The 45,234-nt window shown below is 70.7% G+C and carries 37 protein-coding genes, 1 tRNA gene and 6 pseudogenes; 23 read left to right on the forward strand and 21 right to left on the reverse strand.

What is annotated here, in order from left to right; all coding sequences use genetic code 11:
• Positions 1 to 91 precede the first annotated feature (91 nt).
• The 5 genes from ACGFYH_RS32585 to ACGFYH_RS32605 form a co-directional block, all read right to left on the reverse strand.
• Positions 92 to 412: a hypothetical protein gene (locus ACGFYH_RS32585; RefSeq protein WP_393806769.1), complete on the reverse strand. Its 321-nt coding sequence runs from the start codon at positions 410 to 412 to the stop codon at positions 92 to 94.
• A 312-nt stretch (positions 413 to 724) separates the two neighbouring features.
• Positions 725 to 1,951, reverse strand: coding sequence for a prenyltransferase/squalene oxidase repeat-containing protein (locus ACGFYH_RS32590; RefSeq protein ID WP_393806770.1), 1,227 nt, complete (start codon positions 1,949 to 1,951; stop codon positions 725 to 727).
• Positions 1,879 to 2,337 (reverse strand): hypothetical protein, encoded by a 459-nt coding sequence (locus ACGFYH_RS32595; protein WP_393806771.1) that lies wholly within the window; start codon positions 2,335 to 2,337, stop codon positions 1,879 to 1,881. Before ACGFYH_RS32595 ends, ACGFYH_RS32590 begins: the two co-directional genes overlap by 73 nt.
• A gap of 73 nt (positions 2,338 to 2,410) precedes the next feature.
• The gene (locus ACGFYH_RS32600) at positions 2,411 to 3,367 is read right to left on the reverse strand and encodes a hypothetical protein (protein WP_393806772.1); all 957 of its coding nucleotides are present in this window, start codon (positions 3,365 to 3,367) and stop codon (positions 2,411 to 2,413) included.
• Positions 3,368 to 3,372: 5 nt separating this feature from the next.
• A complete protein-coding gene (locus ACGFYH_RS32605; RefSeq protein WP_393806773.1) occupies positions 3,373 to 3,765 on the reverse strand; it encodes a hypothetical protein in 393 nt (130 codons plus the stop codon).
• 494 nt (positions 3,766 to 4,259) lie between these two features.
• On the opposite strand from ACGFYH_RS32605, the gene ACGFYH_RS32610 reads away from it, so the two are divergent.
• Positions 4,260 to 4,484: a hypothetical protein gene (locus tag ACGFYH_RS32610; RefSeq protein WP_393806774.1), complete on the forward strand. Its 225-nt coding sequence runs from the start codon at positions 4,260 to 4,262 to the stop codon at positions 4,482 to 4,484.
• A 15-nt stretch (positions 4,485 to 4,499) separates the two neighbouring features.
• Here ACGFYH_RS32610 and ACGFYH_RS32615 read toward each other — a convergent pair whose 3' ends face one another.
• Positions 4,500 to 4,769: a hypothetical protein gene (locus ACGFYH_RS32615; RefSeq protein ID WP_393806775.1), complete on the reverse strand. Its 270-nt coding sequence runs from the start codon at positions 4,767 to 4,769 to the stop codon at positions 4,500 to 4,502.
• Positions 4,770 to 4,956: 187 nt separating this feature from the next.
• Between ACGFYH_RS32615 and ACGFYH_RS32620 the strand changes: the two genes are divergently transcribed.
• The 10 genes from ACGFYH_RS32620 to fdh all read left to right on the forward strand — a co-directional run bounded on the left by ACGFYH_RS32620 (position 4,957) and on the right by fdh (position 18,796).
• The gene (locus tag ACGFYH_RS32620; RefSeq protein ID WP_393806776.1) at positions 4,957 to 5,520 is read left to right on the forward strand and encodes a hypothetical protein; all 564 of its coding nucleotides are present in this window, start codon (positions 4,957 to 4,959) and stop codon (positions 5,518 to 5,520) included.
• A gap of 98 nt (positions 5,521 to 5,618) precedes the next feature.
• Positions 5,619 to 6,272, forward strand: coding sequence for a DDE-type integrase/transposase/recombinase (locus ACGFYH_RS32625; RefSeq protein ID WP_393806804.1), 654 nt, complete (start codon positions 5,619 to 5,621; stop codon positions 6,270 to 6,272).
• Positions 6,263 to 7,687 (forward strand): cytochrome ubiquinol oxidase subunit I, encoded by a 1,425-nt coding sequence (locus tag ACGFYH_RS32630; protein ID WP_393806777.1) that lies wholly within the window; start codon positions 6,263 to 6,265, stop codon positions 7,685 to 7,687. Before ACGFYH_RS32625 ends, ACGFYH_RS32630 begins: the two co-directional genes overlap by 10 nt.
• Positions 7,688 to 7,808: 121 nt before the next feature.
• Positions 7,809 to 8,834 carry a cytochrome d ubiquinol oxidase subunit II gene (locus ACGFYH_RS32635; protein ID WP_393806778.1) on the forward strand — a complete coding sequence of 342 codons (1,026 nt, stop codon included), beginning with the start codon at positions 7,809 to 7,811 and terminating at the stop codon, positions 8,832 to 8,834.
• 328 nt (positions 8,835 to 9,162) lie between these two features.
• On the forward strand, positions 9,163 to 10,320 hold the full coding sequence (locus ACGFYH_RS32640) for an acyl-CoA dehydrogenase family protein (protein WP_393806779.1): 1,158 nt from the start codon (positions 9,163 to 9,165) through the stop codon (positions 10,318 to 10,320).
• A 15-nt stretch (positions 10,321 to 10,335) separates the two neighbouring features.
• Positions 10,336 to 11,187 carry a phosphate/phosphite/phosphonate ABC transporter substrate-binding protein gene (locus ACGFYH_RS32645; RefSeq protein ID WP_393806780.1) on the forward strand — a complete coding sequence of 284 codons (852 nt, stop codon included), beginning with the start codon at positions 10,336 to 10,338 and terminating at the stop codon, positions 11,185 to 11,187.
• On the forward strand, positions 11,184 to 12,449 hold the full coding sequence (locus ACGFYH_RS32650) for a ferritin-like domain-containing protein (protein WP_393806781.1): 1,266 nt from the start codon (positions 11,184 to 11,186) through the stop codon (positions 12,447 to 12,449). Before ACGFYH_RS32645 ends, ACGFYH_RS32650 begins: the two co-directional genes overlap by 4 nt.
• A gap of 534 nt (positions 12,450 to 12,983) precedes the next feature.
• Positions 12,984 to 13,907, forward strand: coding sequence for a 4Fe-4S dicluster domain-containing protein (locus ACGFYH_RS32655; protein ID WP_393806805.1), 924 nt, complete (start codon positions 12,984 to 12,986; stop codon positions 13,905 to 13,907).
• Positions 13,904 to 14,923, forward strand: coding sequence for an NrfD/PsrC family molybdoenzyme membrane anchor subunit (nrfD, locus tag ACGFYH_RS32660; RefSeq protein WP_393806782.1), 1,020 nt, complete (start codon positions 13,904 to 13,906; stop codon positions 14,921 to 14,923). Before ACGFYH_RS32655 ends, nrfD begins: the two co-directional genes overlap by 4 nt.
• Before the next feature lie 612 nt (positions 14,924 to 15,535).
• A complete protein-coding gene (gene fdh, locus ACGFYH_RS32665; RefSeq protein ID WP_393806783.1) occupies positions 15,536 to 18,796 on the forward strand; it encodes a formate dehydrogenase in 3,261 nt (1,086 codons plus the stop codon).
• A 21-nt stretch (positions 18,797 to 18,817) separates the two neighbouring features.
• Here the strand turns inward: fdh and selD are convergent, their stop codons facing one another.
• A complete protein-coding gene (gene selD / locus ACGFYH_RS32670; protein ID WP_393806784.1) occupies positions 18,818 to 19,843 on the reverse strand; it encodes a selenide, water dikinase SelD in 1,026 nt (341 codons plus the stop codon).
• Between the two features lie 78 nt (positions 19,844 to 19,921).
• On the opposite strand from selD, the gene ACGFYH_RS32675 reads away from it, so the two are divergent.
• Positions 19,922 to 20,014, forward strand: a tRNA-Sec gene (locus ACGFYH_RS32675).
• Positions 20,015 to 20,103: 89 nt separating this feature from the next.
• On the opposite strand, the pseudogene ACGFYH_RS32680 reads toward ACGFYH_RS32675, so the two are convergent.
• Positions 20,104 to 21,816: pseudogene (locus ACGFYH_RS32680) on the reverse strand (GTP-binding protein); the annotation flags it as partial.
• Between the two features lie 5 nt (positions 21,817 to 21,821).
• Positions 21,822 to 23,213, reverse strand: coding sequence for an L-seryl-tRNA(Sec) selenium transferase (gene selA, locus ACGFYH_RS32685; protein WP_393806785.1), 1,392 nt, complete (start codon positions 23,211 to 23,213; stop codon positions 21,822 to 21,824).
• Positions 23,214 to 23,821: 608 nt separating this feature from the next.
• Here selA and ACGFYH_RS32690 point away from each other — a divergent pair.
• The 4 genes and pseudogenes from ACGFYH_RS32690 to ACGFYH_RS32705 all read left to right on the forward strand — a co-directional run.
• Entirely contained in the window at positions 23,822 to 23,941 is a 120-nt protein-coding gene (locus ACGFYH_RS32690) for a DUF5133 domain-containing protein (protein WP_393806786.1), read from the forward strand.
• Between the two features lie 102 nt (positions 23,942 to 24,043).
• Positions 24,044 to 25,078: a YihY/virulence factor BrkB family protein gene (locus ACGFYH_RS32695; protein WP_393806787.1), complete on the forward strand. Its 1,035-nt coding sequence runs from the start codon at positions 24,044 to 24,046 to the stop codon at positions 25,076 to 25,078.
• A gap of 405 nt (positions 25,079 to 25,483) precedes the next feature.
• The gene (locus ACGFYH_RS32700) at positions 25,484 to 26,458 is read left to right on the forward strand and encodes a hypothetical protein (protein ID WP_393806788.1); all 975 of its coding nucleotides are present in this window, start codon (positions 25,484 to 25,486) and stop codon (positions 26,456 to 26,458) included.
• 12 nt (positions 26,459 to 26,470) lie between these two features.
• Positions 26,471 to 26,770: pseudogene (locus ACGFYH_RS32705) on the forward strand (TlpA family protein disulfide reductase); the annotation flags it as partial.
• Between the two features lie 328 nt (positions 26,771 to 27,098).
• Here the strand turns inward: ACGFYH_RS32705 and ACGFYH_RS32710 are convergent.
• Positions 27,099 to 27,902 (reverse strand): acetate uptake transporter, encoded by an 804-nt coding sequence (locus ACGFYH_RS32710; protein ID WP_393806789.1) that lies wholly within the window; start codon positions 27,900 to 27,902, stop codon positions 27,099 to 27,101.
• Between the two features lie 941 nt (positions 27,903 to 28,843).
• Between ACGFYH_RS32710 and ACGFYH_RS32715 the strand changes: the two genes are divergently transcribed.
• Positions 28,844 to 30,196: an SGNH/GDSL hydrolase family protein gene (locus ACGFYH_RS32715; protein ID WP_393806790.1), complete on the forward strand. Its 1,353-nt coding sequence runs from the start codon at positions 28,844 to 28,846 to the stop codon at positions 30,194 to 30,196.
• Between the two features lie 56 nt (positions 30,197 to 30,252).
• On the opposite strand, the gene ACGFYH_RS32720 is transcribed toward ACGFYH_RS32715, so the two are convergent.
• Positions 30,253 to 30,762 (reverse strand): PepSY domain-containing protein, encoded by a 510-nt coding sequence (locus ACGFYH_RS32720; protein WP_393806791.1) that lies wholly within the window; start codon positions 30,760 to 30,762, stop codon positions 30,253 to 30,255.
• 296 nt (positions 30,763 to 31,058) lie between these two features.
• Here ACGFYH_RS32720 and ACGFYH_RS32725 point away from each other — a divergent pair, with 296 nt between their 5' ends.
• The 3 genes and pseudogenes from ACGFYH_RS32725 to ACGFYH_RS32735 all read left to right on the forward strand — a co-directional run.
• Positions 31,059 to 32,420 carry a DUF2254 domain-containing protein gene (locus ACGFYH_RS32725; protein WP_393806792.1) on the forward strand — a complete coding sequence of 454 codons (1,362 nt, stop codon included), beginning with the start codon at positions 31,059 to 31,061 and terminating at the stop codon, positions 32,418 to 32,420.
• A 49-nt stretch (positions 32,421 to 32,469) separates the two neighbouring features.
• Positions 32,470 to 32,955 (forward strand): TetR/AcrR family transcriptional regulator, encoded by a 486-nt coding sequence (locus tag ACGFYH_RS32730; RefSeq protein ID WP_393806793.1) that lies wholly within the window; start codon positions 32,470 to 32,472, stop codon positions 32,953 to 32,955.
• Between the two features lie 260 nt (positions 32,956 to 33,215).
• A pseudogene (locus ACGFYH_RS32735) lies at positions 33,216 to 33,642 on the forward strand (DUF5914 domain-containing protein); the annotation flags it as partial.
• Positions 33,643 to 33,692: 50 nt separating this feature from the next.
• On the opposite strand, the gene ACGFYH_RS32740 reads toward ACGFYH_RS32735, so the two are convergent.
• The 7 genes and pseudogenes from ACGFYH_RS32740 to ACGFYH_RS32770 form a co-directional block, all read right to left on the reverse strand.
• Positions 33,693 to 35,261, reverse strand: coding sequence for an FAD-dependent oxidoreductase (locus tag ACGFYH_RS32740; RefSeq protein ID WP_393806794.1), 1,569 nt, complete (start codon positions 35,259 to 35,261; stop codon positions 33,693 to 33,695).
• Positions 35,258 to 35,992 carry a class I SAM-dependent methyltransferase gene (locus tag ACGFYH_RS32745; protein ID WP_393806795.1) on the reverse strand — a complete coding sequence of 245 codons (735 nt, stop codon included), beginning with the start codon at positions 35,990 to 35,992 and terminating at the stop codon, positions 35,258 to 35,260. The genes ACGFYH_RS32740 and ACGFYH_RS32745 overlap by 4 nt, the downstream gene beginning before the upstream one ends.
• Complete coding sequence (locus ACGFYH_RS32750; protein WP_393806796.1) at positions 35,989 to 37,173, reverse strand: lycopene cyclase family protein; 1,185 nt, start codon at positions 37,171 to 37,173, stop codon at positions 35,989 to 35,991. The genes ACGFYH_RS32745 and ACGFYH_RS32750 overlap by 4 nt, the downstream gene beginning before the upstream one ends.
• Before the next feature lie 29 nt (positions 37,174 to 37,202).
• A complete protein-coding gene (locus tag ACGFYH_RS32755; protein ID WP_393806797.1) occupies positions 37,203 to 37,451 on the reverse strand; it encodes a hypothetical protein in 249 nt (82 codons plus the stop codon).
• Positions 37,448 to 37,915: an SDR family oxidoreductase gene (locus ACGFYH_RS32760; RefSeq protein ID WP_393806798.1), complete on the reverse strand. Its 468-nt coding sequence runs from the start codon at positions 37,913 to 37,915 to the stop codon at positions 37,448 to 37,450. The genes ACGFYH_RS32755 and ACGFYH_RS32760 overlap by 4 nt, the downstream gene beginning before the upstream one ends.
• Positions 37,916 to 37,972: 57 nt before the next feature.
• A pseudogene (locus ACGFYH_RS32765) lies at positions 37,973 to 38,615 on the reverse strand (FAD-dependent oxidoreductase); the annotation flags it as partial.
• Between the two features lie 997 nt (positions 38,616 to 39,612).
• A pseudogene (locus ACGFYH_RS32770) lies at positions 39,613 to 39,924 on the reverse strand (TetR/AcrR family transcriptional regulator); the annotation flags it as partial.
• Positions 39,925 to 39,962: 38 nt separating this feature from the next.
• Here ACGFYH_RS32770 and ACGFYH_RS32775 point away from each other — a divergent pair.
• Positions 39,963 to 40,432 (forward strand): annotated as a pseudogene (locus tag ACGFYH_RS32775) (hypothetical protein).
• Between the two features lie 400 nt (positions 40,433 to 40,832).
• Here the strand turns inward: ACGFYH_RS32775 and ACGFYH_RS32780 are convergent.
• Together ACGFYH_RS32780 and ACGFYH_RS32785 are read right to left on the reverse strand one after the other, a co-directional pair.
• Positions 40,833 to 41,144: an NIPSNAP family protein gene (locus ACGFYH_RS32780; RefSeq protein ID WP_393806799.1), complete on the reverse strand. Its 312-nt coding sequence runs from the start codon at positions 41,142 to 41,144 to the stop codon at positions 40,833 to 40,835.
• Between the two features lie 581 nt (positions 41,145 to 41,725).
• Entirely contained in the window at positions 41,726 to 42,961 is a 1,236-nt protein-coding gene (locus ACGFYH_RS32785; RefSeq protein WP_393806800.1) for an amidohydrolase family protein, read from the reverse strand.
• Between the two features lie 103 nt (positions 42,962 to 43,064).
• Between ACGFYH_RS32785 and ACGFYH_RS32790 the strand changes: the two genes are divergently transcribed.
• Entirely contained in the window at positions 43,065 to 43,532 is a 468-nt protein-coding gene (locus ACGFYH_RS32790; protein WP_393806801.1) for a MarR family winged helix-turn-helix transcriptional regulator, read from the forward strand.
• A 796-nt stretch (positions 43,533 to 44,328) separates the two neighbouring features.
• Positions 44,329 to 44,802, forward strand: a complete 474-nt coding sequence (locus ACGFYH_RS32795; RefSeq protein WP_393806802.1) for a hypothetical protein — start codon at positions 44,329 to 44,331, stop codon at positions 44,800 to 44,802.
• 83 nt (positions 44,803 to 44,885) lie between these two features.
• Here the strand turns inward: ACGFYH_RS32795 and ACGFYH_RS32800 are convergent.
• A partial coding sequence (locus ACGFYH_RS32800; protein WP_393806803.1) for a transposase occupies positions 44,886 to 45,234 on the reverse strand: 349 nt, incomplete at its 5' end.

The following is a 45,234-nucleotide window of genomic DNA, read 5'->3' on the forward strand; positions in this document are numbered from 1 at the left end:
GCGGGTACTTCCTCGGGGCAGGCATCGTCAGAGCTCCTCTCATGAGCCCCATCTGACCTCCTGTCACCTCTCCCCGCATCTCGGGGGAACCTCAGGGGTGCGCGACGAGGCTGGACAGGGCTGTATCGAGGTGCTGGTCGCCTGCTGGCAGATGCTGTTCGCGGACGCGGTGGTCCAGGTCGGGGGCCGGGTCGTGGTGCCAGCGGGCTTTGAGTCCTGGGCCGTGGAGGTAGTGGGTCAGGCGCGGTTGTGATGTCAGGTGGGAGCCGACATAGGCGCGGAGTTCGCCGAGGCTTGGAGCGGTTCCTTCCAGGTGGAGGATCACTCCGATGGTCTGGGAGATCGAGGGATGGACCTGGGCCATGTCGTGCATGGTCAAATCCATGGAGGTGGGACGCAGAGGCATGGTCACGGGGTTCTCCGCGGTGGTGGTTCGATGGGGGACAGAAGTCAGGCCGGTGTGAGTCGGAAGATCGGCAGGAGGCGTCCCGGGCGTTGGGCGAAGGAGACGTCGGTGGGCCGGCTTCGATGAGGTGGTCTCAGGCGGCGGTCAGCTCGGGCCCTTCCAGTCAGTCGGCAGCGGTTCGGTCGAAGTGGGTCGGGGAGTTGTCTCATCCGCGCACGTGGGTCTCGGCCACCAGGGGTCAGTCGATGTCCGTTGCACCTCCGGTGACCGGGCGCACGTGCCCGGGCAGGGAAGGAGAAGCCGGCTCGCAGCGCGGTCTCATGGGGCTGTCCTCTCGGCGAGGTGCGCACTCCTGCGTTGGCGGCCTGGCCCGGTGATGTGCGATGGCCGGATGCGAGGGGTGAGGTGGCCCAGGGCGAGCAGAGTGAACGCGTCGGTCAGCACGGGCACGTGATAGGGGAAAGGACGCGGGCCGAGCATGTCGGGAACAGAGCTGACGCTGCCGTCGGGACGCTGCTGAGTGAGCAGGTAGCCAGTGGCCCGCGCAGCGGGAGCGGGGTCACGCTGCCCGGCCAGGATGATCAAGGCGTAGGCGGTGCTGATGGCATCGCTCGAGGCGCCGTCCCTCTGTCCGAAGCCGCCGTCCGCGTTCTGAGTGCTCTGCACCAGGCCGGCGATCCGACCGCTCACGTCTTGGACGGCCGGTAAGGACTGCCGGTGGTGGGGGCGAGTGGCGAGGTAGGCCCTGAAGAGGGTGTGCAGGCGACTGCTGCTCCAGCCGGGGGGAAAGGAGCCGTCAGGCATCTGGCGGTCCGCGAGAAAGCGCAGAGCAGGCTGGAGGAGGTGATGGTGGCGGCCTTGAGTGCTGAGCGCGTTGATCGCGGCGGCGGTCATGCATGCCTCGGAGGGAGTGCCCGCTCCGTAGGTGGGGAATCCGCCGTCGTCGCCGCGGACCGCGACCAGCGCGTCCAGGGCACGGTCGATCGGGTCGCGGTAGGTGACCGGGGCCAGCTGATGCAGGAATTCGACTGCGCCGGTGGTGCAGTCCGTGTCGGAGAGCTCAGCGTGGTCGGTGTAGGACCAGCCGCCGTTCGCATGCTGAACATGCACGAGGTGCCGGGCGATGCGGTGCAGCACCTCACGCGGTGCGCCGGCGCTGCCCAGGGCCAGGCCCGCGATGACGGTGCTCCACGTGTCGGTGTCCGTGACGAAAGGCAGGCCGCCGTCCTCCCGCTGGTGCTTGAGGGCGGTACTCAGGCCGGCATCGACAACGCTCTCCATACCGGGGACGTCTGCCAGGGCATGCAGGACTGACAGGTGAATGAAGAGGTTTCCCTCCCAAACCGCTCCCGGGCGTTGGGTGGATGCCAGCAGAGTGACACCGTCCCCGCCGGCGCGATCTCTGCCTACCGCCCGGGCCAGGATCGCGTTCACGGCAACGTCCTGCACCACAGCCCAGGGATGCAGCGCGCTCACGTCGACGGCATGGGCAGTGACGTCGGCACGGTCGGTAGCCGCGCCCAGCATGGTGAAGACGGCGTGCACCAAGGCGCGTTTGCGCGGTCCGTGAAGTCCGGTACCCGGCTGATGATGTCCTCGACGGCCTTGCGACGCGCCAGCTGCCTGGCGACCCGGCCCAGGGCAGCGGAGGCTACGGTCGCGTCGACGAGGTCATCGCTGTTCTCATGGCGCTCCAGGTAGCGGACGATGCGAGTACGCGCGTCGTGGTGGCCAGATCCGCACCGCTCCACCAGCGCCAGGGCGAGCGCGGATTCGAGGACCCGGCTTCGACAGGCGTCGCGCACGGCACCGTCCGCGCCCACCCGGTTCAGCACGTGCGCCAGAAGGCGTCCGCGTCCGGCCGGCAGCGCTGCTGGGAAGTGCGACGACAGCCAGGCCGGGGGGAGCTGCTTGGCGGCAGGAGGTCTCATCGGTAGGACAGTCCTTGGAGGGCGCGAGGAAGAGGTGCGTGCGTGAATCGGCAGGGCGGGCGAACGAGGTCCGTCACACCGGCCGGGGCGTCCAACGGGCATCGAAGCGATGGGTGGCGCCAAGCCAGTGCAGTGTCGCGGCCACAAAGGCACCGAGTGCCGCCACGTAGCGCCGTACTCCCTCCCGCTCGGTTCCGACAACGGCCATCGCCGTGAGGGAAGCGGCCAGCGCATGGAAATCCCTGACACGGTCATCGCGCATTGCCGTGACCTGCCCGCGAGCCGAGGACAGGGAGCAGCCGCGCTCACGGCTCACCACGACCACCAGGTTGTCGCGCTCCTCGCGTAGGTCGTCCTCGGTCGAGACCAGGTCATTGCTCCAGCCGGCCACATCGGCCGCGGCCCGCCGCAGGGCCCTCATGAGGTCCTCCCCCATGGGCAGGCCGGGCCAGGGCGCGCCCGCGGTGCACTCCAGGATGTCTGCCATAGGCAGGGCCGTAATGGTCCTGCGACGCCTCAGCACGTAGTCGCTGAGACCCATCCGGACCCGTTCGGTGCGATCGGCGGCCTCTTCCTGCATGGCCAGAGCGAAGTCGCGGTAGTCGGCAACGAACCGCTCCCGCCACTGAGCGGACATCCGCGGAGCCGTACGCCGCCACAGATCATCCAGGGCCTGCTCAATCCCGCTGCCACCTGCAGGGCCGCCGGTGATCACGTCCAGCAGGCGGGTGAACAGCGACGCGACGTCCTCCGGACGGATATCGACCCGGCTGCGGTCGAACCGGTCGTCGACCAGGCAGATGAACGCCGCCCACTGGGCCGTCAGTTCCAGATCGCCGTCGCTCGCCTCCGGCGCGGTCAGCTCAGCGAGTCTCCCGAGCCGCATAGCAAGCAGACGTCTCTCTTCGAAGGCGTCAACCACCAGACTCAAGTCCCGCGCCCATGCCAGCACCGCAGCGCCGGTCTTCTCAGCCCGGACCTCACCCAGCAGACCCGGACTGACAAGGCCGGCACCAGTCTTCTGCCCCATGCGACTCAGTCCAGCGCCGGTACCACATCGACACGGCCCGCCAGCGTGGCCAGGCTGCTCCCCGGGGGAACCGGCGACGCGCCGAACGCTCGGGAGAACACCGCCGCGCCCTGCGGCTCGAGCGTCGTGTCGAACGGCTTGCCCTCAATCCGGCCCGGCGAGTTCACGGAGGGCATGGTGACCGTGACCTGCGTCATGTCGAGCTCGTACGTGGAGAGATCAACCGGCCGCGCCGCTTGGTCTCCGACCGTCGCATCCACCAGCATCGACCGCTGGGCCAAGTCACCGTGCGCCCCGGTGAAGCGCAGACTGCGTCCGTCCGAGGCCCTGGTGAAGGTCAACGCACCACCCGCCGTCCAGGACCCCTCGGCCAGGTCGAGACTGATCTTGCCCTCCATCGGCCACTGCACGCACGGGGCCGGCCCTGAAGAGTCCAGCACAGCCGGCGCACCAGCCGCCATCACAACTCCGTCAGCCGTCAGATGCTCGGCCGCCGCTGAAGACAAGCACCACGCGATCGTCCCCGCGACAGGCATCACGGGTCCCGCAGCCACTGCCGCAGACACGCCAACGGCGGACAGGAAAACCAGAGCAGTAGCGATCTCCGTACGACGCCGCACGAGCAAGCCTTCCGTTGGAGGGCTGCCAGAATGCCCCACAACGCCTTCGACATCGGGTGAATGAACGTTTCCGCGAATGAAGTTCACCTGAAGGCGTGAGACAGCTGCCCGTTCCAGCTGAGCGGCGACGCGAACCCGTACGTCGATCCACCTCATCAACGGAACTGAAGCTTTTCCATCATCGGTCTTACCGGCGTTGCTGAGCGTCGGGCGTTTCGTGAGGGGATCCGGTTTCTGCCTGCATGCGGTTCGCGGCGGGTGAGAATACCGCGGTGATCGCGAAGGACCTGCGGGTGAGTGTGCGGTCGGTGGAACGCAGGCGCCGTGCCTGGCGCGACGGCGGCATGGAAGCCCTGCGCTCGACGGGCCCGGCGAACTCCCCGACCATCACCGATGCCCAGTTCACCGTATTTGAGGCAGAACTCGGCAAGGGCCCGACCGCGCACGGCTTCGACGACGAACGCTGGACCCTTGCTGTGCTGCTAGAAAGCCGGTGAGAAGAGCCGAATGCCTCACAGGCTCATTGACCAGGTGATACTCGCAATCACTGACGGATTCGCCCGTGGTCCAGCGGCCGGTTCTGCCATTCGGCCCTCCAGAGTCGATTCCAGGGCCCGCCGGGTCGGCTCGGCCAACAGGCCGCCCTCCCCGGCCAGCTTCACCCCGCCCGTCTGGGATCGGGCCACCAGCTCGGCGACCAACCCGTCAGCGACAGCGTTCGCCGGGTCCACGGCGGTCTCACCGGCCTCAATGTCACTCGTCACGACAGTCAGCAACTGCATTTTCAGGAACGGGAGTTACCTCACTCACCGTACAGACCCGGCTGACGCCTGGGCAGGCGCTCAGCGGCCCCGGCCACGCCTCCGGTAAGCCGACTCCGACCCGGCGTTGTCTCAAGCCCGTGACGGGAGGGCAGGTACTGGCGGAGGCCGAGCAACAATTCCATAGAGCACATGTTTCAATGACCGCATGGTGGAGGACAGCCCATGCCTGGGGCCGCTGGAACTGACCGACGGCCGTTGGGGAGTCGGGGACGCCACACGGCCCGATACCCACTGGGTGGAGTTCCGCCCGGACGGGCTCTACCAACACAAGCCAGACTCCGAGGGACAATTGATCCCGTGGTCCAGGATCATGAATGGCATATGGATCACCTGGGGCAAGCACTCCTGGAACACAAGCAGCAGAGGCCTTTACACGTCGAGGGGGATGGTCGCCACCCGCGACGGCGGCTGGATGCACACGACACTGCGTCACCCGTACGAGGACCACCAGTTGCGCTTCGACCAGCACACGCGCCCGTACCGGGCGGTGGACGCGCTCCGGTTGGAGTATCTGCTGCGGCAGCTCACCACTGAGGGAAAGCTGCGTCTCCTCAGCGACTCGGAATGGGCGGGTCGTGCCGCGGCGTACCTGGCCGGCGGGAAAAACCGCTGGATTACCAGCCGTGCACTGCGGCAGGTGGCGGCGGAGGCCCTGGCAGCAGCCGACCCCGGCAGCCCTCGACAGCTGCCATCACCATCGGCGCCATGACCGGACAACAGACAGCAGGATCGCCACTGCGGCCCGGGCACGGCCTTCACCCCGCCGTCAACCTGCTGAGCCGCGACTTCACCGCCTCCGAGCCCGGCATGCGGCTGGGCGGTGACATCGCCTTCATCGCCACCGGCGAGGGCTGGCTCTACCTGGCAACCTGGCTGGACCTGGCTACCCGCGAAATCGTCGGTTACTCGATGGCCCATGACCACCGGGCTTCCCTGGTCGTCGACGCGCTGGCGTTGGCCGCCGGCCGCGGACGACCTCAGCCAGGCCGCATAGTCCACTCGGGCCGCGGATCCGAGTACACCTGCGAAGAACTCCGGTGTGGGATACGGCCAGTTGGGGATGAGGCTGAGCATGGGACGGACCGGGGCGTGCTTCGACAATGCCCTTGCCGAGTCCTTCCCTGCCGTGCGGAAGGAAGAGATCGGCACCCGCCGCTGGCCCGACCGGGCCACCGCCCGCGCCGAGATCTCGCCCGGCGCCCACTGCCCCGCTCCGCTGGGCCGCTCGACAACGCCCCGCACCCGGCCGGCGGTCACCGCGGTGGCTTCGTGGAGGCGTGGCGGGGCGACTTCTGCCGGCCATGCCGCTACCTTCACAAGGGACAGATCACGGCAGACACCCCACATCTGGATAGATGCGGCGTCTGCCGGGCGCCGGCCGGAGTCGTTCGCCAACCGTCAACGAGCGGGCGTTCACGGCTCCGGGCAGGGTTCACCACGGGGAGCGAGGCGTGTCCTTGATTCATCATCTGGCCTCGGCGCCGTGGCCGGTAACCGCACTGGCCTTGGGCAAGGTGTCCGAAGGGGACCTCGCCGCCGCCCGGGCGCAGATGGGCTTCTCCCTCGCCTGGCACATCGTCGTCGCGTGTCTCGGCGTGGGCCTGCCCGCGCTCACGCTGATCGCCGAGTGGTACGGCATCCGTACGGGAAACCCTGCCCACCGGCTACTGGCACGCAGGTGGGCCCGTGCGATGGGTGTGCTCTTTGCCGTGGGCGCGGTGTCCGGCACGATCCTCAGCTTCGAGATGGGGCTGCTGTGGCCGGGGCTGATGGGAAGGTTCGGCCAGGTCATCGGACTGCCCTTCGCGCTGGAGGGCATCGCCTTCTTCATCGAGGCAATCTTTCTGGGGATCTACCTCTACGCCTGGGACCGGCTACCACCGAAACAGCACCTGCTCACCGGCCTGCCGATCGTCGTGGCGGGTGTCGCCTCGGCGTTCTTCGTGGTCTGCGCCAACGCCTGGATGAACCAGCCCCGCGGCTTCGTGCTGCGTAGGGGGGAAGTCGTCGACGTGGACCCCTGGGCAGCGATGCTCAACCCCGCGAGTCCGCCCCAGGCCGTGCACATGATCCTCGCCGCGTTCATGGTGGCGTCCTTCCTGACGGCCGCGGTCTACGCGGTCGCCCTGCTGCGTGGCCGCCGAGACACCTATCACAAGGCGGGGTTCTACATCCCGTTCACGCTGGGAGCAGTGGTGACGCCCTTTCAGCTCGTCGTGGGAGATTGGGCCGCGCGCTTCCTGGCGGAGTTCCAACCCGCGAAGCTGGCGGCTGTCGAGGGAGTCTTCACTACCGGCTCCCACGTGCCGCTGACTCTGGGCGGGATCGCTCGTGACGACGCGCTGCGCTATGGGCTGGAAGTCCCCAGCGGTCTCTCCCTGCTGGTCGGATACACCCCGAGCACCGTCGTCCAGGGCCTGGACACGGTTCCCCGCAACCAGTGGCCGGCGGTGACGGGTGTGCACTGGGCGTTCGACATCATGGTGGGTATCGGACTGTTCCTCCTGGCCCTGGGGGCGTGGTTGCTGCTCTCCTGGTGGCGCGGGCGCCATGTGCAGGGTGAGTTGCTCGACCAGCGCGGCTCCCGGCTGTTCCTGAGGCTGGCCGTCGTCAGCGGTCCCGCCTCGGTGGTCGCACTGGAGAGCGGCTGGTGCGTCACCGAACTCGGGCGGCAGCCCTGGATCGTCTGGGGAATCATGAGCGTGCGCGACGCCGTGAACCCGGCCCCGGGCCTCATGGCCGGGCTGTGGCTGGTATTGACCGTCTACGCCGGCATGACCGTCGCGACCGTATACGTGCTCCGCCGTCTGGCCAAGGGCACCGCCGTGCCTCTGGCACCGCAGGAGCAGGATGTCGAGAGTTATCCCGTCGTATGACCGGCGCGCGACCTCCCAGCGCTCTGCGTCGTCCGCATCACCCGGGGTGCACCCCCACTCGTAACCTTCACCACCCGAACCGCTTCTCGCGCCGCCCTGTCGGCCAGCACCGGAGGTGACCGTGCTTGCAGACACGGCTCTTGCTGTCATGTGGCTGGGCCTGACCTGCTACGCCCTGTTCGGCGGGGCAGATTTCGGGGCCGGTGTATGGGACCTGCTCGCCGGCGGCTCCCGGCGCGGACTGCCCCAGCGCCGTCTGATCGAACACAGCATCGGCCCCATCTGGGAGGCCAACCACGTCTGGCTCATCTTCGTGATCGTGCTCCTGTGGTCCGCCTTCTCTCCCGTCTTCGCCGCCGTCATGTCCACGCTCTACCTGCCGCTGACGCTCGCGGCGCTGGGCATCATCGCGCGCGGGGCCGCGTTCGCCTTCCGCAAGGCGAGCACCGAGCTGTGGCAGCAGCGGCTGTTCGGGGCGTTCTTCGCCCTGTCTTCCCTGATCACGCCGTTCTTCCTCGGTGCCGTGGCCGGGGCGGTCGCCTCCGGACGGGTACCACCCGGCCTCGCCGTCGGTGACGTGCTCACCAGCTGGCTCAATCCCACGTCGGCCCTCGGCGGCGTTCTGGCTGTCACCACCTGCGCCCACCTCGCCGCGGTGTACCTGTGCGCCGACGCCGCTCGCGACGGCGAGAGGGCGCTCGCCTCGGCCTTCGCCCGTCGCGCCATCATCAGCGGTCTGGCCAGCGGCGCCGTCGCGTGCGCCGGCATCGCCGTCCTGCACGCCGACGCCCCCGAACTCTTCCACGGGCTGACCCATCGCGCGCTGCCGCTGGTCGTCCTCAGCGCTGTCGCCGGTCTCCTCGGTCTGGCCCTGCTGAGCCAGAACCGCTTCGTTCTGGCCCGTCCCGCCTCAGCGCTGGCGGTTGCCGCGATCCTTTGGGCCTGGGGCGCGGCGCAGTACCCCGCGATGCTGGTCGGCGGAACCACCGTCGACCAAGCAGCCTCGAACGGAGCGGTGCTGGCGGCCTGCCTGGTAGTACTGGCTGTCGGAGCCCTCCTGCTCATCCCCTCACTGTGGCTGCTGTACGCCACGTTCCAGCGCACGCCTGCGTCGAGGTCCGGCTCCTCTCCCTCGTCCGGATCCTGAGGACGGAGCAGCCGAGGCCGCTGCCGGCCACTGGCCTTGTTCACGAGTAGCGGTTCTGGCTCGGTTTTGTGATCGTCACGGCGGCTTGTCCGGCTAGAGGTCGAACAGTGGGACTGCCTGTGCGGGCTCGGGTGTGAGGACACCCCGACGAGCCGAGGTCGGTAAACGGTCCACGGCCGACGCACCCTACGGCGCCTGCTGTCCCATTCCGTGATCATCACTCTTTCGCCCGCCCGGCGCGCGCTCCCACGGACCTGGCGGTGGGACTGCTTGGCTTGGCCGTCCACCAACGAGATTGACATGTCCCACCCGCCTGCGAAGGAGCCGTATGTCCGCATTCACTGAGGTATCGCCGACACACGTGAGCGCGGCATTCGAGACGGTGCTCAACGAGACCGTGCGACCGTTCGCGGACGAGGTGGACCGAACCGGCCGCTTTCCCCTTGCGGGAGTGCGGGCCCTCGCGGACGCGGGGCTGCTGGGGTTGCTCAGCTCCCCGGAGCACGGCGGATCCGGCGGGGACCTGCGGGATGCGGCGGTTGTGGTGGAACGGCTGGCCGGGGTGTGCGGCTCCACCGCCATGGTCCTGCTCATGCACTACGCGGCCGTCACCGTCGTGGACCGCCATGGACCACAGGACGTACGGCGGGCCATCGCCGAGGGACGGCATCTGAGCACGCTGGCTCTCTCCGAAAAGGGGTCGCGCAGCCACTTCTGGGCGTCCTCCGGGACGGCGGCCCCGGAGGATACGGATACGGTGCGCCTGGACGCGGAGAAGTCGTGGGTCACATCGGCCGGGGAGGCCGACAGCTATGTCTGGTCGAGCAGGCCGCTGCGGGCCGGCGGCGTCATGTCACTGTGGCTGGTCCCAGCCGGCAGCGCGGGCCTGCTGGTGCGGGGCGATTACGACGGGTTCGGGCTGCGTGGCAACGCCTCCAGTCCGGTCACCGCCAAGGGTGTGTCGGTGCCGCGCGCTGCTCTGCTCGGCGCGGACGGCGAGGGCCTGGACACGGCCCTGTCCCTGGTGCTGCCCTGCTTTCTCGTGCTCAGCGCGGCTTTCTCCCTCGGGGTGACCGAGGCGCTCCTGGAACTGGCGTCACGCCAGCTTCGGAGCACCCGGCTCGAGCATCTGGACCAGACGCTGGCCGAGCAGCCCGTCCCCCGTCAGCAGTACGCGCGACTGCGATTGCGGGCCGACGCCGTACGGTCCTTCCTCGACGACACGCTCACCGCTCTGGCCACGGGCCGCGCCGACGCGCAGGTGCGTGTCCTGCAGGCCAAGGCGCTGGCCGCCGAGACCGCCGCCGAAGTCGCGGACGGCGTGATGCGGCTGTGCGGCGGGGCGGCGTTCCGCCGGGAGCTAGGGGTGGAGCGGCGGTTCAGGGACTCGCTGGCGGCGCGGGTGATGGCGCCGACCACCGAGGCCCTGTACGACTTCTGCGGTCGGGCCGGGCTCGGTCTGCCGCTGTTCGAAGAGACCCGTTGACCGGGAGGGAACCCGTTGAACACCGTCGTTCTGGGCGCCGTCGCCTACGACCCGAAGGTCGTCACCATCTGGGCCGGGTTCCGTTCCTGGCTGCGGCGTCAGGGGCTGCCGTTCGACTTCGTGCTCTACGCACACTATGAGCGGCAGACCGAAGATCTGGTGCACGGCCGGATCGACGTCGCGTGGCACTCGCCGCTGGCCTGGCTGCGCAGCGGCAGACTGGCACGGGAGGCGCGGGTACACGTCCGGCCGCTCGTCATGCGCGACACCGATCGCGACCTCACCTCGGTCGTGGTCGTCCGGGCCGAGGGACCCGCGACGGTCACGGACCTGAAGGGGCGCGCGATCGCCGTCGGCGCGGTCGACTCCCCGCAGGCCACCCTGCTGCCCCTGCACCATCTGCGCGAGCTCGGGCTCGCCGCCGGCACCGATTTCGAGGTACGGCGCCATGACACCGGGGTGGGGCTCCACGGTGACCACATCGGCGGGGAGCGGGAAGCCGCCCGCGCTCTAATGGCGGGCGAGGTGGCGGCAGCCTGCATGATCGATGCCAACCATCTGCTGTTCGGCCAGGAGGGTACCTTCCCGGCGGGCGCCACCCGTCTGCTGTCCCGCACCGCGCCCTTCGACCACTGCCTCCTGGTGGCTGGCCCGTCCCTCGACCCGGAGCTCGGCGAGGAGCTCACCTCCCTGCTGCTGTCGATGTCCGCGGCGAACCCCGAGGTGCGTCACCTGATGGAACTCGAAGGGCTCACGCGGTGGCTCCCCGGCCGGGAGAGCGGGTACGCCGATCTCACAGCCGCGGTGGAAGAGGCGGGTTTCTACGACACCGACGGCCGGATCACGGCCGCCGGTTACCGGCCGTGAGCCTGGAAGCCTCCGGGTCCTCATCGCCGCCGGGTTCCGCGTTCCCGGCCGGTACCTCGCTGCTGGACCTGGCCGGGCTCGGTTTCGACCGGGGTGCCCATGTGCTGCTGCGCAGGGCGCTCTGCCAGGTACGGCCGGGCGGGCGGGTGGCCGTCTCCGGCACCGACCCGGCGCTGGTCGCGCACCTCACCGCATGGTGCCGCCGAGAGGGCCACACCGTGCAGCCCGCGATGTCCGGCGACTCGCCGGCACAGGCGCGTAACGTGCGGGCGTACGTGGTGTGCGGTGCCGCCGACTCCAGCCGCCGGCAGGGCGCCGAACGCGCCGGCGACCCCAGGCCCGGGCAGGTGGCCGACCGGGCACCGCTGCACTGGGGACTGGCGGCGCGCGGTGCCCTGGTGGAGTCCGGCGGGCCCGAGGTGCCCTTTCCGGTCACCCGCCGGGACACCGCCTGGACCGATCTGGCGCCGCGGTTGTACCGCCAGGCCGCCGCGGCTCAGTGGAACCCGCTGACGGACATCAGCTGGGACGCGCCCTTCCATCTCCCTCAAGAGGTGGAGGCGGCGGTCGTGCAAGTCATGACGTACCTGGTGGAAAACGAGCAGGCAGCCCTGGTGGTGCCCGCGCGACTGCTCGTCCAGGTGCACCCCCACTTCCGCGAGGTGCTCCAGTTGCTCGCCGTGCAGGCCGCCGACGAGGCCCGGCACGTCGAGGTCTTCACCCGGCGGGCGCTGCTGAAGGGCAACTCGATGGGCACCTCCTCGGCCGGGAGCCGGGCGTCGCTGGCTACGCTGCTCGCCGAGCCGGACTTCTCGATCGCCTCCTTCCTGCTGTCGGTGCTCGGAGAAGGCAGCTTCCTCAATCTGCTGACGTTTCTCGAGCGGTACGCACCGGACCCGGTGACGCGCCGGATCTGCCATCTGGTGCGCCAGGACGAGGCCCGACACGTGGCCTTCGGCCTGGGGCACCTCGAGCACCGCGCCGACGTGGACCCGCGACTGCGCGGGCGACTGCGGGCAGCCGTGGAGCACCGCCACGACGTGCTGGCCGACACGGCGGGCCTGAACCGGGACGTGTTCGAGGCGCTCGTGGTGCTGGCGGCCGGCTCGTGGAAGCCGGAGGCGATCGCCCGAGGCTGGCGAGCGGTCCAGCGACTGCAGGCGGAGATGGACGAGGGGCGCCGCCACCGGCTGTCCCGGCTGGGGTTTCCCGACGAGGAGGCCGCCGCCCTGTCGGCGCTGCACACCCGCAACTTCATGTAGACGCCCCCTTTTTCGGGGCCTTCTCGGACGAACGACCGGTCTTCGTCGGCTTACAGCGCGGTCTCGGGCGTGCACCGTCCGGGCACTCGTGCGAGGCTCGAGTGGGCACACCGGTGTATAAGAGTGGGAACGGCGTGGCGGAGGATCAACGTTGCACGAGCACCTTCACCCAAGTCGCGATTCCGCAGCCGCGGGGTGGGCGCCTTCTCCGGCGCTCGCAGTTCCCGCAGGAGTCGTTCGCCGACCACGGCTCGTTCCCGGTGGGCGGAGACGGCGGTGGTCCGGCAAGCGGGCGGAATCCTCCGCCACCGAGTGTCAGCTGCAGCCGGCCGAGGCCCTGAGGGCCGCAGCCGGCGCGGCTGCGGACAGCGGTCCGGGAGCTGAACAAGGAGGTCGGCCGTGACCGAGGGCGATACGACGGCGGCGAACGCGGTGGACGGCGATCCGCCGTCAACGTCCGCGTCCGAGCACCTGCTGTTCGGGCCGCAGCCGGATGTGGCGCAGGCTGCCGGCTACACCGGCACCCAGCCGCGCATGGGCTTCTTCACCGACACCTCCGTCTGCATCGGCTGCAAGGCGTGCGAGGTGGCGTGCAAGGAGTGGAACGCCGTGCCGGAGGACGGTCTGGAGCTGACCGGCATGTCCTACGACAACACCCAAGGACTGGGCGCGGACACCTGGCGGCACGTGGCCTTCATCGAGCAGCGCAAGCCGCTGGGCGGTCAGGAGCCCGGCGTCGACCACAGCGGTTTCGACGTGTTCGACGCTGCCCGCAACCTGGGCACCTCGTCCTCCTCCCCCGGTCCCGGGAGCACTGCACCGGCACCGCAGTCGGCCCCGGCCGGCGCGCCGTCGGGAGAGATCTCGCCACTTTCGCCCGACGGACGCACCGAGCTGCGCTGGCTGATGGCCTCCGACGTGTGCAAGCACTGCACGCACGCGGCCTGCCTGGACGTGTGCCCCACGGGTTCCCTGTTCCGCACCGAGTTCGGCACGGTCGTCGTACAGGAGGACATCTGCAACGGCTGCGGGTACTGCGTGCCCGCCTGCCCGTACGGGGTCATCGACCAGCGCAAGGAGGACGGCCGGGTCTGGAAGTGCACCCTGTGCTACGACCGGCTCGGCGTCGGCATGGAACCGGCCTGCGCCAAGGCGTGCCCCACCGAGTCCATCCAGTTCGGCCCGCTGGACGAACTGCGTGAGCGGGCCGCGGCCCGGGTGGCGCAGTTGCACGCGGCCGGGGTGGCCGATGCCCGGCTGTACGGGGAAAGCCCGGAGGACGGGGTCGGCGGGGACGGAGCGTTCTTCCTGCTGCTCGACGAACCCGAGGTCTACGGCCTGCCACCGGATCCGGTGGTCACCACCCGGGATCTGCCCGCGATGTGGAAACAGGCGGCGACGGCCGCTGTGGCGCTCGCCGCGCTGGGCGTCGCCAGCTTCGTCAGGAGGACCCGGTGAGCGATTCGGACGTCACCCGTGAGGGCGTGCAGGGAGCACATCCCGGGCGCGACGCACCGACGGGCGGCCGGGCGGGGCGGCGCAGGAAACGCCGTGGTCGCGGCGAGCAGCCGATGGTCCCCGACGCCCAGTTCTCGTCCTACTACGGCAAACCAGTCGTGAAGAAACCGACCTGGAAACCCCTCGATATCGCCGGCTACCTCTACCTCGGCGGCCTGGCCGGCGCTTCCTCGCTGCTTGCGGCCGGCGCACACGTCACGGAACGCCCGCACCTGGCGAGGGTGGCGAAACTCGGTGCCGCGGGCGCCATCACCCTGTCGCTGGGGGCGCTCGTCCACGACCTGGGCCGGCCCGCACGGTTCGTCAACATGCTCCGCGTCTTCAAGCCCACCTCTCCCATGAACGTCGGCTCATGGCTGCTGGCCGGGTACGCGCCGCTGACGATGGCCGCGGCGGCCGCCGACGTCGCTGGCCGGTACCGCGTCATGGGCGCGGGCGCCACGGCGGCCGCCGCCGCTCTGGGTCCGGCGGTCGCCACCTACACCGCCGTACTGCTCTCCGACACGGCGGTACCCTCCTGGCACGAGGGCTACCGCGAGCTGCCGTTCGTCTTCGCCGGTTCCAGCGCCACAGCGGCGGCCGGGCTCGCACTGGCCGTCGGGCCGATGGCCCAGACGGGCCCAGCGCGCCGCATGGCGGTGTGCGGAGCCGCACTGGAGCTGGGCACCTTTCATCTGATGAAACATCGCATGGGTCTGGTGGCCGAGCCGTACGAGCAGGGCAAACCGCACAAGCTGTTGCGCGCCGCGGAGTTGCTCACGGCGGGAGGGGCCGCGTTGGCGGCGTACACGGGCCGTCGCCCCAGCCGGGCGCTGGGCGCGGCGGGCGGACTGGCGCTGCTGGCCGGCTCCGCCGCGCTGCGGTTCGGGGTGTTCCACGCCGGTGTGCGATCGGCGGAAGATCCCAAGTACACCGTGATGCCGCAGCGGGAACGGCTCGCGGCACGCTCCGGCTGAGACGCGCGGGCCGTTCACCGCACCCCGCGGCCGAGGTACCGGGGCGAGGGCCTGCCTCCCGAACACGCGTATGGACAGCCGACGCAGTGGACGTAGGCCGCGCCCCGGCGGCAACGCAATTCCGCGAGGCTGCGCCGACGATCGCACAGACGCGTACGCGGTCACGGGCGGAGCACGCCAACCGGGTGACAAGGCGCTGCTGTCGACTCCCAGGACCGTGGGAAGCACGGTGGCGACACGGACCGTCAGCACGGTCACGACGATGCCCGCGCTGAACACAGCCCGCGGCCACGGCACCGACCGCGGGAAACCCGCGCAGGGGCGCAACCGGAACGTGCGGCCTGACGGCGGCACGCATGACGCACTCTCAGGGACCGTCTGGGGCCGGCGCCCGGCGGGTCCCGCCAGGTTTCACCCCCCTTCGCCACGGGTACTTTGCAGCAGCCGGATCGAGGTTCCGCGCACCACGCGGACCAGAGGGCCGGCAGCAGCACGAGGAATGCGAGTACGGGACTCCCTGCCACCTGCCCCCGATCAATGGCACAGCGGACGGGCGGGCAGCCGAAGGGGAAAAGAGCTGGACCATGAAGGCTCACGCGAAAGGCTCCCATCATGGGCGTACGTACCTGGATCGACTCCTGGCCGGTCTACCGCCAGCTCAAGGGCACTGACCCCCTGGGCCGCGGCGCCGCCGCCAAGAGCGCGACCAGCGCACGGCTCACCCCCCGGGTCGCCTCGGCGGACCGGGTGGTCAAGTCGATCTGTCCGTACTGCGCCGTGGGCTGCGGCCAAAACGTGTACGTGGAGGAGGAGCGCGTCACCCAGATCGAGGGCGACCCCGACTCCCCCATCTCCCGCGGCCGACTGTGCCCCAAGGGGGCGGCCAGCCTCCAGCTGACCACGGGCGGCGCCCGCGAACACCACGTGCTCTACCGACGCCCGCACGCCACCGACTGGGAGCGCCTCGACCTGGACACGGCGATGGACATGATCGCCGACCGGGTGATCGAGGCGCGCCGAGCCGGCTGGCAGTGGGAGGTCGACGAGACCCGCACCCGCCGCACGCTCGGCATCGCGAGCCTCGGCGGCGCGACCCTCGACAATGAGGAGAACTACCTGATCAAAAAGCTCTTCACCGCCCTGGGCGCGGTGCAGATCGAGAATCAGGCACGTGTTTGACACTCCTCCACCGTTCCCAGTCTGGGAACCTCGTTCGGCCGCGGCGGCGCGACCACCTTCCAGCAGGACCTGCAGAACTCCGACTGCATCGTCATCCAGGGCTCGAACATGGCCGAGTGCCATCCGGTCGGGTTCCAGTGGGTGATGGAGGCCAAGGCCCGTGGCGCGAAGGTGATCCACGTCGATCCGCGGTTCACCAGGACCAGTGCGCTGGCCGACGTCCATGTACCGCTGCGCGCGGGCTCGGACATCGCCTTCCTCGGCGCGGTCATCAACTACGTGCTGAGCAACGACAAGTACTTCCGTGACTACGTGGTGGCCTACACCAACGGCCCCGTCGTGCTGCGCGAGGACTTCCGCGACACCGAGGACCTCGACGGCGTCTTCTCCGGCCTCGACCGCGACAGCCGCAGCTACGACAACGGCAGCTGGCAGTACGAGGGCACGGAAATGCAGGCGGCGTCCGGGCAGCGCGATCAGGAGTACGAGAACCGCACCGGCGGCGGAGCCCCGGTGACAGAAGCGGCGGGTGGCGAGTCGCACGGCTCGGGCGGCGCCGACATCGGCGAGGGCGAGATCGAACGCGACGAGACGATGACGCACCCGCGCTGCGTCTTCCAGGTGCTCAAGCGGCACTACGCCCGCTACACGCCCGAGATGGTCGAGCAGATCTGCGGTGTGCCGCAGAACCTCTTCCAGCAGGTGTGCGAACTGGTCACGGACAACTCGGGCCGCGACCGTACCACCGCCTTCGCCTACGCGGTCGGCTGGACGCAGCACACGGTAGGCGTGCAGTACATCCGTGCCGCCGCCGTGCTGCAGAGCCTGCTCGGCAACATCGGCCGCCCCGGCGGCGGCATCCTCGCCCTGCGGGGACACGCCTCCATCCAGGGATCCACGGACATTCCCACCCTCTTCAACCTGCTGCCCGGCTACATTCCCATGCCGCACGCGCACAAGCAGGAGGACCTGGACGCGTTCGTCAAGGGTGAGGCGGCCCGCAAGGGCTACTGGGGCAACATGGGCGCCTACCTGGTCAGCCTGCTCAAAGCGTACTGGGGGGACGCGGCGACGGCGGAGAACGACTTCTGCTTCGACTACCTGCCACGGCTCACGGGCTCGCACTCCACGTACGAGACCGTCATGGCGCAGCTGGAGGGGACCTGCAAGGGCTACTTCCTGATGGGCGAGAACCCGGCCGTCGGCTCGGCCAACGCCAAGATGCAGCGTCTCGGTATGGCGAACCTGGACTGGCTGGTGGTGCGTGACTTCTCGCTCATCGAGTCGGCGACCTGGTGGAAGGACGGCCCGGAGATCGAGACGGGCGAGATGCGCACCGAGGACATCGGCACAGAGGTGTTCTTCCTGCCGGCCGCCGCCCACACCGAGAAGGACGGCAGCTTCACCAACACCCAGCGCCTGTTGCAGTGGCACCACCAGGCCGTCGAACCACCCGGCGAGGCGCGCAGCGACCTGTGGTTCACCTACCATCTGGGCCGCGTCATCCGCCGCAGGCTCGCCGGGTCGACGGACCCGATGGACCGGCCGCTCATCGACCTGACCTGGGACTACCCGCTCAAGGGCGAATTATCCGAACCGGACGCGGAGGCAGTGCTCGCCGAGATCAACGGTCACGACGCCGACGGCAACCCCCTCTCCTCGTACGAACAGTTGCGCGATGACGGCTCCACGGTGTGCGGCTGCTGGATCTACTGCGGCGTTCACACCGACGGCGTGAACCAGGCCGCCCGCCGCAAACCCGGTGAGCAGCAGGACTGGGTGGCGAGCGAGTGGGGCTGGGCGTGGCCGGCCAACCGCCGTGTGCTGTACAACCGCGCCTCGGCCGATCCGGACGGCAAGCCGTGGAGCGAGCGCAAGGCGCTGGTGTGGTGGGACGGGGACCAGGACAAGTGGGTGGGACACGATGTCCCCGACTTCTCCCCCGACAAGTCCCCCGGCCACGAGCCGCCGCCCGACGCAACCGGGCCCGAGGCCCTGTCGGGCACCGACGCGTTCATCATGCAGGCCGACGGCAAGGCCTGGCTGTACGTGCCCTCCGGACTCACCGACGGACCGCTGCCCGCCCACTACGAGCCGCAGGACTCGCCCTTCCCCAACCTCCTGTACAAACAACAGCGCAACCCGGTGCGGCACCTGCTGCCTTCGCGACCGGACAACCGCTACCAGCCGAGCGGGGGCGCACCCGGCTCCGAGGTGTTCCCCTACGTGGCCACCACGTACCGGCTCACCGAGCACCACACGGCGGGCGGCATGTCCCGCTGGCAGCCCTACCTCGCCGAGCTCCAGCCGGAGTTCTTCTGCGAGGTCTCCCCGGAGCTGGCCGCGGAGCGCTCTCTGGAGCACACCGGCTGGGCGACCGTGGTCAGTGCCCGCGGCGTGATCGAGGCCCGGGTACTGATCACCGACCGCGTGGTGCCGCTGACGGTGCACGGTCGGCCCCTGCACCAGGTGGGTCTGCCCTACCACTGGGGTCCCAACGGGTACAGCACGGGTGACGCGGCCAACGAGCTGCTGCACCTGTCCCTGGATCCGAACACGCACATTCAGGAGGCCAAGGCGCTCGCCGTGGACATCCGGCCAGGACGGCGCCCGCGGGGGCCGGCCGCGCTGGAGCTGGTGCGGGAGTACCGGGCGCGGGCGGGCATCGACGAGCACACCGGTACGGAGCCGTGACCGACGTCGGGCGCGTACGGATCAGCGCAGGATGACCGAATGCGGCCCGCGCCCGACCAGTTCGCCGATCACCGGCGCCCCCGGCACCTCCCCGGCCACGAGCAGCCCGCCCGAGGTCTGGGCGTCGGCCAGCAGGAGGCGGGTGTCGGCGTCGGTGTCGCCGAAGTCGGTGAACGGCGCCACCCACTCCAGGTTGCGCCGGGTGCCGCCGCTGACGTAGCCGTCGCGCACCGCCTCCCGCGCGCCGTCGAGGCAGGGCACGGCGGCGGTGTCGAGCACGGCGGTCACTCCCGAGGCGCGGGCCAGCTTGTGCAGGTGGCCGAGGAGGCCGAAGCCGGTGACGTCGGTGGCACAGACCGCCCCGGTGTCCAGGGCCGCCGCGGCGGCATCCCGGTTGAGGGCGACCATGGTGGCCACCGCCTGCTCGAACCACTCGCCGGTGGCCTTGTGACGGTTGTTCAGCACGCCCAGACCGAGCGGTTTGGTCAACGAGAGCGGTACGCCGGGCCGCCCGGCGTCGTTGCGCAGCAACCGGGCGGGGTCGGCGAGGCCGGTGACGGCCATGCCGTACTTGGGTTCGGGATCGTCCACGCTGTGTCCGCCGCCCACGTGGCAGCCGGCCTCGGCAGCGATGTCCAGGCCGCCGCGCAGCACCTCCCGGGCCAGCTCGAAGGGCAGGACGTCGCGCGGCCAGGCCAGCAGGTTGACCGCGAGGACGGGGCGGCCGCCCATCGCGTAGACGTCGGAAAGCGCGTTGGCGGCGGCGATCCGTCCCCAGTCGTAGGGGTCGTCGACGACCGGCGTGAAGAAGTCGGCCGTGGACACCACGGCCTGCGCGGCGCCCCCGGGCGTGGCAGGCAGGGTGACGACGGCCGCGTCGTCACCGGTGGCCAGCCCCACCAGAAGCGGCGTGTCACTCGCCGTCGTTGCCGTCCTGGCCAGCGGGCCGAGCACATCTTCGAGTTCACCGGGAGGGATCTTGCAGGCGCAGCCGCCGCCGTGAGCGTACTGGGTGAGGCGTACGCCGGTCCTGCTCGTCGATGTCATGCCGGTACTCCTTGGTGGTGACGGGACTCGGTGGCGACGGGACGGTGGCCGGGTGTCCGTGTAACCTGGCCGGGCGGTGGAGGCGTGTGGGTGCCTGGTGGCCCTCCCGGTCTTCAAAACCGAGGTGTCCGAGGATCTCGGGCAGGCGGGTTCGATTCCCGTCCGCCTCCGTTTCCGCCGCTCTCGACGGTCGGCCGGCAGCGTCGACGCAGATCGTCCACCCGTTCCGTCAGTCCCCGCGCGTCCAGGTGCTCCAGCAGAGGGACGGCTACCCGGCGCGTCGTGTCCAGCGCACGGCGGGCCTCGCTCAGCGTGAACGGCTGCGGCAGCCGGCCGAGGACGGCGGCTGCCTGGGTGTCGGCGCCCGGCAGCAGCACGATGGAGTCGCCGACCCGCAGGAGTGCGCCGGCGGCGACGGCCGCGCCCAGAGCCTTGCGGGTGAGTCCGAGGTCCCTCAGCCGGTCCGCCTCGGGCGCGCGGAAGGGCCCGTGCGCCAGGTCCCGCCGTACGGCGTCGACGGCCGAGCGCAGGGCCGGCGGCAGAGCGGGTCCGGCAGCGGCGCCGTACAGCCGCCCCTGACGGTGCTGGATTTCGCTGGCACCGGGTGTCCGGGCGAGGGCGTCGACCAGCAGCCGGTCGGGGAGGCCGAGCAGGCGGCGCGCGGCCTCCGTCGGCAAGCCTGGCTCCATCGGATGCTGCCGGGTGTGCCGCTCGACCTCCTCGGCGAGGCGGGCGCGCAACCGGGCCCAGTGGCCGGCGTCGGCCAGCCAGTCCCCGGTGACGGGCTCCGCCGGAGGGGGTACGCCCATCGCCAGAAGTTCGCCGCGCCGTACGAGCCGGCGTCGCCGCAGCTCCTCGGTGCCGTCCGGGCGTCCGGTCATCGCGGCCAGCTCCTCGGCGCGGGCCCGGCCGGCTCCCCGTCGGGCCAGCCGCGGCGGACGCACGTCGAGGACGGTCACCGCGCAGGGGACACGGGTGCCGCCCGGTTCGCGCAGGACGGCGCGGTCGCCGACGCGCAGGGGCAGCGGACGGCTCAGCGTCAGCCTGACCGTGTCCTCGCCCAGCGGGCGGACGGTCACCGGCACCGCGGCCGTCCCGATGTGCAGGGTCGGGTCCCGGGGCAGATCGGCGACTGGTTCCCCCGTGACACGGACGTCTGCGAGGGCGGTCAGCAGCCAGCGGCCCGGCGAGAGCAGGACCTGGCCACGGTGCAGCGCGCCGTCGGCGGCACCGTGCACGTTGACCGCCACGCGGGCCACTGCGCTCACGGCGCTGCGGTCCTCGTGCAGGCACTGCAGCCCGCGCACCCGAAGCTCCCCCGTGCCGTCCCCCGTCAGCAGCCGGTCGCCGACCCTCAGCGTGCCCGCGCCGAGCGTGCCGGTCACGACCGTGCCGCGTCCGCGCACAGTGAAGGCGCGGTCCAGCCACAGCCGTACGTCGGCGTCGGCCGGCGGCACGGGCAGGGACCCGGCCAGCCGGCCCAGCTCCCCGCGCAGCTCGTCCAGTCCGGCGCCGGTCACCGAGCTGACCACGACGGACGGCACCTTGCCGAGGGAGGTGGCGGCGAGGCGTTCGACGGCGTCGGCCCGTACGGGTTCGGGGTCGGCGAGGTCGCTGCGGGTCACGGCGAGGACGGCCCGCCGCACGCCGAGGGCATCGATGATCGCGAGGTGCTCCTGCGACTGCTGCTGCCAGCCCTGGTCGGCGGCGACCACGAAGAGCACGGCGGGCACCGGTCCCACTCCGGCCAGCATGGTGGCGACGAACCGTTCATGCCCGGGCACGTCCACGAACGCGAGGTCTTCCGTTCCCTCGGACCCCCAGTCCTCCGTCCGGGTCCACACGAATCCGAGATCCAGGGTGAGCCCCCGGCGGCGTTCCTCCTCTTGGCGGTCGGGCTCCATGCCCGTCAGCGCCCGCACCAGGGCGGACTTTCCGTGATCGACGTGCCCGGCAGTGGCCATCACACGCATGACGTCTACCTTTCCGCCGCGGCGGCCCGTACCGCTTCGGCCAGCCGTTCGTCGTCCTCGACCGGGACGGCGCGCAGGTCGAGCAGGCACCGGCCGCCCTCCAGGCGCCCCACCACGGGGATTCGCCCGGTGCGCAGCGCGGTGGCGTAGGCCTCAGGCAGGGACAACGCGGCGCTGGGCAGCGTCACGCCGGGGGCGCCGCCTCCGCCCACCGTCGCGTCGCTCGGCGCGCACCGCGCGTCCACACCGTCGGCGCTCAGTACGGCGGCCAGCCGCTCAGCCCGGCGCTCGAGCCACTCCGGATCGGCGGTCAGGGCGTCGGTGGTCGGGTTGCCAGGCCCGGTCAGGGTCGCCTGCAGGGCGGCGAGGGTGAGCTTGTCCACCCGCAGGGCGCGTGCGAGGGGATGCCTGGAGACCGTCCGCACGAGGTCGTCGTCGCCGAGCAGCAGTCCGCACTGGGGCCCGCCCAGCAGTTTGTCGCCGCTCGCCGTTACCAGCGAAGCGCCGGAGCGCAGCTGGCTCTCGGCGTCCGGCTCCTCGGGCAGCGTCGGATGGGGCGCGAGCAGCCCGGAGCCGATGTCGACGACGACCGGGACGCCCAGCGCGGCCAGTTCGCCGGTGCCGGCGGCGCGCGTGAACCCGCTGATCCGGAAGTTGGAGGGGTGCACCTTCAGGATGAAGCCCGTCTCGGGGCCGAGGGCATCGGCGTAGTCGACGACGGTGGTGCGGTTGGTGGTGCCGACCTCGCGCAGCCGGGCTCCGGTCGACACCAGCAGGTCGGGCAGACGGAAACCGTCTCCGATCTCCACCATCTCTCCCCGGCTGATGACAATCTCGCGTCCAGCGGCGAGCGCGGTCGCTACCAGGACCAGCGCGGCGGCACCGTTGTTCACCACGTGCACGCCGCGGGCTGTGGGCACCCGTGCCCGCAGGGCGGCGAGCGCGGTGCGCCCTCGGCGGGCACGTACACCGGTGCTGAGGTCGAGTTCGACGTCGGTCGGCCCGGCGGCCTCCCGCACCGCCGCGCGGGCGGCCGCCGACAGGGAGGCCCGGCCGAGGTTGGTGTGCAGCAGCACCCCGGTCGCGTTGATCACCGGCCGCAGTCCGCCGAAGGTGGACGGCAGCAGCGCGACCGCCGCGTCCGCCACGCCGGCGGGCGGGACGACCCCGTCACGGGCCTGCTCCTGGGCCTGCCGGACGGCGGACTTAACGATTCCGATCCCGAGCCGGCGCACCGCGTCCGCCAGCCTCGCGTCCCGCAGGATCACATCGGTGCGGGGAATCCGTCGCCGGGCGTCCGTCCCGTCCCGGACCGGGTCATTACCGCGGTCCCGACCGCTCGTCGGGGCCGGTCCGCCTGTTCCCACGGTCGTCTGCCGTGCGGCCCGCTGGTCCACGCGCTCCTCCCTGCCCGGCCGGCCTCCTGCCTGCCCGAGGAAGCCCATCGTCTCTCAGTGCCCCTGCCGGGCCACACGACACGCCGGACAGCCCGAGCAGGGGCCGCTGCACGTCGGACCACGGGGCACACAAAGGGGACGAATCATAGCTTTTCAGGCCGCCGAACCGGCCGCGGCGCCCCGGCCGACAGTGGAGAGGGTGGGAGTCGGCTCCCCGACGAAGGCGCCGCATGTGCCCCCTGTGCGACGGATCGGGACCTGCTGACTGGGACCGGGGCCGTCCGTAGCGTGTCGTGCCAGCCTCGGTCATCCTCGCCGGTCAACGAGCCGAGAAGGGAAGACAAGCGTGGATCGGACGGCCCGCTCGTGAGGCCCAGGTACAAACCGGCCTGCCTGGGCCGTGGTCGCTCTGGGTGGCGAGGTGGGAGCCGGGCGCGGAAAATCGGGTACCGGAGCACACGGCCCGGTCCGGGTGGTGTGTCGGCGCGGAAGGGAGCTCTGTGATGCCGATGACCCGTCCCGCGGTGCCGCCGGAGTCGATCGAGCAGTACGAGGCCCCCGCGGACCTGGACGCCTGGCCTGCGGACAGCACGTAGGTACGCCGGCGCGTGGAAGACGTCACCTACACGCTGTGCGTGACCACCGGCACCCGGCACATCGACGCGGCCCTGCTCACCGCACGCCCCGACGCCTGGTCGGAGGACAACCCGTCCGGGTACGACGGTTGATCCGTCTGTGCGGATGGTCGTCGCTCGGATCCGCCCGCGAGCCTGCGGCCCGCCCGAGAGCACCTGCCACACGGCCCCGTGGGCCGACACTCTGGAGACAGCATGGAGGCGCTGCGACGGATCGACGACTTCCAGCGGCGGCACACCTTTCTGGGCAAGCCGTTGGCCGTGCTGTACAAGTTCGCCGACGACCAGGGAATGTACCTCGCCGCCCTGCTGGCCTACTACGGCTTTCTGTCGCTCTTCCCGCTGCTGCTGCTCCTCGTCTCCGCCCTGGCAGTCCTGTTGGAGAACAATCCCGACATGCGACAGCAGGTTCTCGACTCGGCCCTGCGCAATTTCCCGGTCCTGGGCGATCAGTTGAAGCAGAACGTCCACTCCTTTCAGTCCAACGGAGTCGCCCTTGCCGCCGGAGTGGTCGGAAGCCTCTACGGCGGGCTCGGGGTGGCGCAAGCCGCGCAGCATGCCTTGAACAAGATCTGGGCCGTGCCGCGGTACGCCCGTCCCAACCCTGTCCGGGCAAGGCTGCGGGGACTCGCCTTCATCGCCCTACTGGCCGTCGGACTGATCGCCACCACCGCGCTGTCCGCTGCGGCCTGGGGTGCGGGAGCCTTCGGGGTACGGTTCGACGCCGGTTCGCGCTCGGCAGCGGTCTTCGCCGTCGTCGTCCTCAACGCGGCGTTGCTGGTTTCGAGTGTCCGTATCCTGACCCAGGCGGGGATCAGCCTGCGCATCCTGTGGAGCACGGCGGTCGGCGGCGCCTGCGCGTGGCAGGCACTCCAGTGGGGCGGTGCCTACTACGTCGGGCGCTTCCTGAACGGTGCCAGTGCCACGTACGGCATGTTCGCCATCGTTCTCGGCCTGTTGGCCTGGCTCTACCTGGGAGCCCTCGTCTTCGTCCTCACGGCGGAGACCGGTTCGGTCCATGCGCACCGGCTGTGGCCCCGCAGTTTGCTGACACCCTTCACCGACCGGGTCCGTCTGAGCCCGGCGGACCACCGTGCGTACCGCTCCTACGCCACCACTCAGAGGTTCAAGGGCTTCCAGAAGGTCACGGTCGAGTTCACCGGTGGGCTGCCGAACGATACGCCGGACGACGGAACGGCGGGCACGGACGGCGCGGAGAAGGGCCGGTAAGCCAGACCGGCCGGAGTTCACCCTCGTGGAGAGCCCCGAGGCTGCTGTGTCGTGTCGGGCCGCTTGGGAGTGCTCTTCGCGGTCCGGGTGGCGAACACGCACCGCGCGGCGGCAACCGGCAGCGCAAACGCGCGAGGTCCCTGTCCGCGTTCCCCTCCGCGCACGGTCCCCCTCCCGCCCCTGCTACGACAAGTGCCGGACCAGAGGAAAGACTTATCCGTGACCCGGTCCACCTACATGCCAGGGAACGACCCTCTGTTTTGACCGCGGCCGCCGGGGGACACGAAACGGGTGAAAAAGGACGAACGGCCAGCCTTTACGGGAGCAGCCTGCCGACTCGACCTGTCCCACCGCGCCCTCGCCCACATCCCGGTCGGCGCCGGACCGGAAGGAATCGCCGTCGACGTGGACAGCCATCGCGCGTTCGTCGCCTGCTCGCGCGACAACGCGGTCGCCGCCGTCGACCTCGACCGGTTCGTGAAGGTGTGGCAGGCCGATGTCGGGCGCGAGCCCATCCCCGTCATCTTCGACCAGCCCACCCAGCGGCTGTTCACAGCCGACGCACGCTCCGACACCGTCACCGTGCTCGACGCGGCCACCGGCACCCGCCTGGCCAGGATCCCGGTCGGCAGCTACCCTGCGGGCCTGGGACACCACCCCGGACTGCGCCGGGTCTTCAGCGGGAACACCGCCGCGGGAACGGTCACCGCGATCGACGCCGACCGCCTGGAGGTGATCGGAACGGTCGCGGCCGAACTCGGCGCCGGCAGCATCGCCGTCGACCCCCTCACGGGCTACGGGTACTGCGTCAACTTCATGGCCGCATCCGTCACCGTCTTCGACACAGTCACGCTGCGGCCGCTGAGGCGCATCGCGGTCGGCGAGGGGCCGTGCAAGGCGGTGGTCGACGCGGACAACGGGCACCTCTACGTCGCGGAGTCCCTGCACAGCACCGTCGCCCGCATCGGTCTGCACACCGGCGCCCTCCTCGGGCGGCTGCCCGCCGAACGCGCTCCCGTCGGCCTCCACGCCACCGCCGACGGCGGGTGGCTGTTCGTGTGCAACCGCGGCGCCGGAACCGTCAGCGCATTCGACGCCCGCTCCATGAGCGAACGGCATCGCATCGTCGTCGCCAACGGGCCCGGGGACTGCGCCACCGACCCCTCCACCGGTCGGCTGCTCGTGTCGAACGTCGGCAGCGGCACCCTCACCGTCGTGGATCGTCCCTGGCTACCGAGCCATCAGCCGCAGGCCCCGCACCCCGCCGAGGGCCTTGCGCTGCCCGACTTCGCCCTGCCAGACCTGCACACCGGTCGCATCCGCACCACCCGCGAGTGGGCGGAGAGGAAGTACGTCATCAACTTCTTCGCCAGTTGGTGAGGTCCGTGCAACGCGGAGGCGCCCGTTCTGGAGGAACTGCGCCGCCGTACCGCCCGGTCCGGGCTGGACATCGTTTTGATCAATGTGTGGGAGAGCGTGGCCGCGTCGGAAGAGGCCCGCAACTTCGCCGAGGTCTGGGGCGTCGACGGCACGGTGCTGCTCGACGAGAGCGGGCAGTACGCGGCCCGTCTGGGCATCCGCGGCGTACCGACGAACGTCCTGGTCGCCGCCGACGGCACCGTCCGCGGCGTCGGCATGACCAACCCCGCCGAACTCGACGCCGCTGTGGATGCCCTCCTCGCCGAGGGCTGAACACGCCCCGGCACATCGGCACTCGGGGCGCCGGTTGGCGGCCGGGCTCATGGCCATGTGCCCGGGCTCACGGACCCGGCTGTGCCAGCGCCTGCGCGTCCGCCGAGTGGGCAAGGGCAAAAGTCGCCGGTACGAGCGAGCATGCCCACGTCGCCCTGACCGACGGCACCCATCAGCGCGTCAGGGCACCGGCCACGCTGGTGGGAGCGCTTGCACACCCATCCCTCCGGTGCCACGGCGAGCTGGTCGCCGAGCGTGAGTGGCTGACGGCGTGCACGGGTCGGGCCGACGCCCGCTATGAGACTCGGTAGGGGCGCCGGGCGCCGGATTACTGGCCGGCCTTGGCGCCGGGCTCGCCGGAGGCGTACTCGATGGGACGGGTCTGCTTGTGGCCGGGCACGTTGCCGCGCAGGCTCCACCGGCCCAGCGGAAGGATGATCCGGCCGCCGTACGACTGCTCCAGCATCATCGCCCCGGCGGTGTACCAGGCGGCTGCGGAGGAGGCGACCAGAACCCAGCCCGCGGCCAGCACCAGACCGTGGGTTGTGCCGATGATGCCCGCGGCCAGCAGCGCCGAGCCCGCGGCCAGCAGTGCGAGGACGAGGAACAAGGCCAGGTTCTGTCCGAGCGAGGCGAGCGCTCCGAAGATGGTGGTCACCGCGAGGACGATCCACCAGAAGCCGAACGCCTGGCTCACCGTGGTCTCCAGCGGTAGCAGGCCGTTGGCCACCATGAGTTGCGTCATGCCCCAGGCGAGCCAGAACGCCCCCCAGGTGCCGTGCATGGCGGTAGCCACGCCATCACGAGCCCGATAGGCCCACATGCCGGCGGCCAACTGCGCCAGGCCACCGAAGAAGATGACCAGCGGCGCGAGAACGACCGGCGACACGAGTCGGTCGCCCCACCACTCGGCCAGGTTGGACGCCACCATGAACGTCGAGGAAGCGAAGCCGAACAGGCCCAGGATCGACGGCGCGGCGATCGGGCTGAGCACCAGGCGGCTGCGGCCGAGCCACGCCTCGTGACTGTCCGGGCCATCGGAATCGTGGTCGGCCGACAACCGGGATGTCGATCCCTGGCCCGGCGAAGCCGATGATCCGGGCGGAGGCTGCTGTTCCGGGTGCTGGGTCACGACAGGTGTCTCCTTCGGGTGCCGGGTCAGTTTCGCCAGTTGTGCGGATGGACTGGCGGGCCCAGTCGCCGGTCTTCAGGGTGGCAACGGATACCGAAGGCCGCAGGGCTGGGAACCAAGGCCAGCAAACAACGCATACGCAGCATGCGCACGCCGGGAGGCGCGGTCACCACTGCGATCACCCTTCTGGCCGCCCAGGTCGACGACGCCTTCAGCCCAGCAGGGGCGCGACGAGGGTCGCCGTGTGCCCGCAGTGTGCCTGCTTCCGGCCCGCGGCGTAGGGCGCCCCTCTGGGTGAGCGTCCGGTTCGCCGGTCACGTCCGGCGGCAGTCGGGCTTGTGAAGCGGCGTACCGTTCGTCTCTCTCACGGATGTGCGCTCCTCTGAGGAGTCCGCCGTCTGGCCCAAAAGGTGACGTCAGGCCGCGGTGTGCGTGGCATGGCTGTCAGCGGTGGCCGTGTGCCGCCGGGACTTCGGAGGAGAGGTGGCAGAGGATGTACGCAAGGCTGACGGAGCCGTGGCGCCGGGCAGCGCCCTTGCTGACAGTGGGCTGTCTCGCCGCCCCGGGTACGACGGGACGGGTCGGGGACGACGCCATCACGCACAACCCCGCCGGGCCCCGCCCACGTCGACGACAAAGCCACCGCCGGGCCGCGACCGACCTCCCCCTCACCGGATGAGTGACGCCAACGGAGCAGTGGCCACGGGCGACGGTCGATCGCAAGAAGCCCTGCGCACGCCGCCAACGTCTCCTTGCCTCCTCCTGCCCCGTCGATGTCCGAGCGGACCGGTCGAGCAGCTTCCCGTCCGCCTGTCCCTCGACGCTCCCTCAGGCACCACACCGGGCGTTCCTCACCCCGCGACAGGGCCGGAGCGGTGGCAGTGAGCCTGAGGCGGAGGCGTCCGACGCCGCGAAAGGGCCGCGGGCTGCGACGTCGGGTCATGGTCTCCGCCGCGTACCTTCTCGGGTTCTCCACGCTGGCGCTGGGCGCGATGTGGCTGGCCGTGCGGATCACTCCGCTGCAACCGGTGTCCACGGCCGGCCAGACGGTGCGGGTCGGCGCCGCGCCGCTGGACTGGAGCCTGTCCGGTCCCGGACGGCTCGACCTGTTCGGCCAGAGCATTCCCACCAAGCCGCACTTCGACGGGCCGATCAGGCCCCGGCTGGAACTGACACACATCCAGGAGGACGCCGAGGTGGCCCGCCTCCTGAGCTCCGGCGACCACGAACGGCTCACCCTCGAGGTAGGCCGGAAACTGGCGGCCGGCTGGCTCCGCTACGGAGCCTGGGAGACCGCCGTGGCCGCCGGGCTGGTGCTGCTCCCCCTCGCCGCCTGGACCGGTCTGCGCCGCATGCCACCGCGCCGGACCGTCCTCGTACTGGCCGGTGGAGTGGCGCTGGTGACCGCGGTCAACGCCGCCGGTTTCTACCTGATGGCCTCGGCGACCCCTCAGGTACTGCGGAACGTGCGGTCCCTCGAGGACCTGGTCGGCGACAGCCCTCTGTCCCCCGTGCCCCGGGCCGAGGGGCCGCCACTGGGTGATGTACGGGCGGTGGCCCTGGGCGACTCCACCGCCGCCGGCACCGGGAACCGGCCCCTGAACGAGCCCACCGCACTCGACCGGGCATGCCGGCGCAGCGCGGACTCCTACCCACGGGCCATGGCCCGGGCCAACGACTGGCGTGTCCTCAACCTCGCCTGCTCCGGCGCCACGATCCGCGACGGCGTCCTCGGCGTGCAGATCATCGGCGACCGGGTCGCCCCACCCCAGCTCGCGCAAGCACGACGGGCCACCGAGGCGTCCGTCATCACGGTCAGTGTCGGGGCCAACGACGTGCGCTGGGCGGAGCTGGTCAAACTCTGTGTGGCCTCCCCGTCGTGCGACGACCGGGCGTCCACCGCGTTCTTCCAGAACCGACTCGCCCGGTTCGCCCTCGACTACCGCACGCTCCTGCGCCAACTGGCCGCCCTTCCGCAGCACCCCGCTGTCCTCGTCAACGAGTACTACGACCCCTTCGGCCCGGACGTCGGCTGCTTTCGCGACGAAGGACTCACCCGGCAGAAGGTGCAGGTGCTGCGTTCACGGCTGGCCGCCCTCAACACCGCCCTGCGGCAGGGAGCCGAGGCAGCCGGCTTCACCGCGGTGAGGCCGGACTTCACCGGGCACGGCCTGTGCAGCGCTCAGCCGTACGTACAGGGGCCGACCGACCGCGCCCCCCTGCACCCCACCGCTGCCGGAGCCTTGGCCATCGCCCTCACCGATCAGGAGGCCCTGCCCGCTGACGCACGGTGACCGCTCACAAGGCGCGGCCGGTGCCACCGGTGCCAGAACCCGCGTTTCCCACCGGTTCAGGCCGGGTGACGTTCCAGGACCTCGCCGGTCCTCGCGTCCACGACGTGCACCGTCGCCGACTCGTCGGCCACACCGAGGACACTGACCCTCCAGACCGGGTCGCCGTCACGCCCGTCCAGCCGGACGGCGGTGACGATCTCCCCCGTGCCGGCCGCTTCACGGGCCGCCTCGCCGGGCAGGATTCGAGCCTCCTGAAGACGCTGCCTCATGTGCTGCCGCCCGGAGTCCGTCATGTTCGGGCCGGAACTCGTTTCGAGCACCTCGCCCCGGGTCGCCCCGAGCCGGACCGTGTGCAGCAGTCCTTCCTGGTCCGCGATCCGGCTCTCCCACACGGGCGAGTCGGACGCGGGCTCTTTCAGTTCCAGGGCGACCAGCTCACCGCCGGTCACCTCCGTCACGGACAGCCGAATGGCACGCTCGTCGTCGACCTCGACCATCTGGAACCGCTCGGCGGGTTCGTTCAGCGGATCGTCACGCCCGCAGCCCACCAGCAACGACAACACCATCAGAGGCACGGACGTAGCCACGGCGAACCGCTTCAACGGCCGCCCGCTCCCGTACCGAGAGACGACTCCCATTACTCCCATAGGAGCTGACTATCCACCTCACGTATGACTAGCCCAGATATGCGGGTAATGCACTCCATTGCACCTCTGCGCCGTTCATCCGCAGCAGTGACTCACGATTTGCCTCAATTGTCATGCCCGGTAGCTTGAACGTGTGCTGACACCGAAGTCATCCCTCTGGCTCCCCGTGCCGGGAGCCTCCTCGCTCCCGGCGGGGTTCCCGATTCCCAGCACCGATGCGTGACACGCTCCGGGTCCAGCTGTGGCCGCTGCCCACGCTGGGGATCACGCTCGCGGTCGTCGCGGGGGTGGGGCTGCCCCGGCTGGACGGGCGGATCGAGCACGACGTGCCGTTCTGGCTGAGGGATTACCTGTTCGGTGGCAGCGCGGACGCCGCGCGCTCGGTGCTGGCGGCGATCGCCGGCTCCCTGGTCACGGTCACGGCGCTCACCTTCTCGCTCACCGTGGTGACGCTGCAACTGGCCAGCAGCCAGTTCTCCCCGCGCCTGTTGCGGACCTTCACCGCGGACCGGTACGTCCAGACAACCCTGGCGCTCTTCCTCACGACGTTCACGTTCGCCCTGACCGTCCTGCGCACCGTGCGCACCGGCGAGGACGGGCAGACCGGTTTCGTCCCCCGGGTGTCGGTCACCGTGGCCTTCCTGCTCACTCTGGCCAGTCTGCTGGCGCTGGTCGTTTTCCTGTCGCACCTGGCCCGCGAACTCCGCATCGAGACGATGATGAACAGCGTCCACTCCGCCGCCGACCACACCATTGACCGGCTCCTCGCGAAGAGGCGGGACGCGACCCGTGGGAACCCCGCCGCCGGGGGCCCTCCTGCTCCACCACCGGAACCGCCCACCAGCGCGCTCCCCGTGACCGCCGGCGCTTCCGGCTTCCTCACCTCCGTGGACGAGGCGGCGCTCCTGGAGGCAACCGTCGAAGCCGACGCGCTCGTGCTCATCGACCGGCAGCCCGGAAGCTCGCTGGTCGTCGGCACACCCATGGGAGCAGCCTGGCCGCGCACCGGGGAGCCGTTCTCCCCCGACACCCGGGCGCGTCTTGCCGAACGAGTCTCCGAGGCGGTGCGGACCGGTCCCGAACGCACCGACCTCCAGGACGTCGCCTTCGGACTCCGGCAGCTCACCGACATCGCCGCGAAAGCGCTCTCCCCGGGGATCAACGATCCGACCACCGCTGTACACGCCCTGTCCTACACCTCCGCCCTGCTGTGCGAGCTGGCGAGCCGTGACCTGGGCCCCCGGCTGCTGCGTGACGACCACCAGCGGGTCAGAGTGGTGCTGCACCGCCCGGACCTACGGGACCTGCTGGAACTGGCGGTGGCGCAGCCCCTGCGCTACGGCGCCTCCGAGCCCGCCGTCCTGACCCGCATCGCGATGCTGCTGCGCGAACTCGCCTGGCGCAGCACACCCGACCAGCACCCGGCCATCGGCGCCGCGCTTACCCGGCTGCGCTCCACCATCGACGCCCAGAACCTTCACGCCACCGAACGCTCCCGGCTCACCGAGCTGACCGGGTTCGTCGACGAGGCCCTGGCCGGGCGATGGACACACGGCCGCAGCGGGGGCGGGGCCTGACCGCACGGTCCGCCGTCGCAAGCCGCCCGAGGTTCCGGCCGACGCCCCCGTGACCATCGCCCAGATCGCCCGAGAGGCCGGCGTCTCCCAGCGCACTCTGTTCCGCTACTTCGGCACCAAGGAGGACCTTCTGGGCGGCGACCAGCACCGGTTCGGGCAGGTCCTGACGAACACGATCAGCGAACAGCCCGACGAAGCCGGTGCCTGGGACGCCCTGCGCGCAGGGGGTGCCGCCGTGTCGGCCCTGCACGACAGCCACGAACAGGCCCTGGAGCGGTTCCGCCTCTTGCACAACACCCCGTCGCTGCGCGCCGGCTGGCTCGAAAAGCGACTGCGGTTCCAGGAGGACCTGCTGCCGCTCGTCGAGGCGCGTATGGGCGCTGCCGTCGGCAGTGGGGACCCGAGGGCCCGCGCGGTGATCGCAACGGCGTTCGGGTGCCTTGATGCCGCGTCAATGACGTGGGTCGGCAATGACGGCGAGAGCGACATGATGGACCTCTACGACGAATGTCTGGCGGCAGTACGCGGCTACTAGGCAGTTTCGCGCCTGTCGCGCCAGGCAGGCCGCCGGCACCCGCTCGCGCACGGGATCACCGTGGTCCACATCGCCTCCCGCGGGACCTACGGTGTCCCGCGCACCCACGCCGAACTCGTCCGCCCGGGCCTGCGCGCGAACCCCATGCGCGTCGCCTCGCCTCGCCTCGCCTGCCGACTGGACCCGGCCGCCAGCGAGGCACGGCCGAGCGGCGTTCGAGTGGCAGCGGAGGGGTGGCCAGGAAGTAGGTCCTGCCGCGGGGGGCATGGTTCCCCCCGTACTCGTCCGCCGACCTGTCGGTGGTGCTCGAGCCGCAGGACGACGAGGACGACGCCTTCGTCGCCGATGTCTCCGTCCGGGTGGCCGGACGGCTCGTCGTCCCGGTGCGCCCGGTTCACCGCGTCGGAGCCGCGCACGGTCGTCATGCGCCTCACCGGCGGCGAGGGCACCACGTCCGTGGTGGAGACGCATGCGACGCCGCTGACCGGGCTGCACCACGAACGTCCGCGCGCCGCCGTGGCCGAGGCGACCGTCGCCGCCTCGGACCGGCCCGGCTTCGCTCTCGCGCGGGCCGCGGCCCCCGTGCTGCGCCCGCTGATGCGCCGTACGGCCGGGCGTCTGCGGCGCGACGACCTGGCCTGCGCCGAACGGCGCTGGACGCTGCGCAGCACCGGGCGGTCCCCCGGCCGAGCGGGCACCGGTGGTCGCCCCCGCCGCGGCTCCCGAGCGGGCTCCGGTCAGGGCGAGGGGCGGCGTCCCGCGACGGCCCCGAGCGCCCTGAGCAGGGGGGAACGGCCCGATCTCGGGACCGTCCACAGCACTTGTCCCCGTACGCCCCAGTCGGCGAGCAGGGTGTTCGCGGCCAGGAAGCCGGTGGTGGCGGCTCGTTCCATGAGGGCGACGGGCAGGTCGCAGCGGATCGCGTCACCGGCCAGGGCCAGCCACGAGTGGGGGGTGCCCACGGTGGGACGCCGGCGGTGTGAGCCGACCTCGAAGAGCGGGCAGTCCGAACGCCACTCGTGCCGGGCGTCGACGACGCGCGCCTCGCCGGTCTCCGGGTACACCTGGTGCAGCCGGTCGACGACCATGTCCTGCACCTTCTTCGGTTCCGCCGCCGGGTCCACGGCGTAGGCGTGCAGTTCCACGACGGAGCCCCCGGTACGAGCGGCCCACCGGGCGGCCTCGCCCTCGTACCTGTCCAGGGTGCTGATGTTGTCCAGCCCGCCGTAGCCGCTGGTGCCGAGGAATCCCGGCCGGTCGGCGCGGACCGGCCGGTCGAGCCAGAGCCGGGAGACGAGGAAGGGCGGTGCGGTGCGCAGGGCGGCGATGCCCTCACGCCAGCCGGAGGTGCCCAGGCCGGGGGAAGCGGCGACGGTCTGCCGCAACCCTCCGGTGTCGAGGGCGAGCACCACGCCGTGGTGCCGACCGGTACCGGCGTCGGTGCGCACGTCGGCTCCTCCGCCATCGCGGGGAAGGATCTCGTGCACGGGCGTGCCGGTGCGCACGTCCACTCCGAGGCGCTGAAGGTAGGCGCCGAGCGGCTCCCACAGTGCCTGGGGGAAGGGCTCGCCCGGTGCGTCGAAGAGCAGGCCCTCGGCCGATCCGAGGAAGTAGATGTGGAACATCAGCAGCAGTTCGGCGGCGGACAGTTCGCGCGGATCGGCGAAGAAGCTGCGCGAGAACACCTCGAAGGCCAGATGGTGCGCGGCTTCCGGGAAGCGGACGCTTTCCAGGAATGCGGTGGCGGTGACGTCGTCGAAGCGTTCGTAGACCTCGGGCACGCGCACGTCGAGGAGCGGGAGTGCGGCCCGGGCGTCCATGGCGGCGAGGTCCCGCCAACCGAAGGTGGGGCTGAGGGCGACGAATCCGAGGGCGCTGAGAGGAGGGGTCCTGGGGACGCGGGCGAAGCTGTCGGTCAGGCCACCGCTGTGCCGCAGGGGGTAGTCGGGCAGCGGAGTGAGTCGTTCCAGGGCGGGGTCGGTCCGGCGGAGCAGGCCGCGAAGGTTGTAGTACTGGCGGAAGAAGGCGTGGAACCCGCGGCTCATGGTCACGGTGGTGCCGTCCACCAGCGTGGTCCGCCGGCCGGAGAGCCTGCCGCCGAGTGAGCCTTCCTTCTCGTACAGGATCACGCGGGCACCGCGTTCGGCCAGCAGGGTGGCCGCGGCCAGACCGGCGATTCCCCCGCCGACCACCGCGACGGACGGCTCCTCACCCCGTCGGAATCGTTCCGCGCCGGGTGCGGGGAACAGGATCTCGGCCTTGCGGTCGCGGCCTCGTCGGGCGGCAGTGGTGCGGCGGACGGTCACAGTGCGCGCTCCCTTGTCGTGGTCGAGCCGCCGTTGCGGGCGAGGAAGGTGTGCACGATGCCCGTCTGCCATCCGGCGACGGGGGCGACCCGCACCCGGGTCAGACCGGCTCGCGTCAGCCGGGCCGCGAATTCGGGGGCGAGGTCGAAGTCGATGACGCTGTGCCACAGATGGCGGTACAGGGCACGGTCGCCGGTGAACGTGCCCGCGGGGATGACGAGCCCGTGGCACACAGCCGTCCACAGCGCCCGGTGCACCCGAGATCCACTGAGGCTGTACTCGTGGGCGGCGAAGCGTCCGCCCGGCCGCAGGAGTGTCCGAACGGTCTTCAGGGCCGCGTCCGGGTCGGTGACGTTCCGGAACAGGTAGGCGGCGAAGACGGCGTCGAAGGGGTCTTCGCCGGCCGTCGCGAGTTCCTCCGCGTTCAGATGGAGGAAGCGCACGCGTGCGGGCCACGGCTTGGCCAGTGCCCGGCGCAGCATGCCCGCGGAAGCGTCCACGGCGGTGATCCGGGCCCGGGGTGAGGCCCTGAGCAGGGCCCGGGTGGAGGCGCCGGTGCCGCATCCCAGATCGAGAAGGTGCAGACCGGCTCCGTCGTCGGGGAGTTCGAGACGGCGGGCCGAGCGCAGGAGGTCGGTGCGGTAGCCGGGGTTGAGGGAGGTGAGGCTGTCGTAGGTGCGGGAGGCGTGGTCGAAGGCGCGGGTCAGGTCGCGGTCGCGCAGGTGGGTCATCGGTGGCTTCCTCCGATTCGGGCGATGGGCGGGGAGCGGCGCGGCAGGAAGGCCAGTTCGGCTGCCGTGGAGAGCATCGGCCGGACAGGGGCGCGGAGCCCGATCCCCCACTCCTCCCGAAGCGAGGTCGTGCCGTCGAGGAAGCGCAGAAGTCGCTCGGCCGGGACTCGGCGGAACAGGTCGGTGAAGAAGTCCGGGCCGTCGATGCGCCCGGTGTCCAGAGCACGCAGCAGGACGGCGTCCATGGCCAGCGCCCGTCGCCTGTGGGGTGCCGGGACGGTCCCGTGTCCGTCGCGCAGGGCGGCGGCGATGGCGCCGCTCTGCCGTTGCACCGCCGCGAAGGTGTAGCCGGTGGAAGGGCGGGTGGCGCCGCCCGCGGTCCCGATACGGAACACGGCGGCCCCGGCACGCCGCGGAAAGCGGGCGTCGGTCATGGGGATGGCTCCCTGCTCCGTCCGCTCCACCGTGAGCGCGCCGAGCCCGAGGACGTCGTGGCAGTAGTGACCGAGTGCCCCCTCGTACGCCTCGGTGGGCAGCGCCTTGCCGGAGAACTCGGTGTACTCCACGAGCGCCCGGTCCGGCGCCAGCGGCAGGACGTAGCCGAAGGCGAGCCCGTGGGCCGGCTGGGGGACCCGGAAGTCCATCAGATCAGCGATCGCGGGATCGAAGCGGTCGGTGCCGGTGCGCAGGAACCAGCCGCGGAAGTGCTGCAGCAACCGCGTACGCGCCGGCGGCAGGACGGGCAGCGGTCGCGAGTCGAACACACGTCGGGCGCGCAGCGTCAACGACCAGTCCCCTGGCAGCGTGCACCGGACCTCCGCGCCTCCTGGGACGTCGCGCACCGATTCCGCCGTGGCGCGCAGGACACGACCGCCGTCCGAACGGGCCAGGCGGCCGTGGACCAGACGTTCGAAGTCGGTGGAGCGCACCATGCGGTAGGTGAACGGGACCGGTTCGACGGTGACCGGACGGCCGTCGGCGCCGTGCACGCGCAGCACGGACCAGGAGGCGCTGACGACCTCGTCGAGACCGTCGACGCCCGTGTCCCAGTAGCACCAGGTCCGCTCCGCAGGGCGCAGCGGGCCGTCCGGCGGCTCGATCACGGTCACGGTGGCGACGCCGGTCTCCGTCAGCCGGTGCGCGAGGCTGAGACCGGCCGCACCGCCCCCGACGACGACCACGTCGCATCTTTCGACAGTGGGGCGGGGGGTCACCGTGCTCGCCGTTCGACGACGGGCGTTCCGTCCGGGCGGGTGCGCAGCAGATCGGAGTCCGCCGTCGGCGCGTCCGCGCCGGCACCGGCCACCTCACGCGGGTCGCCGCCTCCGGAGGGCGGCGGCGCCGTGCCCGCTACCGGACGCTGGGCGAGGCCGCTGCCGAGATGGCCAGGCCGGACCTCAAGCACCGCCGCACCGCCGCCGCGCGCTTCGCGGCGTACGGCGTCCAGCCAGGCGCTCAACGCGCGGCCCTGGAGACGCTGTGGCCGGTCATCCGGGGCTGCGGCGGCTCGGCCATCACTCCGGTGACGGCGGCGATCGCCGGCCCGGTGCGCAGGATGCCGTGCGCGGCATGGCAGAACGCCGCGGGCGCGAGGTGGCCGACCGGCATCAGGTGCTCCGCGCCTTCGTCGCCGGCCTCCTCCGCCGCGCCGAAGGCCACCGATCCGAACGCGGCCACGAAGCCTTCCAGCCCCTCCGGGGCAGCCAGCGTGTCACGCACGGCACGTGCGCCCGACTCGGGACCGTCGGCGTCGCAGCGAGCGGTCACGGCGCCCGGATGCGTCCGTGCGGCCCGGGAGAGACGGCTCGGGTCGCGTCCGGCGAGGGCCACACGCGCACCGCGGTCGGCCGGTTCGGCGGTGGTCGCACCGCCGAACACTCCGGTGGCACCGGCCACCGGGACACGGGCAGCGCTCGGTCTCACGCTTCACTCCTGGGTACACATCCGGCGAGACGGTCCTGTCGGTCACTGCTTCGGTCCTGCGAGCTGGGCCGGCACGGCGCCGATGCCCTGCGCAGGCAGGCACAGGGACCCTCGCACCATGCTGCGCCAGACCAGGTGGATGAAGCGCGCGGAGGTTTCCAGCCGGTCCTCCAGGAACACGCCGGACAGGAACGGCCGCAGGATGCCGGCGATGACGGCGTCCGACACTCCCGCCCGGGCCAGGGCCGCCCGGGTGGTGCCGTCCCCGCGCCTTCTGGCGGCGGAAGCGGGCAGAACGGCGTCCCGAGCGGTGTGTGCCGCCAGCGCGGTCAGGTCGCGTGCCGAGAAGCCCCGCCCCGGCAGCAGAGTCCCCGCCAAACCGGGCTCCCTCGTCGGGTCGGCGAGCCGCACCGGGCCGTTCGGTGTGTGCGACGATGCCCGCAGTGAACGGCCGCAGATGCGGGCTTTTCAGGTCCAAACGTCTCTTCACCTGCGGATACGAGGTGTTGAACACCTGGAATCCACGGTCCAGCAGAAGTCCGTGTCGCCGGTCCGTGCGCATCCGGCCGCCCACGCCGTCCGACGCCTCCAGCGAAGCCACCCGCCATCCGGCGCGGCACAGGCCCAGTGCGCACGCCGGGCCGGCCAGCCCCGCACCGACGACGGCGGCGTCCGGTGCCCGGCGGTGTTGGTCGGTCATGCTGCTCCTCGGTCGACGCGGTACTCGTGGCGCACGGAGGCCGGGGACTGCTTGCTCGGCACCTCGCCAAGGCCAGTACCCGGAGCGCGCTGACACAGGCCGCCTGCGAGCGCGGCACCGAGCGGCGGTCGATCGACGCCGAGTGAGGCAGCCGCGACCGCCGGTTCAGCGGACCACGTTCCGCGGGCCGATGCCAGGCGCCACGGCCAAGAGCCCCGGACAAGGAGACGTCACCGGGCGACCACCGACCCCAGAGTGGCGGACTCTGCACCACCTTCTTCAGTGATGCTCCCGCCCTCGCCGACGACAGGGGGCTTCACGTTGGGCGCCGCCACCATCGGCTTTCTGTCGCGGACGACGAACGGCGGGACTCCCGAGACCGGTTCAGCAGAGCGGTTCCGCGGGCCGAGGAGAAGGCTGTGGCGCACGTGGCCCTGTTCCCACGTGCGTCCACTCCCGGAGAGATCGCTTGCTGGAGCAAGCACCTGACGGCGCGCGGGTACGGTTCGGGGCGCATGCTGGTTGGTGAGTCTCAACGGTTCCGCTTTCTCGGACCGAGGAGCAGGCCATGCCATCCCTGCACTTTCATCTGAACTCCTCGATGTCCCCCTCCGAGGTAATGGGGGTACTGACCGACTTCAGCCCTTCGCGCGTCGAGCCGTGGCCTTCGATCGACGCCGAGCACTTCGAGGTGCACGAACGAGGCGACACCTGGGCTGAGGTCACCGAGGGCAATGACAAGTCGTGGGAGCACGCACGCTATGAATGGGATCCGGCGCAGAACAGGGTCACCGTGACGACGCACGACTCCACGCCCTTCGGGTCGGGTGGGTGGAGCTTCCAGATGTCGCCTGCAGACGTCGGCACACGCGTCGACGTCGAACTCGAGCGGCATCCCAGCTCGTTCAAGGCGAAGCTGCTGTCGCCGATCATTCCTTTCGCAGGGCCGGTGTTCCGCAAGTCCTTCACGGAACCCTTGAAGGCCGTGCAGCCACCCCTCGAAGTGGGCTGCGTGGCCGAGGGCGAACTCGACGTACTGCGCCCCCATATCGCGCAGCCGGTGCGCGGTGTCGGTCGGCACCGTGGCCAGGGTGGTGGCCAGCGATTCGAAACCCTCGGTGGCGATCGCGATCAGCAGACCCGCCTTGTCCCTGAAGTGGTGGGCGGGAGCGGCGTGCGAGACCTCCGCGCGGCGGGCGAGGTCGCGGAGGCTGACTGCGGCGACGCCGTCGCTGCGGATGACCTCCAGTGCGGCGGCGAGGACGGCCCGGCGCAGATCTCCGTGATGGTATGCGGATGTTGCGGACACTGCAGCAGGGGCGACGGACACGGCAGGCCGCCCGCCCCATGGCTGCCGCCAACGCCGCCCTGCCCTGGCCCGGCGAGCCGCACATGGTGCTCTGGTATGCCGCCACCATCCTTCACGAGCACCGGGGCGACGGCCACATCGCCGCGCTCCGGGCCCACGGCACCGGCCCGAATCCCTGGTCTCGCACGCCGCCGTCGGCGCCGCGCCGCAGGAGGTGTCCGGCAGCAGGCAGTGGGCTGACGAGGAGTGGGCCGCCGCGCGCGAACGGCTCACCGTCCGAGGTCTGGTGGAAGCAGACGGCAGGACGACCGACGAGGGGCTCCGGGTCCGTACCGCGACCGAGATGCTCATCGACGAGCTCGCCGCCGCCCCCTGGAACGCGCTCACATCCGATGAGACAGCCCGGCTGTCCGAACTGCTCGTACCACCGGTACTCGACATCGTCGGCGCCGGACTCCTCCCGACTCAGAGCACCCTCGGTATCGGTATGACATACGACTACGAGTGAGGGGCGACGCACGGTCCCGAAGCCATGTGAGCTACGGGAAAGGGCTCAACCACGGCCCCCGGTGTCCGGCTCGGCCCGCACGTCGGCCCTTCACCGACCGCGGCCAGGGATCGGTGGCGTGGCTGCACCAGGATCGGCAGGGCTTCCTGGCCATTGGCATCGACGACGTCGGGCGCTTGAAGCCTCGGGCGTCGCCGCGGCCGATGACATCGCCGGCTCCTTCCCACTGCCGCCCTCGAAAATCACCGCGCTCCTTGCAGGGCTGGAAGCGGCCGAACCCGCGCGAGGGCTCGGTAGGTACGGTCAGGGCACAGTGGACTCGCCGGCCGAGGCAGGCGAGTCCACCGACTTCCCGAGCCGCTCCGAGCAGGTCGGCCACCGACTTCCGCACGCACCGAGGCTAGGACAAGCCGTCGAGCGGCCGAAGGAAACGACGCTCGTACCGCTTGATGCAGCGGGTGTGACGAGCCAGCGCGAACGCTTCCTGACACTCCGGGTCGGACATGCTGTCCGTGCGGTACTGCTCGTACGCGGCGAGACTGGGAAACGAGAAGAGGGCGTAGGCGATGTCGCTGTCGCTCTCACTCGGCAGGAAGTAGCCGTGGTGCCTCCCGCCGAAACGGTTGACGAGCCCAACCCAGCGCCGGCCGTACTCCTCGAAGTCCTCAAGCTTGTCGGCGTCGATCTCGTACCTCAGATGAATAGTAATCACGCCTACACATTCTCCCTTGACGCGGGCGGCGCCTGTGGCTCATTGGTCCATTGCTCGGCGCGCTGCCATCGTGGGATCAAGGGTGCCGCAACAGAAGGCCGAGAGCGCCGTCGCGGCGGTCGGGGCACGGTCGGCACCACCACCGCGCTCGCATCGCACAGCCGTGTCGTCCTGACGCCGACCACCGCCTGCGGGCAGGCCGTCCTGCACGCCCGCAGAGAGACCGGCTTCACTCCCGCGGCACGCTACGTCACCGCCGACATCGCCCCAGCTCACCCTCGCACGAGCCGGACTCGCCACCGTGTTCATACCCCCAGACAGCCATCAACCCGGCCACGACGTCCGACCGCCCACCGCGCCAATCGGTGACGCACACGAAAGTGGCCTCGACTGAGCCTCCACCAACTCGAATTCGCAGGTCAAAGGGCTGGTGTGCTCGGATATCGGGGTACTCGTGCTGGTCGTGGGCGGGAGTCCGCGGAGAAGATCGCCTGTCAGCGGTTGACTTCGTGGAAGGTCGATGTACCGAGGCGAGCAAGAACCGGACAGTTGACTCCTTCCCCCGAGGGGAAGTGGTGCGGTCATGCCGCGAGGCGGGTGCCGCGGCGCCAGACGGCGCGGGTGTTGAGAGTGTCGCTGATGTTGTGGGTCGGGTCTCCGTCGACCAGCAGGAGGTCGGCGCGGAGCCCCTCGGCGATGCGGCCCCGGTCGCCGAGGTGGAAGCGGCGGGCTGTGGTGGCAGTGGCTGCACGCAGGGCCCGTTCGGGAGTGAGGCCGGCGGCCACCAGGTATTGCAGTTCGTGGTGCAGGCTCGCTCCGTGTGCCAGGCCCCCGAAGAATGGTTCGGGCATGGAGGCGTCGGTGCCGGCCAGCACGTCGACGCCGGCGGCGTCCAGGGCGTGCACGGTGGCGTCCAGGGCGTGCACGGTGGCGTACACGTCGGCGAGCTTGCCCTGCGGGTAGCGGTTGTAGCTGGAGCGCAGGGTCCTGTCCCACTCGCTGTCGAGGCGTGCGGCGACTCGGGGGTCGTCGGCGAGCTCGCTCCCGGTGATCCCCATCATCGATGCATCGAGGGTGATGCAGGGAATGACGAACATGTCCGCGTCTTTGACGATGCTGATGATCTCGGCGGTGTGCGGCTGGTCCATGAACACGTGGGTGACGCCGTCGATGCCGGCTTCGGCGGCCATCCTGGTGGCCTCCGCGGTCAGCGCGTGGGCCACGGTGAGGGCGCCGTACTTCTTGGCTTCGGCGACACCGGCGTTCACGGTGGCCTGGTCGAGCGAGGGCAGCCCGGGATGCCCCTCCACGCTGCCGTCGTCGATCATGAACTTGATGAAGTCGGAGCCGCGGGCGAGGAGCTGGGGCACGAAGGCGGCCGCTTCCCCTGGCGTGGTGGAGAACGGCATCAGGGGCATCACCGGGGGGAGATCCCACTTCGGCCGGAAGCCTTCGGGCATCAGCTCACTCGGGTGGCCACCGGGCGGTGTGATGGCGAAGCCCGAAGAGCGCACGTCAGCTAGGGTGTCGTCGGCGGCGATGGACCCCCGGTTCTCCCGGGTGTTCATCCCCTGCATCTCCAGTTCGGTCGTCACCCCGAATCTCAGGGCGAGCGCCAGGGAACCCGGGGCGGAGTGAACATGGGCGTCGATGAGCCCCGGCAGCAGCGTAGCGCCGCTGCCGTCGACGATCTCGCTGCCCGCAGGAGCGTCGCCACCGACACGGGCGATCCGCCCGCCGTCGATGACCACGGTTCGCACGCCTGTCGCCTTCTCCCCGTCGAAGATCTGCGCGCCTGTGATCGCGGTGAGCGCCATAGCGGTCGGCCCCGTTTCCTCGCTAGTCCATGATTTACATACCCAACGCTATGCAATTACCTAGCGGTATGCAAATGTGCGGGCCGGGCCTAGACTCGGTCGCATGAGCAGCGCATCCTTCTTCGAACAGTCTCCCGGCGACCAGGCGCTGGATCAGATCGGCCCGGCGCTGTCACGGTTGCGCCGCCGTGCACCGGCATCGAGCAAGGATCTGTCCCGCAACCTCGTACTCAATGTGATCGCCGATGCGCCGGGCGAGACGACCGTCGGTCGCCTTGCTGACGAGATGGGCGTCGCCCAGCCGGCGGCAAGCCGGACCGTCGCCGCCTGCATCGAGGACGGCCTGCTGCGCCGGACGGCGTCCCAGTCCGACGGACGCCGCACCGTGCTCGAACTCACCGAACATGGCGAGGCCGAACGCAACCGCTTCGCCGCCGAACAGCGCCAAGCGTTCGAGGAGATCACCGCAACCTGGTCACCGGAGGAGCGGATCCAGTTCGCACGCCTCTTGGCTCGATACGGAGCTGACGCCACTGCGTGGGCCAGGAAGCAGGCAGCCGACCGCGGCTGAAAGAGCGGTGCCCCGACACTCGTCATGGCGTGGAACCCCTCCTCGGTGGGCCTCGTCTTCTTCGTTGAAGATCGTGGTCGTAGGAGAGGACACAAGCTGAGTGACCGCGAGCGAGGCCAGGACACCGGCCCCCCGCTCGCCGGAGAAGCCTCCTGGTGGGCCGGGCTCAGGCTGACCGGAGGACTGGTCCTCACTGTGAGCGGGATCGGGCTGCTCTTGTGGCTGACCCTGCGCGGAGGCACAGCCGACAACGACTGGTTCCCCCTACGGCGGGGCCGGCAAGGTCCTGGCCGTCGGATGCGTCGTTGCCGGCACGACGCTCCTGGCCCGCCGCCGCCAAGGCGGTGTCCTACGTCAAGAGGCGGACGAGTGCGCCACCAGACTCCTGCGCGCTCTGCTCGTCCTGACGAACCTCGAGGTCAACCGCTGACGGATGACTTTGTCCTTGGACTCCCGCCTGTAACCAGCATGAGTACCCCGAGGACCGATCACACCAGCTTTTTGACCTGCGAATTCAAGTTGGCGAATGCTCACTGGATCACCCGCAGTCGGGGCCCCTGACTGGGCGCGGAACATCGTGTCGTGCTCCCGGCGAATGGTCCGCGGCAGCGTCACCGTTGCCCTGCGGTGGAGTGCCGCAGTGGGGCGCGTAGTGCGTGTTGCCGGTCCAGCGGGCCGGGAAGGCAATGCGGCGGAGATTTCGTGAAAAGCCGGACGCCACCCCCGCGACAAGCGGAGCATTCAGAGCAGGACCTGTCATGCACCGATCGGCGACATCTCACCACAGGAGTTGCGGATGAAGCGTCTACGGGAAACACAGCTGCTGGGCGTCGGCGTCATGGCGCTGCTGCTCGGTCTGGTCGCCGCCCCCACCGCGCAGGCGGCACCGGCCGAGGCGGCCACCGGCACCGCAGCCAGCGAGTGCAGCGGCAGCTGGGACGGCAAAACCTACTGGGCCAAAAGCCCGTCCGGTAGCAACGGGGGCGGTTACGCCCGCACCTACTGGAATTCCTCGACCAAACGGAACTGCGCGAAGTTCTGGTCCAGCCCCTACGACGGCCTGGCTTCGAACATCAAGCTGTACCTCCACGACGAGAGCGGCGACTACGCCGCCGACCCGCCGCCGGAGCACCCGGTCAACTACCACTACTACGCCGGGCCCCTCTACACCTGGTTCGACGCGACCAATGAGTGCATCCACCTGAGCGGCTCGCTGGTCCGCAGCGGGGTGACCTACACCCTCAGCACCCCGGACATCCGTTGCGGCTGACCGGCCGTCGCTGAACACTGACGAGAGCGCCGGATCGGCTCCCGGTCGGGGAGCGACGAGCTAGGTTCTGTCTGGAATTCGGATCATGAGTGCGGAGTGATGCTGCGGAGCCAGAGCATCGTGCCGCAGAGGTGCAGGCCAGCTTCGTAGCTGGTGGGGGTCTTGTCGTAGCGGGTGGCGATGCCTCGCCAGTTCCGTAACCGGTTGATGCACCGTTCAACCGTGTTGCGCTCTTTGTAGAGTTCGGCGTCGTGGGTGAGGGGCCGGCCGCCTCGTCGGCCCTTCTTCTTCCGGTTGGCGGCCTGGTCCTTCTTCTCCGGGATGACCGCCTTGACGTTGCGTTTGCGCAGGTGAGTGCGGTTCTTGCGGGACGAGTACGCCTTGTCGCCGGCCACCGCGTCCGACCGGGTCCTCGGGCGCCCGACCGGCCCG

It is taken from the genome of Streptomyces sp. NPDC048392 (assembly GCF_043200575.1).
Lineage (GTDB): Bacteria > Actinomycetota > Actinomycetes > Streptomycetales > Streptomycetaceae > Streptomyces.

What these genes read in the sequence shown, in the direction of transcription:
- ACGFYH_RS32595 (WP_393806771.1), bottom strand. Translation starts at nt 2,337, where the DNA reads ATGAGACCTCCTGCCGCCAAGCAGCTCCCCCCGGCCTGGCTGTCGTCG.
- ACGFYH_RS32600 (WP_393806772.1), bottom strand. Translation starts at nt 3,367, where the DNA reads ATGGGGCAGAAGACTGGTGCCGGCCTTGTCAGTCCGGGTCTGCTGGGT.
- ACGFYH_RS32605 (WP_393806773.1), bottom strand. Translation starts at nt 3,765, where the DNA reads ATGGAGGGCAAGATCAGTCTCGACCTGGCCGAGGGGTCCTGGACGGCG.
- ACGFYH_RS32615 (WP_393806775.1), bottom strand. Translation starts at nt 4,769, where the DNA reads ATGCAGTTGCTGACTGTCGTGACGAGTGACATTGAGGCCGGTGAGACC.
- ACGFYH_RS32620 (WP_393806776.1), top strand. Translation starts at nt 4,957, where the DNA reads ATGGTGGAGGACAGCCCATGCCTGGGGCCGCTGGAACTGACCGACGGC.
- ACGFYH_RS32625 (WP_393806804.1), top strand. Translation starts at nt 5,619, where the DNA reads ATGCGGCTGGGCGGTGACATCGCCTTCATCGCCACCGGCGAGGGCTGG.
- ACGFYH_RS32640 (WP_393806779.1), top strand. Translation starts at nt 9,163, where the DNA reads ATGTCCGCATTCACTGAGGTATCGCCGACACACGTGAGCGCGGCATTC.
- ACGFYH_RS32655 (WP_393806805.1), top strand. Translation starts at nt 12,984, where the DNA reads ATGGGCTTCTTCACCGACACCTCCGTCTGCATCGGCTGCAAGGCGTGC.
- selD (WP_393806784.1), bottom strand. Translation starts at nt 19,843, where the DNA reads ATGACATCGACGAGCAGGACCGGCGTACGCCTCACCCAGTACGCTCAC.
- ACGFYH_RS32695 (WP_393806787.1), top strand. Translation starts at nt 24,044, where the DNA reads ATGGAGGCGCTGCGACGGATCGACGACTTCCAGCGGCGGCACACCTTT.
- ACGFYH_RS32715 (WP_393806790.1), top strand. Translation starts at nt 28,844, where the DNA reads ATGGTCTCCGCCGCGTACCTTCTCGGGTTCTCCACGCTGGCGCTGGGC.
- ACGFYH_RS32720 (WP_393806791.1), bottom strand. Translation starts at nt 30,762, where the DNA reads ATGGTGTTGTCGTTGCTGGTGGGCTGCGGGCGTGACGATCCGCTGAAC.
- ACGFYH_RS32725 (WP_393806792.1), top strand. Translation starts at nt 31,059, where the DNA reads ATGCGTGACACGCTCCGGGTCCAGCTGTGGCCGCTGCCCACGCTGGGG.
- ACGFYH_RS32745 (WP_393806795.1), bottom strand. Translation starts at nt 35,992, where the DNA reads ATGACCCACCTGCGCGACCGCGACCTGACCCGCGCCTTCGACCACGCC.
- ACGFYH_RS32785 (WP_393806800.1), bottom strand. Translation starts at nt 42,961, where the DNA reads ATGGCGCTCACCGCGATCACAGGCGCGCAGATCTTCGACGGGGAGAAG.
- ACGFYH_RS32790 (WP_393806801.1), top strand. Translation starts at nt 43,065, where the DNA reads ATGAGCAGCGCATCCTTCTTCGAACAGTCTCCCGGCGACCAGGCGCTG.
- ACGFYH_RS32795 (WP_393806802.1), top strand. Translation starts at nt 44,329, where the DNA reads ATGAAGCGTCTACGGGAAACACAGCTGCTGGGCGTCGGCGTCATGGCG.